Here is a 55,073-nt window from a genome sequence, read left to right as displayed (position 1 = left end):
TGTCAGTGTCGGGCGCGCGGCCGCAGGCGGCCAGGACCAGGCACAGCGCAATCAGGATAAGGCGTTTGAACATGCTCACATCCCTCCCACGAATGGCAAGGAGATCAAGGACGTCAGCACGATCACGTTCAGGATGTCGACCAGGAACGCGCCCGTGACCGGCACCACGATGAACGCTTCGGGCGCGGGGCCATGACGGCGCGTCAACGCCTGCATGTTGGCGATGGCGGTGGCGGTGGCGCCCAGGGCGAAGCCGCAAAAGGCCGCCGACATGATGGCGGCCTCGTAATCGCGCTTGAGCATCCGGAACACCACGTAGGCCGCGAACAGCGCGCAGAACAGCGTCTGCACCGCCAGCATCAGGGCCAGCGGACCCGCCAGGCGTGCCACGCTGGACAGGTCCAGCGTCATCATCGTCATGCCGAGGAAGAGCGATAGCGAGATCGTGCCGATGATTTCCGTGGCGCGGTCATCCAACTTCAACCCCAGGTGCACGCCCACATTGCGGATCAGCACGCCCGTTGCCAGACACCACAGGAAGTTGGGCAGGCTGACCGGGGCGCCTTCAACCAGCATCGCCAGATAGCCGCCGACGACCAGGCAGACGAAAGCCGCCGTCATCGACACGATGAACGAGCCTGCCGTGGAAGGTTCCGATTTTTCGGTCAGATCCGGCGCGTCCTGGCTTGCCGGGGCGGGATGATCCAGGCTGCCGGCCAGCTTGTGCCGGCGCATCAGCCATTCCGCCACCGGCCCCCCCACCACGCCGCCCAGCACCAGGCCCAGTGTGGCGGATGTCATCGCCAGGGCCATGACATCCTGAATATTGTTGAAGTCGGCAAAGCGCGTGGCGTAGGCCGCGCCGGTGCCGTGCCCGCCCACCAGCGTGATCGTGCCGCCCAGGAGGCCCATCAGCGGGTGCATGTCCAGCAACCATGCCATGCCCAGGCCCACGGCGTTTTGCAGGACCAGGAAGGGGATGAGCGCCAGCAGGAAGGCAATCAGCCGCGGGCCACCCTTGGCAAGCAGCTTCAGGTTCGCGGTCAGCCCGATGCAGCCGAAGAACAGCAACAGCAAGGTGGGCTTGATGCTGGTCTCCATGGAGATCGACACGCCACCCCAGGTCGACAACAGGTAGGCCAGCACGGCAAACAGCAGGCCGCCCACGATCGGGTCGGGAATGCTGTAGCGGGACAGGATGCCTATCCGGGTGGTCAGTACCCGGCCGATGACAAGGACCAGGCAGCAGGCCAGCAGGGATTGAACGGGCGAAAGCGAAATCATAAGAGCCTTCGCGCCCCGGCGGGGCGCAGCAATTCAGACTATCGGAACCGTTGCCGCCACAGCCCTTCAGACTGTGGCCCTATATTACGGCCGCGTATGCGGTGGTGTATAGGGATGCGGCAACGTGTGCGGTCTCATCAGACGGGACCGGGATAAGCGTCGGCTAGACCGGAAGCGCACGTGACATGTAACTGGCCTGGGGGCCGTAGCCTGCCAGTTTCTCGGCCAGGCGGGCGGCCTCGCCTTGCCCGGAGACGGGCTGGTAGCCGTGGCGCAGCCAATAGCCCACCGCAGACTCCAACGACACCAGGCTGGCGCGGCGCATCCCGCTGTTCACGGCCTGTGTGGCGGCGGTCTGCAACATGGCCTGGCCCACGCCCAGCCCTTGCGCTGCCGGCACCACGGCGCAGTCATGCAGGAACCAGTGGTCGGCCTGCGGCGGTAATTCGGTCAGCGCCACATCCAGGGCGGGGGGAAGTCCGGCGTCCCAGGGATACGAAATCAGATAACCCAGCAGGGAGTCGGAGCCGGACGCGCGCGCCACCCAGCAATAGGCGGGTGCAAGCATCAGGCGATTCAGGAAGAACCCGGCGCTTTCCAGCAGAAAGTCGGGGTAGGCCAGGGTCTGGGCATCCAAAATGCCGTCCACGTCGCTGGCCAGCATAGGGCGGACTCGGTATTGCATGACAACCTGTGAAAACAAAAACGCTGGCGCATTTTAGCGGCGTCCGGCGTGACCCCACTTTACGAGGGTTCACAAATTGGGGACACAGGTTAACGAGATCTGCCAGCGTCTTCATAGTTTTCGCGGCCCCGCTACCTAGAATTCGCTCGAATCGCCGCATGCGCAGGGACTTGCCGTATTTCATGAAAATTCGACGAGCCCCTGCGCATACTGCGTGCCATAGCGTCCTGTATTTCGAGCCAAGCGTCTTATGCACATCCAATTCCGGTCTGATCCGATCCCGCAACGAGTGTTGACCAAAGCGTATCCGCTGGAATCGCTCTGGTCTTCCAGAGCGGCGGCCGTGCCCTATGACACTTGCGTGACGTGTGTGATTCCCTGCTTGAACGAAGCCGAGAACCTGCGCATCTTGCTGCCGTTGCTGCGCAGCCGCTTGTCTGCGCTGTGCACCAGCTGGGAAATCATCGTTGCCGACGACGGCAGCACCGATGGCACGGAAGCATTGATGGCCGAATGGACGGAGCATGATGGTTTTCGCTACGTGCAGCTATCGCGCAACTTCGGCAAGGAAGCTGCCCTGAGCGCGGGGCTGGAAGCTGCGACAGGCAATGCCGTGATCTGCCTGGATGCCGATTTGCAGCATCCGCCCGCGTTGATCGAGCAGATGCTGGCGCGCTGGGCCGCAGGTGCGGAAATGGTCTATGCGGTGCGCGAAACCCGTGCCGATGAATCCTGGTTGAAGCGCTCTGGCGCTCGCTGGTTCTACAAGCTGCTCAGCAGCGCGCGTGGTGTGAATGTGCCAGCGCATGCGGGCGATTTTCGCTTGATGGACCGTGGCGTGGTGGATGCGCTGAATGCCTTGCCCGAACGTACCCGCTTCATGAAGGGGTTGTACGCCTGGGTGGGTTTCAAGGGAGAAGCACTGCCCTATACGCCTGACGAACGCATGCATGGCGATAGCCGCTTCAGCGGCTTGCGCCTGTTCCGCCTGGCGCTGGATGGCCTGACGGCGTTCACGACCTGGCCGTTGCGCCTGGTCAGCTTGGTCGGCGTGGCCTTCGCCATGCTGGCGATGTCCTATGCCGCCTATCTGGTCGGCGAATACCTGATGTCGGGCAATGCCGTTTCGGGCTGGACGACGATCGTCACCGCCGTGCTGTTTTTCGCCGGGGTCAATCTGATTTCCCTGGGCGTGGTGGGCGAGTATGTCGCCCGCATCTTCGACGAGGTGAAGGGCCGTCCGCTGTATGTCGTGCGGCGGCGTCAAGGCAAGGCCTCGCGCGTAGACAAGGCGACGGGCTGACGATGGCCGGTGGCTCCCCGCCCCGGGCGCGTTCCGAATGGATCCCGCCGGCGGGGAGATTCTTGCTTGCCGTCGGCCTGTGGCTGGCGATTCTGGCGGGAATCCGGCCGTTGATGCTGCCTGACGAGGGCCGCTACGCGGGCGTTGCCTGGGACATGTTGCGCAGCGGATCGTATGCGGTGCCGTTGCTGGACGGCATGCCGTACTTTCACAAGCCGCCGCTGTACTACTGGCTGGCGAAACTTTCCTTCTCGGTATTCGGCCCCTATCCCTGGGCTGCGCGCGTGCCGTCGTGGCTGGCCGCCTGGGGATCATCGGTGGCCCTGTACTACTTCGTGCGCCGCTATCGTGATGGCGCGGCCGCCACGCTCACCGTGCTGGTCCTGTCGACCATCCCGTTCTTCTATGGCGGCGCGCAGTTCGCGAACCTGGACATGCTGGTTGCCGGCATGATCACGCTGTGCGTGCTGGCCGCGGTGGATACGGTCTTGCGCGCGGAGCACGGCCGGCCTTATCGGGGCATGTCCCTGGCTGCGGCGGTGCTGGCTGCGCTGGCGGTGCTGGCCAAGGGGCTGATCGGCTTGGCGCTGCCTGGCGCCGTCTTGCTGATCTGGCTGGTCTGGAGACGAAGCTGGCGCGGCTTGGCCGTCCTGCTGTGGCCGCCTGCGCTGCTGGTGTTCGCCGCCGTGGCCGTGCCCTGGTTCGTCTTGATGCAACTGCGCTTTCCTGGCTTCTACGATTACTTCTTCGTCTATCAGCACTTCCATCGCTTCGCGGCCAGCGGCTTCAACAATGCGCAGCCGTTCTGGTTCTACCTGCCCGTCGTGGCGGGCCTGAGCCTGCCTTGGTCGCTATGGGGCGGCGGCATCATGCGCAAGGCGTTCTGGCAGGATGGCCCGGCGCGTGATCTGCGTCGTCTGGCGTTGGTCTGGTTTGCGGTGGTGCTGGTGTTCTTTTCCTTGCCGCAATCCAAGCTGGTCGGCTATGTGCTGCCCGCGCTGGCGCCGCTGGCCTTCTTGCTGGCCGAGGTCATACTGGGCGCATGGCGCGAGGACGGCGACGTGGTGGCGCCACGGCTGGTGCGGCTTTGCGCCGCCATTGCCGCCGGCATCTGCGTCGTGGCGGTGGGGGTCGCGGCCATCAATACGCGCGGTAGCGCCGCGCCGTTGGCAGAGGTGGTTCGGGCGCAGGCACGGCCGACGGATACCTTTGTCGCCTTGCATACCTATCCCTTTGATCTGGCGTTGTATGCCCGCGCGCCTCGCCCCACGTGGGTGGTCGATGACTGGCTGGATCAGGAGGTGCCGGTTCGCGATAACTGGCGCAAGGAACTCTATGACGCCGCCCTGTTTGATCCGGTCACGGGCAAGGACGTGCTGGTCAGTTCAGCGGAATTCAGGGCCCGCCTGTGCGCTGCGCCCGACGGTGCGCGTTACTGGGTCTGGGGCACTCATTCGGACGGGGCTGTCTATGCGCCACTGCGCGGCCTGGACCCGGTGGTAAGCAGCGTGAAGTACGTGATGTGGCGGGTGGACGTGGACGACGCCTTCAGGCTGCGGGCTTGTGGCGGAATGCCCAAAGCCGGCTAGCGATGAAGGTGAGGAACGCCAGCCCGATCAGAATCAGCGCCAGCAGCAGGTCGTAAGGAATGGTGGTGATGTGCAGCAGCAAGGCGTAGGAGGATTCATTGATCCCGAAACCAGCGGCTGAAATCAGGAAGAAACGACGGGCTGCCACGGCCCAGGGGGTGCGGGTATGTCGGAAGGTAAGCCGGTAGTGGCCGGAGAACGAAACCACGAAGGCGACAAGCCAGCCAACCAGGTTGGCGGCCAGCGGCGGCAGGTGCAGCACTTCGACGCAGCCCACGGCAACGACCCAGTGCGTGGCAGCGGCGGCGCATCCCACGGCAACGAAAAGGCTGATCTGTTGAAGCAAGGCGCGCATGGAAATCGTGGTGAAATGGAAAGCAGAGGTGGCGCAATGAGCAAACGAATCGTCGTCTGCGGGGACGATTTTGGCATGAATGCCGATATCGATGAAGGCATGATCGCGCTGGCGGGCATGGGCCGCTTGAGCGCCGTCAGTGGCTTGTCGCTAGGCCCCACGTTTGCCCGGAATGCCGGCCGCCTGGCCGCGCACGATATCGACATCGGCCTGCACGTGAACTTCTCGGAATCACTGGGCGGGGATGCTGCGCCGATGCCGTCGCTGAGGGCGCTGATTCTTCGCGCCTATGCCGGCCAGCTGGATCCAGCTTGGATCGACGCGCAATTGAATCGTCAGTTCGATGCCTTTGAATCCACGTTTGGCCGTGCGCCCGATTATGTGGATGGCCATCAACACGTGCACCAATTGCCCGGCATCCGCGAACAAGTGCTGTCGCAACTGAAGCGCCGCTACGGCGATCAGCGGCCCTGGCTGCGTCAGACCGCACCCGGCGCGCTGCAAGGCATTCCGTTGAAGGAATCGATCAAGGCTCGCATCATCGGTGCGTTGGGCTCCGGGGCGTTGGCCCGTCAGGCCCGCCAGGACGGTGTTCGCACCAATCGCCGGTTGTTGGGCGTTTACGGATTCGAGGGCGGCAAGCGCCACTACGAGAGCCTGTTGCAGCATTGGCTGTGCAATGCGCGCGATGGGGATCTGCTGATGTGCCATCCCGCCATGGATAGTTCGGACGACAGCGCCATGTCACACCAGCGCCAAGCCGAATTCGATGTGTTGGCCAGCCCCCTGCTGGGTGATTGGATCAGCGCCAACGGCTTACGCATCGCTCGCCTGCCGGCGGCCGCGGGTTGAATCACGCCGGGTGCGCGTCATCCGCGCGTCAGGCTTTCCAGCAACCATGCACCTGCGGGCCCCAACGCACGCCGCGTGGACCACACGGCATCCACCCGGATATGGCGCGGCCAGCCGGGCACCGTCAGTTCCACCAGTTGATCACGCCCGAAGCGCTGAATCATCCAGCGTGGCAATTCGGCCCAGCCAAACCCCAAGCTGGCCATTTCAAGCAGCATCAGATAGCCCGGCGCCGACCAGGTAGCGTGTGGCGGCGCGGTGTCCTTGTCGTCCAGTTCGTAGGTGCTCAGACGCAGTTCGCGCTCAGTCCTTAGCTCATCGTTCGTGACCCGGGGGCGGCCCGCCAGCGGATGGCCGCGCCCCACGCACAACACGATTTCGGACATATCGGACAGTGTGGCGTGCGCCACGTCGGGCGGGTAGCTGTCCTGCGCCGCCATCAGACCCACATGCGCGCGCCCCTGCTGCACCAGCGCCACCACATCTTCGTATTCCGCGATCAGGCATTCAAAGCGCAGCGCCGGGTAGCGCCGGTCGATCTGGCTGAGCATGGTTTCAAAGGTCTCGGACTGGAATGTGTCCGATAGCACCACGGTCAGCCGGGGTTCCAGCCCCTCGGCCAATTGGCTGGCGCTGCGGTTCAGGCGGTCATTCGCGGCCAGCACCTGCAAGGCTTGGCCCAGCAATACCTGGCCGGCCCCGGTCAGCGCGGGTTGGCGTTGGCTGCGATCGAACAGCGTGACATTCAGGTCCACCTCCAGGTTGGCGATGGTTTCACTGATCGTGGACTGGCTTTTTCCCAGTTTCCGGGCGGCTGCGGAAAACGAGCCTTCAGAGGCGACTTGGGCGAACGCCGCCAGGGATTCAAGTGAATGGCGCATTGGTATATCGGTTTTTCCGATGGATATGATCTTTATCGTACCGGAAATTTCGTCGAAAATGCCTTCCATTCTGTAGCAACCGACCTCAGGTGGGTCATGACGCAAACCACGAAAACCCTGAAAGAACGCTTTTTCCACGCCTTTCTGTTTGAAATCCTGGCCATCGGCCTGTGCGCGCCCGCGGCCGCCTGGGCCATGGGCAAATCCCTGTTTGAAATGGGCGTGCTGACCGCGGTCATCGCCTGGATCGCACTGGTCTGGAACATGATCTACAACGCAGGCTTCGATCGTGTCGAAAACCGCTTTGGCTGGACGCGCAACCTGCGGGTGCGCATCGTGCATGCCTTTGGATTCGAGCTGGGCCTGATTCTGATCGTGATCCCGCTGGCGGCCTGGTGGCTCAACATCAGCTTGTGGGAAGCCTTTGTGCTGGATATCGCCCTGGTGCTGTTCTACCTGCCCTACGCATTCCTGTACAACCTGGCCTATGACCGGTCACGCCCGCGCGTCATGCAATGGCTGAACCGGAGCCGTGCGGACGCCGCCGTGGCCCCGGTTGCCGTGCCCGCGGCTACGCGCCAATGACCTTGCGCGTGAACATCTCCAGGTAGTCCATCAATGAATCCGCGCCTTTGATGGCCGCGGCTTCATTGCCGGTGGCAATGCCCTGGGCCATCAGCATGTGGCGGCGGGCGCCTTCGGCGATATCGCCTTCATGCTGATAGGCGTACCAGAAGCGCCGGCACTGAATGATCAACGGCTCGACGGCGTTCACGGCGGACACATTGCGACAGGCGTCGTGACAGACGTAATCCAGCAACTGGTCGGCGTGCATGTAGTCGTCCAGGTTGCCGCCTTCCGATGCGCGGATCATTTGCGCCGCGCAGTCCACGATCTGGGTGCGCTGCGTGGGCGTGGCACGTCGTGCCGCGCTGGCGGCGATCAATTGTTCCAGTGCGCGGCGGGTCTGGATCAGATCCATGTGGTCCGCCAGCTGGATCATCGACACGCGCAAGCCGCGCCGCGGTTCCTGGCGGATCAGCCCGGCCGCCACCATGCGCAGCAGCGCTTCACGCAGGGGCGTGCGCCCCAGGCCGGTCTTTTCCACCAGATCTGCTTCCACGACCGCGCTGCCGGGCTGCAATTGCAGCGTGGCGATCATGCTTTCGATCTGGTCGTAGGCCACATCCGCGGCACGCCGTTTGGGTTCTGCTCCTGCCATCAATTATTGTTTTCCTTCGTTTTGCGCCACTGCGTGTAGGCCAGCCATTCGCCAACGAACCCGCGTCGGAAGAACGACACGCACAACACGAAAATCAGCCCAATGACGATGGTGACGACATCGCCCAGGGTGGCAAGATAATTCTGCAAGCTGACAACCAGCGTCGCCCCGACCACAGGGCCCCACACCGTGCCGATGCCGCCCAGGAGCGTCATCAACAGCACCTCGGTGGAGGTAGCCAGCGACACGTCGTTCAAGGCCACCAGCTGAAGCACCAGCGCCTTGAGCGAACCGGCCAGCCCGGCGACCGAGGCGGACAGCACGAAGGCCAACAGCTTGCACCGATCCGTATCGTAACCTAGCGAAATGGCGCGTGGCGCGTTGTCTCGGATGGTCTTGAGCACCTGGCCGAAGGGGGAATGGATCACCCGATAGACGAACAGGAAGCCCAGCACGAACACCCCCAGCGCGAAGTAATACATGTTCGTGTCCACGCTCAGATCCACCAGGCCCAGGAACTTGCCGCGAGGGATGCCCTGCATGCCGTCCTCGCCGCGCGTCCAGCCCACCTGCACCGCCATGAAGTACGCCACCTGGGACAGGGCCAGCGTGATCATCGCGAAATAGATGCCGGTGCGCCGGATGGCCAGCCAGCCGATCGCATAACCGATGGCAGCCGCCATGGCCACGCCGCAGAGCAGGGCGATTTCGGGAGGCAGGCCGCGCGCGCCGAACAGGATCATCATCTGGCCAGCGGCGTAGCCGGCCCAGCCGAAGAACGCCGCATGGCCGAAGGACACCAGGCCGGTAAAGCCGGTCAGCAGGTTGAAGGCCAGCGCAAACAGCGCAAAGCACAGCACCTTCATCATGAACACGGGGTAGATGATCTGGGGGAAGAAGGGCACCAGCAGCGCGGGCAGCAGCAGCAATGCCAGGATGCGGATCGAAAGAGGAATGCGCGACACCTTATTTCTCCTTGCCGAACAGGCCTGCGGGGCGCATCAGCAACACGACGGCCATCACGATGAACACGACCACGGTGGACGCTTCGGGATAGAACACTTTGGTCAGCCCCTCCAGCAGCCCCAGCGCCAGGCCGGTGACGATGGCGCCCATGATGGAACCCAGCCCGCCAATCACCACCACGGCGAACACGATGTTCAACAGGTTGGACCCCATCAGCGGATTGATCTGCATGACGGGTGCGGCCAGCACGCCGGCCACCCCGGCCAGCGCCACGCCGAAGCCGTAGGTCAGCGTGATCATCACCGGCACGTTCACGCCAAAGGCTTGCAGCAACTTGGGGTTTTCGGTGCCGGCGCGCAGCATGGCGCCCAGCCGGGTGCGTTCAAACAAGTACCAGGTGGCGATGCACAGCGTCAGCGAGGCCACCACCACGAAGCCCCGGTACGCCGGCAGGAACATGAACCCCAGGTCAAAGCCGCCTTGCAGGATCTCGGGCGGCTCGTAGCCCACGCCCGAGATACCGTAGAAATAGCGGAAACCGCCTTCCATCATCAGGGCGATGCCGAAGGTCAGCAGCAGGCCGTACAGGTGGTCCAGGTGATACAGCCGTTTCAGCAGCGTCTTTTCGATCACGACGCCCACCGCGCCCACCAGCAGCGGCGCCAGGATCAGCGCCGCCCAGAAGTTGATCTGCACGCCGGGCCCCAGCAGTTGCGGCAGCTGCGTGAAACCGATCCACGCCAGGAACGCCGCCATCATGAACTGGGCGCCATGCGTGAAATTGACGATATTGAGCAGGCCGAAAATGATGGCCAGCCCCATGCTCAGGATGGCGTAGAAGCAGCCGTTGATCAGCCCTACCAGCAGTTGGGCGAGCAGGGCGGGAAGTGAGATGTCGAACATAGTGGGCGGCAGGCGGCTGAGCGCGTCGGATTCCAGGAAGCGCGTGACGCAGGCAAGCGCCGCGCGCAGGGCAGCCGGCGCCGGACGCGAAGCCCGGCGCGCGTCTTCGGGTTACGACTTGTTCAACGGGCAAGAGGCCTGGGGCTTGGGAAACACGTCCTCGCCCTTCAGCACCGACTTCACGTTGTAGTAGTCCCACGGGGCCTTGGACTCCGCGGGCGCCTTCACTTGCAACAGCAGCATGTCATGCACCAGGGCGCCATCCGCGCGCAGCTTGCCATTGCGGATCACGGCATCGTTGATGGTCATTTCGCGCAGCTTGGCCATCACGGCGGGGGCGTCGTCCGTGCCAGCGGCTTCGATCGCCTTCAGGTAGGACAAGGTGGCGGAGTACACGCCCGCTTGCGAGGCCGTCGGCATCTTCTTGGCTTTTTCAAAGAACTTCTTGGCCCAGGCGCGGGATGCGTCGTCGTAGTCCCAATAGAACGCTTCGGTCAGGTACATGCCCTGCGCCTTGGGCAAGCCCATGCTGTGCACGTCCGAGATATAGGTCAGCAGCGGCGCGACGATCTGCTTCTTGTTGATGCCGAATTCGTTGGCTTGCTTGACGGCGTTGACGGTGTCGTTGCCGGCGTTGGCCAGCGCGATCACGTCCGCCTTCGACGCCTGCGCCTTCAGCAGGAACGATGAGAAATCATTGCCAGGGAAGGGGTGGCGCGACACGCCCACGACGGTACCGCCGTTCTCTTTGATGACCTCGGTTGCATCCTTTTCCAGCGAGTGGCCGAAGGTGTAATCGGCAGTGATGAAGTACCAGGTCTTCTTGCCTTCCTTCACCAATGCCCGGGCCGTGCCGGCCGCCAGTGCGTAGGTGTTGGTGGTCCATTGCGCATTCAACGGCGAGCACTTCTCGCCCAGGATCGCCGTGGACAGGCCGGCCGAAGGCATCGTCACGCGGTTCTTCTGCTTCGCGATTTCCATCACCGCCAGCGCGGTGGACGCCGTGGGGAAATCGGTGATCATGTCGACCTTGCCCTGGTCGAACCATTCGCGGGCCAGGTTGGCGGCCACGTCGGGCTTGTTCTGGTGATCGGCGGCCACCACTTCCACGGGCTTGCCCAGCACCTTGTTGCCCATTTCTTCCGCGGCCAGGCGCGCGGCGATCACGGAGCCGTTGCCGGCCAGGTCGGAATACACGCCGGACAAGTCGGTCAGCACGCCGACCTTGACGACATCGTCGCTGATCTTGGCTTGTGCATGGACCCCGCCGGCGGCGCTCAGGGTAAGCAGTGCTGCTGCGATTCGATTCAATTTCATCTGACTACGCTCCGTGTAGGAATGGGGGACTGCGGTCGGAAGGAATACCGTGGGACATCAAATGCCGAGCAAGGCGTTCAGCTTGTCCTGCGAGTGCTGGACCTCGGCGCGGTCGATCACGGCAACCACCTGGCCGTGCTCGATGACGTAATGGCGGTCAGCCAGATGCTGGGCGAAGCGGAAGTTCTGTTCGACCAGCACGGTGGTGTAGCCGCGCTCTTTCAACTGCCGGATCACACGGCCCAGCGATTGCACGATGACCGGCGCCAGACCTTCGGTGATTTCATCCAGCAACAGCAATCGGGCGCCGGTGCGCAGGATGCGTGCCATCGCCAGCATCTGTTGCTCGCCACCCGACAGCCGCGTGCCCGGACTGTGCGCACGCTCTTTCAGGTTGGGGAACATCGTGTAGATCTCTTCCACCGACATGCCGCCCGTGCCCACCGAGGGCAGCAGCATGAGGTTTTCCTCGGCGCTCAATGAGGCGTAGATGCCGCGCTCTTCAGGGCAATAGCCAATGCCCCGGCGCGCGATCTTGTGGGTGGGCATGCCCACCGTTTCCTGCCCCTGAACCTTGATCGAGCCACTGCGGCGGCCCACCAGTCCCAGGATGGATTTCAACGTCGAACTGCGCCCTGCGCCATTGCGGCCCAGCAGCGTCACGCACTCGCCAGGCTTCACGTCCAGGTTGATGCCATGCAGGATGTGCGATTCGCCGTACCAGGCATGCAGATTGCGGATCTCCAGCATGTTTCCGGACGCGCCGGCCACGGCTTCATTCATCTTCGGCTCCCATGTAGGCCTCGCGCACGGCCGGGTCTTCCGACACGATCGCGTAGGGGCCTTCGGCCAGGATCTCGCCCCGTTGCAAAACGGTGATGGTGTCGGAGATGTCCGCCACCACTTTCATGTTATGTTCGACCATCAGGATGGTGCGGCCCGCGGACACCTGCTTGATCAGGTGCTTGACCCGGTCCACGTCCTCGTGGCCCATGCCCTGCGTGGGCTCGTCCAGCAGCAGCAGTTCCGGCTCCAGCGCCAGCGTGGTGGCGATTTCCAGCGTGCGCTTGCGGCCGTAGGGCAGGTCGCCCGCCGCAACGTCCAGGTGCGTGCGCAGGCCCACTTGGTCCAGCAGTTCCTCGACGCGGTGGTGCAGGCTTTCCAGCGTGCGCTCAGAACGCCAGAAGCAATAATCCACGCCCAGCTTGCGCTGCAAGGCCACGCGCACGTTCTCGCGCACCGACAGCTGCGGGAACACGGCCGATATCTGGAACGAACGCACGATGCCGCGGCGCGCGGTCTGCGCGGGACGTTCCTGCGTGATGTCCACGCCGTCGTACAGGATCTCGCCGCGCGTCGGCACGTGGAACTTGGTCAGCAGATTGAAGAACGTGGTCTTGCCCGCGCCGTTGGGACCGATCAGCGCATGGATGGCGCCGCGCCGCACGCTCAGGTCGACGTTGTTGACCGCCACGAAACCGCGGAATTCCTTGGTCAGGCCCCGGGTCTGAAGGATGATGTCGCTTTGCATGATGTCCGATAGGCGTGCAGGAGGACAGGCCCTCCGCGCGCGGCCAGGCCACGCGGCGGAGAGTTCGTGCTGCGGGGGAATGCGTCCGTGAACGGACGCTTACGTCGACTGGTATTGCTTGGGGCGCTTGGCCATCGCGGCCTGGATGATGGCCGTGCAACGCTCGCGTTCCGCGCCAATCAGCGGCAGACGCGGACGACGCACGTGTTCATTGCCGACACCGGCCAGGGTTTCGGCCAGCTTGATGTTCTGCACCAGCTTGGTGGACACATCCAGGTGCAAGAGCGGCGTGAACCATTGGTAGAGCGCCAGCGCGTCTTGCCACTTGCCGGCTTTCATCAGGTCGTAAAGCGCCACGGTTTCGCGCGGGAAGGCGGTGACCAGTCCGGCCAGCAGTCCGTCGGCGCCCAGCGCCAATGCTTCATAGGACAGGTCGTCCACGCCGATGAACAGCTGGTAGCGCGTGCCCAAGGCATTGCGCAGATCGGTCAGGCGGCGAATGTCGTCGCTGCTTTCCTTGATGGCGACCAGCCACGGGCAGTCGGCCAGTTCGACCATGTGCTCGGTCTTCAGGTCCACGCGGTAGGCGACGGGGTTGTTGTAGATCATGCAGGGCTTTTGCGCGGCTTCCGCCATGGTGCGGATGCTCTGCATTGCTTCACGCGCGTCCGCCACGTAGATCAGCGATGGCATCAACATGAAGCCGTCCACGCCCATTTCGACGGCGGCCTTGATGAAACGCAGCGCTTCGCGAGTGCTGGTTTCCGACACGTTGGCCAGAACCGGAATGCGGCCGGCGCTGACTTCCACCGCGCACCGCGTGACCGCAAGCTTTTCTTCCAGCGTCAGGGTGCTGGCTTCGCCCAGCGAGCCGCAGGTGACCAGACCGTGAACCCCGTTGTCGATCAAGAAGCCGAAGTGCTTGCGCATCGCTTCAAAGTCGAGGGATTCGTCGGCGTGGAACTTACTGGTTACGGCAGGAAATACGCCCTGCCAACGCACGTTACTCAACTGGATTCTCCTCAAGATGGCGTCGCTTCATTGGCGGAGCGGCGAACAGGACTGAAGTTTAATATCCAGTAAATATATTTAGTAGAAGTTTTATATGGGAGTTTCCCGAGATCGGGTTTTCCCGGCGGGTTTGTGTGGGGGGACGGGCAAGACTACGCCCCGCGCGCAGGCAGGGCGGCGGGCATCAGCCCGCTTTGCGTTTGTATGCCCGGGTGGCGTCTTGCATGAATGCCTTCACGGCAGCGTCATACTGCGGGCCGCTGCGAAAGGCGCCCGAGTGCGACGCGCCTTCGATCTTCACCAGCCGTTTCAGGTCTGGCGCCACGCTGCGCGCCGCGGCGAAGAGTTCGTCGCTCATCGTATGGGGCACCACGCGGTCAGCCGTGCCGTGCATGAACAGCATGGGCGTGTGCATCTGCGCCAGCTTGTCCACGGAATCGAACGGCTGCGTGACCAACAGGCCGGCGCCTGGCACCTTGCCCCAACGCAGGGTGCCCAGCATGGCGCCGATGCTGGTGAAGCTGGACTCCACGATCAAGCCCGCGAAGTCCGGTTGTTCGGGGCGTGCCGCCAGGTCAATGGCGATGGCGCCGCCCAGGCTGTGGCCGTAGACAAAGCGGCGCGCGGGATCGGGTTGCAGCCGGGCCAGTTCCTTCAGCCCCGCCATCGCGTCTTCCAGCGCGCTGTCCTCGGACGGCAGGCGCGGCGTGGATGCGCCAAAGCCGCGGTAGTCGATGGCCAGCACGGAATAGCCCATGCGTGTCCAGCCGTCGATGCGAAAGGCGCTGCCGTTCAGGTTCCAGCGCGCGCCGTGCAGATACAGCACCGTGGGGGCGCCCGCCTTGGGGCTTTGCCAGTACCAGGCGCGCACCTTGTCGCCGTTGGCCAGCGCCAGGTCATAGACCTCGGTGCCGGCGGCGGGTTCACGCCACCAGGTCTGCGGTTCGGATTGGGGGGAAAAGATTGTCTGGCGCTGCCAGGAATCCAGTTGCGAGCAGCCCACCACACTGGCGGTGGCAAGCAGGGCGGCGACGAAAAGCCGGCGGGCGGAGAGGCGGGGCAGGGCGGGCATGAAAGATATGACCCTGTCGGGTCAGCGGGGTTCCGGTATCAGGATACCCCGGGATCCGGCTTGCGCGTCAGCGCAATAGTTCCAACGCCACCGGATACAGCGACGCCACCAGCAGCAGCGCCATGCCAATGTTGAAGGCGCGGATCGCCCAGGGCTTATGCAGTACCCGGCGTAGCGCAGTGCCGAACGTGACCCAGACGCCGATGCTGGGCAGGTTGACGATGCCGCAGACCAGCGTGGCAATCACCAGATTGGCGAAGAAGCCGTTCTGCGGCGTGTAGGTGGCCACCACGCCCACCGCCATCACCCATGCCTTGGGATTGACCCATTGAAATGCCGCCGCTTGCAGGAAGGTGAACGGCTTGCCCCGGGCCTCACCGTCGTCCATGCCGCCCGAGTTGGCGATTTTCCAGGCCAGGTAAAGCAGGTACGCGGCGCCGCCGTACTTCAGCACCGTATACAGCTCGGGCACTTGCTGGAAGACCGAACCCAGGCCAATGCCCACCAGGAAGATCATCAACGTGAACCCCAGATTCACGCCCAGCAGGTGCGGCATGCTGCGGCGGAAGCCGAAATTCAGGCCGGACGATGCCAGCATGACGTTGTTGGGCCCCGGCGTAATCGAGCTGACCAGCGCGAACAGGGCCAGCGGGCCTAGCAGCGATGCGGAAGCCAGGGGCACGTCGGCCCAGTTGGTCGGGAGCAGATTCATTTTGCGGTCCTCACAATGGCGCGGCGTCCGCCGGCGATAACGGCGATCACGGCAACCGCGAAGACGAATGTCGACGGTTCCACGGATTCACCAAATAGCAATGCAGCCGCCACGACAGTGAGGAAGGGTTGCAACAACTGCACTTGTCCCACCCGGGCGATCCCGCCCACGGCCAAGCCGCGGTACCAAGCGAAGAATCCCAGGAACATTGAACCGAATGCCAAGTAGGCGCAAGCGGTAACCACCGTGGCACTGGGCCAGTGGGCCTGCGTGGCCAACCAGCCGACAGGCGCCAGCACCACGGGCGCGCTGATCGCCAGCGCCCAGCAAATGGTGCGCCAGCCGCCCAGCGTGCGCGCCGCACGGGCGCCTTCCGCATAACCCATGCCACCCAGCACCACGGCCACCAGCAGCCAAAGGTAGCCGGTGGCCAGCGTGCCGTCGCCTTGGCGCAAGGCAAAGGTGGTGACCAGCGCAGCGCCCACCACCGCCCAGGCCCAGAAGGCGGCTGACGGGCGCTCTCCGCTACGCAGCGCCGCGAAAGCGGCCGTCGATAGCGGCAGCAGCCCGTTGAACACCGCACCGTGCGAAGACGATACGGTTTGCATGGCCACGGTGGAAGCCAGCGGCCAGCCTACGACGATGCCCAGCGCCGCCAGGATCACCCCGGGCCATTCCTGGCGGTTTGGCCGCCGGCTGCGCGTGAACCACAACAGGGCAATGGCCGGCACGGCGGCCACCAGGGCACGCCCCAGACCCACCAGCAGGGGCGCCAGTTCGGCGACCGCCACGCGCGTCATCGGCAGCGTCAGGGAAAAGACCAGCACACCCAGGAAGCCATAGCCATAGCCCTCCCAGACGGATGGCGGCGCGGAGGGCGCCGTCCGGGGCAACGGATAAAGCGAGGATCGGGTCATGACAGCGGCCAGGAAAAGGGCGGGGTGACAGGCGGAATTTGGGGGCGGGGACACCCGTGGTTGCGGGCTTTTCGTATAACTGTCACTCTACGCATAGTTATCGGTACAGTACCGGTACACTTAGGCATATCACTTTAATCACTGGCCTGGTCAAATCCCCATGACAGTTGCTTCCTCTCCCGCCTCTTCCATGCCCTGGCAACCCGTGCGCCAGGCCGATGCCTCCCTGGTGACGCAGTTGGCCGATGGCCTGGCTCGCCGCATCGACGAACAGGGCCTGCGGCCCGGTACCCGCCTGCCATCCATCCGAAAAATGGCCGAACAGTCAGGCGTCAGCCGCTTCACGGTGGTGGAAGCCTATGACCGCCTGGTGGCCCGTGGCCTGGTCCAGTCGCGCCGGGGAGCAGGCTTTTTCGTCCGGGCGCGCAGCGGCCCTCTGGCCGCGGTCGCGACGGCGCCAGCCGTCACCCTGGCGCCGCCTGCCCGGGTGGACATCGCCTGGCTGCTGCGCAGCATGTTCCGCGAAACCACGGCCCCGGGCATGCCAGGCGGAGCGGGCCTGCTGCCGGCCGAATGGCTGGACCCGGACATGGTGGCCAGCGCCGTGCGCGCGGTGGGGCGTTCCGTACGCGCCAACTTGGTCAGCTACGGCCATCCGCAAGGCTTCGCGCCGTTGCGTCAGCAGATCGCGGCATCGTTGCAGAACGATGGCGTGCCGGCGCATCCGGAACTCAATCTGCTGACCACCAATGGGGTAACGCACGGGCTGGACCTGATCGCGCGGCACCTGGTCAAGCCAGGCGACACCGTGCTGGTGGAAGACCCCGCGTGGTTCGTCATCTTTGGCCGTCTGGCAGCCTTCGGCGCGCGCTTGATCGGGGTGCCGCGCGGGCCTGACGGCCCGGACATCGCCATGCTGGAACAGATGGCCGCCGAGCACAAACCCAAGCTTTTCATCATCAACAGCGCGGTGCATAACCCCACTGGGCACACCTTGTCGGCAGGGGTGGCCTACGACATCCTGCGGATCGCCGAGCGCCACGATTTCATGGTGGTCGAAGATGACACCTATGGCGAACTGCATCCGGGCGGCGCCATGAAGCTGGCCGTGCTGGACCGGCTGAATCGCGTCATCCTGGTCAGCGGCTATTCCAAGATGCTGGCCGCGAGCCTGCGTGTGGGCTATGTGGCCGCCAACCCCGACATCCTGCAAAAGTTGGCCGACCTGAAAATGCTGGCCGGCCTGACCTCGCCCGAGCTAGGCGAGCGCGTGGTCCACCGCGTGCTGATGGAAGGCCAATACCGGCGCCACATCGAGCGTGTCCGGGCGCGGGTGGACGACGCCCGCCAGCGGTGCCTGAAAGGGCTGCTGAAACTGGGGCTGACGGTGCCTCATGAGCCCAACGCCGGGATGTTCGTGTGGACGGATTGCGGCCGAGATACCGAAGTGCTGGCGCGCGAGGCCGCCGACCGTGGCATGCTGCTGGCGCCGGGCACGCTGTTTTCCCCGTCACAGGCGCCGTCGACCATGTTGCGCTTTTCGGTCTCGATCGCGGACGATCGGGGCATCTGGACCGAATTGGAAAAACTCTTCGCGCAAAACGGCTCCTACAATCAATAATACGCAGCTATCTATCTGAAGGAACCGCCATGTCCGCACCCATCAAACCCCTGACCGAAAACTTTGCCGTCGCGCCTCAATTGGGTCCCGACGACATGGCCGATGTGGCCGCCGCCGGCTACAAGAGCGTCATCATCAATCGCCCCGACTTTGAAGGCGGCCCGGACCAGCCCACCGCTGCCGACGTGTCCAAGGCGGCAGTCGCTGCCGGCCTGCAAGTCGAATACCAGCCCGTGGTGGGCAGCGCCATGACCGTGTCCGACGTCGTGCGCTTCGCCGAACTGCTCAATACCCTGCCGGGCCCCGTGTTGGCGTACTGCCGCACCGGCACCCGCTGCACCAATTTGTACGCAGCTGCCCAACAATTGGGCTGAAGCGATACTTGACGCGCGTCAAGCTTGCCGGGTTCCCTTGATGTGAACCTGGCGGCTTTCCGGTAGCATAAAGATTCCTCTCAAACAGGAGCAGGCAAGATGTTCAAGAAGATCCTGATTCCCACCGACGGTTCGCCGCTGTCGGCCCAAGCCGCCAACGCGGGTATTACCTTCGCACGTTCGGTCGGTGCCGAAGTCGTCGCCCTTTACGTGACGCAGCCCTTTGCGGCCACGATCGGTTTTGACGGCATGGCCGCAGCCTACGCCATCACCGACGAAGATTACGAAAAGGCTTCGGCCGAGCAAGCCGACAAGTACCTGAAATTGATCACCGACCGCGCGGATACCGCCGGGGTCAAGTCTGAAGCGCGCGCCGTGTCCAACTTCAACGTGGCCGACGGTATCGTCCAAGCCGCCACCGACGCTGGATGCGACCTGATCTTCATCGGCAGCCACGGCCGCAGCGGCCTGTCGCGCCTGCTGTTGGGCAGCGTCACCGCCAAGGTCCTGTCGCTGGCCACCACTGCCGTGCTGGTGTATCGCGTCAAGGAAGAAAAGAAGTAAGCGCTGCCTGCGCTGGCGCCACGCCGGTGCACGTGCGACAAAACCCCTCGATGCCGAGGGGTTTTTTTTGGCTATCGCGCCCATAAAGATCTTTTTCTTTGGGGGGGACGATTGGTTCTTGTATCTTGCCGCGCGGCGCGTAATATTTACGCATCAGCGCGGGCGCGGTTACGCATCTCCCCAGCACCACACGCGGCATGGCGCCCGCCGCGGCAGCGTCCGGTCGGACGCGCGCCGTACGTGCACAGTGGTTCACTGCAAGGAAGAGGCCATGACTCGCAAGACGCGCATCGAGCTTTACCGCAATATCGGCATCAGCGCCCATATCGACGCGGGCAAAACGACGACCACCGAGCGCATCCTCTTCTATACCGGCATCACCCACAAGATTGGCGAAGTGCATGATGGCGCCGCCGTGATGGACTGGATGGAGCAAGAGCAGGAACGCGGCATCACCATCACGTCGGCCGCCACTACCGCCTTCTGGAAGGGCATGGCGGGCAATTACCCGGAACATCGCATCAATATCATCGATACGCCGGGGCACGTGGACTTCACCATTGAAGTCGAACGGTCGATGCGGGTGTTGGACGGCGCCGTCATGGTCTATGACGCCGTGGGCGGCGTGCAGCCGCAGTCCGAAACCGTCTGGCGTCAGGCCAACAAGTACAAGGTGCCGCGCCTGGCCTTCGTCAACAAGATGGATCGCGTGGGCGCGGACTTTCTGCGCGTGCAACGCCAGATCGCCGAACGCCTGAAGGGCGATGCCGTGCCGATTCAACTGCCCGTGGGCGCCGAAGACCATTTTGAAGGCGTGATCGACCTGGTCAAGATGAAGGCCATCATCTGGGATGACGCCAGCCAGGGCGTGAAATTCCAGTACGTGGACATCCCCGCCGCCCAACAAGCGCAGGCGCAGGAATGGCACGACAAAATGGTTGAAAAGGCCGCTGAGGCCAACGAGACCCTGCTTGAAAAATACCTGTCGGGCGAAACCCTGACAGAAGACGAGATCAAGCAGGGGCTGCGGGCGCGCACCATTGCCAACGAAATCGTGCCCATGCTGTGCGGCAGCGCCTTCAAGAACAAGGGGGTGCAGGCCATGCTGGACGCCGTCATCGACTACATGCCGTCGCCCGTCGACGTGCCTGCCATCAACGGCCACGACGAGCGCGACCGCGAAATCGAACGCCATCCGACCGACCAGGAACCGTTCTCGGCGCTGGCGTTCAAGATCATGACGGACCCGTTTGTCGGGCAGCTGGTGTTCTTCCGCGTTTACTCCGGCGTGGTGAAGTCCGGCGATTCCGTCTACAACCCGATCAAGGGCAAGAAGGAACGGCTGGGCCGCATCTTGCAGATGCACGCCAACGAGCGACGTGAAATCACCGAGGTGTACGCGGGGGATATCGCGGCCGCGGTCGGCATCAAGGACGTCACCACGGGCGATACCTTGTCTGACCCGGCGCACGTGATCATTCTTGAACGCATGGTCTTCCCCGAACCCGTGATCTCACAGGCCGTGGAACCGAAGACCAAGGCCGACCAGGAAAAGATGGGCATTGCGCTGAACCGCCTGGCGCAAGAGGACCCGTCGTTCCGCGTGCGCACGGACGAAGAATCAGGCCAGACCATCATCTCGGGCATGGGTGAGTTGCACCTGGAGATCCTGGTCGACCGCATGAAGCGTGAATTCAACGTCGAGGCCACGGTGGGCAAACCGCAAGTGGCCTACCGCGAAACCATCCGCAAGGCCTGCAACGAAGTCGAAGGCAAATTCGTCAAGCAGTCGGGTGGCCGTGGCCAGTACGGCCACGTGGTACTGAAGCTGGAACCGCAAGAACCGGGCAAGGGCTATGAGTTCGTTGACGCCATCAAGGGCGGCGTGGTGCCGCGCGAATTCATCCCGGCCGTCGACAAGGGCATCCGCGAATCGCTGAATGCCGGCGTGCTGGCGGGCTACCCCGTCGTCGACGTGAAGGCGACCTTGTTCTTCGGGTCGTACCACGACGTGGACTCGAACGAAAACGCCTTCAAGATGGCGGGTTCGATGGCGTTCAAGGAAGGCATGCGCCGGGCAGATCCGGTCTTGCTTGAACCCATGATGCAAGTCGAAGTCGAAACCCCCGAGGACTTCACCGGCAACGTCATGGGCGACTTGTCGTCGCGTCGCGGCATGGTGCAAGGCATGGAAGACATCGCGGGCGGCGGCGGCAAGGTAGTGCGCGCCGAAGTGCCATTGGCCGAGATGTTTGGCTATTCGACGTCGCTGCGTTCACTGACCCAAGGACGCGCGACCTACACGATGGAGTTCAAGCACTACGCTGAAGCGCCGCGCCAGGTGGCGCAGGAAGTCATCGCGGCCCAGGGCGCGGGCCGCTGATCGACCTCGTGCGGGTTCAGGCCGGGGCGGCCGCAGTGGTCGCCCTGGTTTGCATCCGCGAAGACGCCAGTTTCACGCCCATCAGAATCATCACAAATCCATAGGCGTGGAACAGTTGCGGCGCTTCGCCCAGCAGCGGCCACGCCAGCAGCGCCGCGTAGACCGGCACCAGAAACATCGACAACCCTGCCGTGGCGGGGCCGGCCTGACTGATCAGCCGGCCATAGACGTAGTACGCGCCCAGGCTGGGCACGACCGCCAGGAACAGCAGCACGGCCGCCAGGCGCGGATCGGTCCAGGGCGGCGTGGCGCCCGCTGCCGCTTCGATGCCGGCAAAGGGCGCCAGCGCCAGCACGCCACCCAGCATCATCGTCGCCAAGCGCGCGCTGTCGGGCACGGCGGGCAGCGTCAGGCGCTTTTGCAGCACGGTATAGAACGCCCAGCCGGTTGCCGCCAGCAGCACCCACAGGTCGCCCTGGCCGAACGCTAGCCGGGCCAAAGCCTGAACGTCGCCTCGCGACAACACGATCAATACACCACCCAGGGCCAGCACCAGGCCAGACGCGCGCAAGGCCGATAGCGGCTTGCGCCATACCAAGGCTTCCAGCAGCGCGACCAGGATGGGGCTGCACGAAAAAATCAGGGCGATATTGGTGGCGCTGGTGGTTTGCGCGCCGATGTATTGCGGCGCCACTGCCACGCCCATGCCCAGTACCGCCAGTGGCAGCAAGGTGGGCAGTCCGCGCCACAAGGCACGGCGGTGCGCACGCAAGGCCGGGGCGGCCAAGGGCAACAGGATCAGCAAGGCCAGCAGCCAGCGGCCGAAGGCAAGGAATACGGGGGGTAGATTGGCGTCATGGGCCCAGCGGGCCGCGACCATGTTTGACGCAAATAACGCGGGGGCGGTCAGAAGCATGACGGTGCCGGACAGGCCCAGACCGGTTCTTGCGGGTACAGCTGCTGCGTGGGACATGGTTTCCAGCCGCGCGGATCGTCGCGCGGGTTGCTGCGTTGGAACTGTCGGCGCACGCGCCGGGTTGTGCCACGGAGCAAGCGTCGAAATCCGACGGGTGGGGTAGTGCCCGTCTTGCTGGAAAGTCTACGGCCGAGAAGACAAAATAGGTTTCTTGATTCACGCCTATTTCGGCGATACCGAGGAATATCTATCTTGTAAAATTAATCTTTACAGGGATATTCTCTTTTCAGGCCCATTTTCCATGTCCACCACCCCGAAAATCGACGAAACCGACCGCAAGATCCTGCGTGCCTTGCGCGCCGATGGTCGGCTGACCAACCTGAAGCTGGCCGAGCAGGTGGGCCTGTCCCCCACGCCCTGCTGGAACCGGGTCAAGGCACTGGAAGAGGCCGGCGTCATCGAAGGCTATGCCGCGTTGTTGAATCAGAAGGCGCTGGGGCTGCCCGACACCGTCATGATCGAAGTGACGTTGGAGCACCACGACGACGAGGCTCTGGCGCGGTTTGGCGAAGAGATCACCCGGCTGCCAGAAGTGGTCGAAGCCTTTCTGGTCACGGGCGAATATGACTATCTGATCAAGGTGGCCGTGGCGGGCACGGAAGGCTATGAGGAATTCCTGCGCAAGCGGCTGTACAAGCTGCGCGGCGTGCGTCATAGCCGTTCGACGTTTGTGTTGCGACGCCTGAAGCACACGCCGTCAGTGGAACCGTGATTGCGGGCTTGCGCCAGCGGGGCGCGGCGAATCAGCCCCCGATGAACTCTTCGATGGCGCCGTTGAAGGCGCGGGGATTACCCAGGTTCATGCCGTGCGAAGAACCGATGACCGTCACCCGGTGCGCATGCGGCAGCCATGCCGACAGGGCGTCCAGCACGGCGGGATAGGGGGCGGGGCTGAGCGCGCCGCCGATCAGCAGGGTCGGCAGCTTCAGGGTGGCGATCTGCTGCGGCGTCAGGGCTTCCGGATGTTCATCTGCCTGGCCGAAGAGCGTGCCGACGTTGTCGCGCACCATCTCCTTGAACCACGGCACCATGCGTTGCCAGGTATCGGGTCCGGTCACGGTATCCACGAACAGGGCCAGGCCTTCCTCGATGTCTCCTTGGCGGATCAGCGTCAAGGCGCGCTGGCGAAAGCCTCCACGGGAATCATCGCCGCCGGGCAGCGGCAGCCCAGGGTCGGCTAGCGTCAGGCTGCGCACCGCGCCGGGTTGGCGCAGCGCGGCTTCCAGCGCGACGCGGCCGCCACGGGAATGGCCCACCAGATGAGCAGGGCCGCCGGCAACGCTATCGATGAATTCCAGCACATCGCTGGCGTGCTGCTCGATCGAAAAGCCATCGCCCGCGCCATCCCAGACCTCTGGCCAGTAACGGCGCAGGCAAACCGCCAGCACGCGAAACGACTTGCCCAACGGCGCCATCTGCGACTTCCAGTAGCGGCAGTCCGACAGCGAGCCATGCACCAGGACCAGCGGCGTGCCGCTGCCGTACTCGGTATAGGACATGGCGTAGCCGCCGATCAAGGCAGTTTGCAGGGGCAGGACAGGTTCGGAACGCATGGAAGGCAGGAAGGGGAAACCAGGTCCGCATTCTAGCCCGCCGGGGCGGGCAGGCGGCCATCGCGGGCGCTGATAAACTCGTCTCTCGACTTTCCCGGCCGCCGCCCATTCGCGCGGCGACGCTTAGCAACGGAGTGCGTCACGATGTCCCCAGAATCCCTCGCCGCCTTGCCCGAATCCGCTCAACGGGTCGCCCGCTTGCTGCTGGATATCGGACATGACAAACCTGTCGTCGTGTTGCCGCAGACGGGTAAGACGTCGGCGGAAGCCGCGGCAGGTCTCGGTTGCGAAGTGGCGCAGATCGCCAAGTCGATCATCTTCCGGCGGGCTTCCGACAACGCGCCGGTGCTGGTCATCGCCAGCGGCGCCAATCGCGTGGATGAGTCCAAGGTGGCTGAGCAGGTCGGCGCATTGGCCAAGGCCGACGCGAAGTTCGTGCGCGACATGACGGGCTACGCCATCGGTGGCGTGTGCCCCATCGGCCATGCCGTCAAGCCGGTCATGCTGCTGGATGCCGACTTGTTCAACTACGACAGCCTGTGGGCCGCTGCTGGCCATCCGCACGCGGTGTTCAATCTGACACCCCGCCAATTGGCGGACATGACCGGTGCGCCGGTCGTGGATGTTGCCCAGCGTGCCTGAAACGGCCGCCGCTGTGGCGTGTCAGCGCGGGTGTTCGTCCAGTCCGTCGATCAGGACTTGCCGCAAGCCCCGCGAGCACGTTTCCACTCGCCCCTGCACGCCATAAACCTCTGCCAGTGACGCGGACGTGATGACGTCGGCGGGAGCGCCTTCGGCATGCAGCCGTCCCGCCTGGATCATCACGGCGCGATCCGCATGCTGCAACGCCACGTTCAAGTCATGCAGCACGACGATGCTGATCAGGCCGTGCTCTTGCGTTTCCTGCTTCAGCAGCCGCATCACGTGGAACTGGTAATTCAGATCCAGCGCCGACAAGGGTTCATCCAGCAGCAGCACACGGGGATGGCGGATCAACGCTTGCGCCAGGCCCACCAGTTGCTTTTGCCCGCCAGACAGCGCATCCAGATAATGCAGGGCCAGGTGCGCGATGCCCAGCCGCGCCAGCAGGCGTTCGATATCTGCCATGAGCACGGGGCGGGCGGTCGCATCCTGGCTGGCCCTGGCCGCGACCAGCACGGATTCAAACACCCGTAGATGCACGGCGGCAGGCAGGCTCTGGGGCAGGTAGACCATGTGCCGGGCGCGTTCGCCCACGCCCAGCCGGGTCAGGTCTTGCCCGTCCAGCAAGACGCTGCCTGCACGTGCCCGGACCAGTCCGGCCAGCGCCTTCAACAAGGTGGATTTGCCACTGCCGTTTGGGCCCAGCAGGGCGGTGACTTCGCCAGCGGCGAGCGCCGGGATCGACATCGCGTGCAGCACGTCATCCCGGCCGTAGCCGGCCGTGAGCCCGTGAATGTCCAGGGGGGTAGGGCGCATCATGGCAGTTGCCGGCGCAATACGACCGACACGAAGAAGGGAATGCCGACCAGCGCCGTCACGATGCCCACGGGCACCACGACGCCGGGCAACAGATTCTTGGACACGACGGAGGCCAGTGACAAGATCAGCGCGCCGACCAGTGCACTGCCAGGCAGATAAAAACGGTGATCCTCGCCGAACAGCCGGCGCGCGATATGTGGCGCCACCAAGCCGATGAAGCCGATGGTGCCGACAAATGCCACGGCCAGCGCCGACAACAGGCTGACGCGCGCCAGCGCCGCGACGCGCACCCGGCGGACGTCCACGCCGAAACTGGCCGCGCGTTCTTCGCCCAGGCGCAGCGCCGTCAGCTTCCAGGATTGACGCATCGCCAGCGGCAAGGCCAATGCCACGGCCAGCGCCAGCACGCCCACGGTCGTCCAGCTGGATCGCGACAGGCTGCCCATCGTCCAGAACACCAGGTTCTGTAGCGCTTCGGCGCTGGCCAGGAATTGCACCAGTGACACCAGCGCATTGAGCGTGAACACCATGGCGATGCCGAACAGCACCACGCCCGACGTGTTCATGCCGCTCCAGCGGGCCACGCCATCCAGCAGCAAGGCCGCAAGCACGGCAAACAGGAACGCATTGCCGGCGATCAGCCAGGCGCTGGGAATGCCGGGCAGCCCCCATTGCAGGACGATCGCCAGCGACGCGCCAAACGCGGCGGCGGACGACACGCCCAGCGTGAAGGGGCTGGCCAGCGGATTGTTCAGGATGGTCTGCATTTCGGCGCCAGCCAGGCCCAGCGCCATGCCCACCAGGGCGGCCATCAGGGCGGAAGGCAGCCGGATGTCCCACACGATCACGCGATGGGTCGGGTCAGCGGACGCAGGCGCGCTCAGCGTGTGCCACAAGTCGCGCCAAGGCATGCCCGACGGGCCCACGGTGAAGTCGATCAGCAGCGCAATGAAAATCGCCGCCAGCAGCAGGGCGATAAGCCCTGCGCGGCGGCGCAGGATGTGCCGGTAGGCGCTGACCGCGTTTGCGGCAGGCAGCATTACTGCAACAGTTGCAGACGGCTCTTGGCCGTAGCGGCGGCCGGGGCGTTCGGGTAGTCGCGAACGATGCGTTGCAGCGACGCTTTGGCGCCGGCGCGGTTGTTCAGTTCGATCTGGCCACCGGCGATGATCAGCAGGGCGTCCGGCGCGCGGGCGTTGTCGGGCGACTTCTGGACCATGTTGGTCAGTTGCTCGATGGCGCCCTTGAAGTCCTTCATGCCATAGCGGCTGCTACCCAGGTAGAACTGCGCGCTGGGCGTCAGCTGGCTATTGGGATAGAGCGCGGTGAAGGCGGCCAGCGATTCGGCTGCATCCTTGTACTGGCCCTTGCGGAACAGGTCCATGGCGCCGTCGTAGGCGGCCTGCTCTTGCGGGTCGCCAGCGGTCGTGCCCGGCGGATTCGAGCCGCTGGGGGCGCCAGGCTTGGCGCTGGGCTGCTGGCGGGACACCAGTTCCAGCTGGTCGCGCAGCTGGGCCACTTCTTGTTGCAAGGATTGAATCTGGTCGGCCAATTGCAGCTTGGCGCGTTGGCTTTGCTCGTTCTGTTGCTGAACCTGCTGGCGCAAATCCAGGATGGCCTTACGGGCTTCATCGTCGGAAAAAGCGTGAGCGGGCGCCGTCAGGGCCGCAAGCACCAGGCCAGTGGCCACAATCAGAGGACGCAGGGACAGAACGTTATCGCGCATGAATATTCCCGAGTATAAAAACAAACGTCGGGACGGCCGGCTGACCGTCCCGACGCGTGGTAGGGCTCTTGGACTATGCGAAAAGCTTAACGCAGATAGTTGATATCGGCGCGGCGGTTTTCAGCAAAGTCGGCTTCCGACGTACCCGTCGACTTCGGCTTTTCTTTGCCGAAGCTGATGGCTTCGATCTGGTTGTCGCTGACGCCCAGCAGGGTCATCATGCGACGCACGGCGTCTGCACGACGCTGGCCGAGGGCCAGGTTGTACTCAGCACCGCCGCGTTCGTCGGTGTTGCCTTCGATTTTGATCTTCTGCTGCTGGTGCGAAGCCAGGTAGCGGGCATGGGTTTCGACCAAGCCACGGTACTGGTCCGACACGGTGTAGCTGTCGAAATCAAAGTACACCGAGCGCTGTTGCGCCAGGATGCTTTGGGGGTTAAAGGGATCAAGGATCTGGCCGGAGGCCGAGGATCCTTGGCCAGCGCCTCCGCCCTGACCCGCTTTATCGTCGAGAGGGACGGAGCTGCAAGCTGCCAGGGTGGCGGCCAGAGCGGCGATGGTTAGGCTTTTGGCAATGCGCGACTTCATGATAGTTCCTTTGCAAAGAGAGTCACACGTGTTATCGGGTAAATGGGCCCCAAGTCGGTTCACGTATTTCCCCGTTCAGTACCGAAAGCGTCTGCCGTACGCGGCCATCGCTCGAAACACCCGCAAGTACGCTACGTCCATTTTGGATGGCGGCGTAAAGGACTTGCATGCCATTCGGCGCGAAACTTGGCGACTGATCGTCACGACCATCAGTGATCAAAGATTCGGAGCCTGAGGACAGGTTCAACGACGCGATTCGAAACGCGCCGTCGCGTCTTGCAACGTACAGCAGCGTCGATCCATCGGGGGAAATTCGGGGTGATATGTTGTAACCACCATTAAACGTGAGGCGGCGTGCTTCGCCACCTGTCGAGCCGGTCTGATAGATTTGCGGCCCGCCGCTGCGGTCACTCGTAAAGATAATTGAAGCACCGTCTGGCGTAAAGGTCGGTTCGGTGTCAATCCCGGGAGAACGTGTAATGCGGTTGGGATTTGAGCCGTCGGACGCGCCAACGATGTAAATTTGCGACAAACCATCACGGGTCAACGCCACGGCCAGCTTGGAGCCATCGGGCGACCAGGCGGGGGCGCTGTTGTTGCCCTTGAAGTTTGCAACGGGAACGCGGGCGCTGGTGGCCAGGGTGTGCACGTACACAACCGGCTTGCCGGACTCGAAGCTCACATAGGCCAGCTTGGCGCCATCGGGCGACCAGGACGGCGAAATGATGGGCTCGCGCGAACGCAGGGCCACTTGCGGGTTCTGCCCGTCGGCATCAGCCACTTGCAATTCGTAGGTGGCGCCCTTCTTCAGCACATAGGCGATGCGGGTCGAGAACACGCCGCGAACGCCGGTGATCTTCTCGTAGATGCGGTCGGCGATCTGGTGGGCCACGCGGCGCAGTTCCTGCTCCGTGCCCGAGAACGCCACGCCATCCAATTGCCCCTTCTTGACCGTATCGGCCAAGCGGTAGCGCACGTCGTAGCGGCCATCGGCGCCACGGGTGATGCTGCCATAGGCCAGGAAGTCGGCGCCTTTGCCGCGCCAGTCATCATGGGCGACGGGGGAATCAACGTTCAAGCCGGATCCGGCGGCATTGATCAGGCGGAACTGGCCCGTGCGGGTCAGGTCGGCGCGGATCACGTCAGCCAGGGCGCGGCCATGGGTGTCGTCCACCGCGAAATCGGCAATGGCGACCGGATACTGGGTTGCGCCAGTGCCGGAAATATCAACACGCAATTGGGCGTGGACCGGTTTCATCGCCATCAGGCAGGCCAGCGTCAGCATCAGCAAGCCGAGCCCATACGATCGCCAGAGAGCGAGGACGGAACCTCGTCGGCTATAAGCGGGAGTCATATTCATCAATCTCCTGTCAATCATACATTTTGTGCACTACGTCAATGAACTTTTCGTAGCCGCCCGTGGAGGGCTTCGGGAAGGGGTTGCAACGGCGGATACCGGTTTCGACCGCGCGGTCGAATGCCGGGTTGCCCGAGGATTCGGTCAAGGACACGCCGTTAACCTTCCCGTCAGTACCTAACTGTACCCGGTATTGTGCCGTCGGATTCCCGGAGCCACTGCGTGGCGGGGGCTGATAGGCCACGCCCGGAAGGATGCAAGCGCGCACCTTGGCGGCATAGCCGTTATCGCGTCCGCCGCCCGCCTGGTTGCGATCCGCCGTGCCGCCGGGGATGCCTGCGGCACCCAGCGCGTCGTTGCGGAATGCATCCTTCAGGGCCTTGTCCGCAGCCGCCTTCTTGGCTGCCGCGGCTTTCTCGGCAGCAGCCTTGTCAGCGGCGGCTTTTTCAGCGGCTGCCTTCTTGGCGGCGTCGTCCTTGGCCTTCTTCTCTGCGGCGGTCTTCTCGGCAGCGGCTTTCTCGGCGGCCGCCTTATCCGCAGCAGCCTTGTCCGCAGCCGCCTTTTCGGCAGCCGCTTTCTCGGCGGCCTGGCGTTCTTGCTCCAGGCGCTTCTTTTCCTTCAATTCAGCCTGCTTGCGCTCGTCTTCCAGGCGTGCTTTTTCCTTCGCGGCCTCGGCAGCCTGGCGAGCCTTTTCTTCCTGCTCGCGCTTCTTCTTGGCTTCCTGGATCGCGATCTCCGGATCCACTTCCTCGGTCTTGGGCTGAACCTCGGGGGCGGGTTCGGGCTTGGGCGCAGGCGCGGGCGGCGGCTGAGGGGCCTTTTCAGGCTCGGGCTCCGGCTCGGGCTTTGGGGGCGGCTTGGGTTGTTCGGGCTGCGGCGTGGGCGGCGGCGCGACGGGCGAATTGCCGTCGGCCCAAAGCTGGACTTCGACGGGGCCAGGAGCCTCCGTGCGCCAGTTCACGCCAAAGATCAGGGCGACCAGCAGCAGCAGGTGCACCGCCACAGCCAGAATGAGCGCATTCCGGTTGTCGTTGTTGGGCGGGGTGGCCGGGGGGCCGCTGCGGTGTCGAATAATGGGTGGCGTCATGTGCGGTGCATGCCGGCCAAGCCGGCGGAAGGCGGCGCGTTAGCGTTTTTTCGCGGATGCGGGCTGGGAGGCGCCGGCGGCGGACTGATCCACCAGCAGGCCCAGGCGGGTGATGCCGTTGGTGCGCAGTTCGTCCATCACCTTCACGACCGTCTCGTAGGGCACCTTGCCGTCAGCGGCAATGACCACCGGTGTTTCCGCGGTAATACGCGAACGCACTTGCGCCACCAGCTCAGGGCGCGCGATGTCTTGCATCGTCGCGCCGGGTTCGCGCAGGCGCAGCGCGATCTTGCCGTCTTCCGAAATCTGGACTTCCAGCGGCTTCACTGGTACGTCGGACGCTGCGCCGACCGAAGGCAACTGGATCAGCCCGGGCGTGATCAGGGGCGCCGTCACCATGAAGATGACCAGCAGCACCAGCATCACGTCGATGTACGGCACCACGTTGATGTCGGCCTTCATGCGGCGGCCGGACCTGCCGCGTGAGCTTACCGAGGGCATTAGCGCACCTGCCGTTGCAGAATGTTCAGGAATTCATCGACGAAGCTGTCAAAACGGATCGAGATACGATCGATGTCATTCGTGAAGCGGTTGTAGGCGACCACGGCCGGGATGGCGGCGAACAGGCCGATCGCGGTGGCGATCAGTGCTTCCGCGATACCGGGAGCCACCGAGGCCAGCGTGGCCTGCTGCATGTTCGACAAGCCGATGAAGGCGTGCATGATCCCCCAGACCGTGCCCAGCAGGCCGATGTAGGGCGATACCGAACCGGCGGACGCCAGGAAGTTCAGGTGCGATTCCAGCGAATCCATTTCGCGCTGGTAGGCGGCGCGCATGGCGCGGCGCGGGCCGTCCAGCAATGCCGTGGCATCGCCAGAGGCATTGCCCCGGCGGGCCTTCAGGAATTCGGTCATGCCGGCATCGAAGATGCGGGCCAGCGCGCCTTGTTCGTCGCGGCGCGAGGCCACGGCCTGTTGCAGCATGGACAGGTCGCCACCCGACCAGAAGTCGTCTTCAAAGCGGCGGGTCTGGGTATGGGCGCGCTTGATGGCCAGACGCTTGGCGAAAATATAGGTCCAGGACATGATCGAAATGCCCAACAGCAACAGCATGATCAACTGGACGGGCACGCTGGCGTGCGAAATCAGCGAAAGCAACGACATGTCGTTGGTGACTTGCATGGTTATTCCTGAATGAATTCCAGTTTTGCGCGAACGTCAGCCGGCAACTCCGCCGGCCGCATGTGAATAGCATCGACACAGCAGACTTGGATGTTGCCTTCGGCAAGCAGTTCCCCGTTGCGTTCCGCGCGCTGCGCGAAGTGTATCGAAGCGCGGCCCAGTTTGGTGACTCGGCTGCGTATGGTAAGCAAATCGTCCAGTCTGGCTGGTTTCCGGTAGGACATGTCCAAGGAGCGGACAACGAATAAACGTTGCTCGGTGGCGGCCAGCCCGGACTGGTTGACTCCCAGGTCGCGCAGCCACTCGGTGCGTGCGCGTTCCAGGAATTTCAAGTAGTTAGCGTAGAAAACCACCCCGCCCGCATCCGTGTCTTCGTAGTAGACACGGACTTGCAGGAGGGATTCGGAGGACTTCGGGTCGGTCACGGTACGGATAGGAATTGATGCGAATCGGGACGCGGGAAGTCCGTAGTGGCTATAGGGTTTAAAGGGTGTCGAGTTTCGTCAGCACCGTTTCAAGCGCGGACTCTACCGGAATCTTGGCGGCTTCGGTTTCCCGACGGGCCTGCAATTCCACCACACCATCGTTCAAGCCGCGTTCTCCAACTGTTACACGCAGGGGGGCACCGATCAATTCCCACTCGGCGAACATCACTCCCGGGCGGGCATCGCGGTCATCCAGGATGACGTCCACGCCGCGCGCCAGCAGGGATTCATAGAGCTTTTGGGCCGTGTCACGCACGGTTTCACTTTTGCCCCAGCCCACCGGGCAGATCACCACTTCAAACGGGGCGATCGCGCGGGGCCAGATGATGCCGCGGGCGTCGTGGTTCTGCTCGATGGCTGCGCCCACGATGCGGGTCACGCCAATGCCGTAGCAGCCCATTTCCAGGACGGCCGGCTTGCCGGTTTCGTCCAGGAAGGTGGCTTTCAGGGCTTCGGAGTACTTCTTGCCCAGGTAGAAAACGTGCCCCACTTCGATGCCGCGTTGGATAGAGAGCGTGCCCTTGCCATCCGGCGACGGGTCACCCGCGACCACGTTGCGCAGATCGGCCACGAGCTCGGGCTCGGGCAGGTCGCGGCCCCAGTTTACTCCCTGGGTGTGGAAGTCTTCCTTGTTGGCGCCGCAGACGAAATCGGCCATGTTGGCGACCGTGCGGTCGGCAATCACATGCACCGGCTTGGCGGTCTTGACCGGGCCCAGATAGCCGGGCTTGCAGCCGAAATGCTCGACGATCTCGCTTTCGGTGGCAAAGCGGAAGCCCGCCAGGCCCGGCAGCTTGCCAGCCTTGATTTCATTCAGCTCGTGGTCGCCGCGCAAGAGCAGCAGCCAGACATCCACCTGGCCCTTGTCGCCGTCGGTGGCCAGAACGATCGACTTGATCGTCTTTTCCAGCGGCAGGCCAAGCAGCTTGGCCACGTCCTCGCACTTGGCCGCGCCCGGCGTGGGTACGTCCGCCATGGCCTGGGTGGCTGCGCCACGGGTCGGGTACAGCGCCACGGCTTCGGCCAGCTCGATGTTGGCGGCGTAGTCGCTGTCGGCGTTGTAGACCAGCAGGTCTTCGCCGGTGTCGGCAATCACCTGGAACTCATGGCTGCGCGTGCCGCCGATGGAGCCCGTATCGGCCGCCACGGCGCGGAATTGCAGACCCAGGCGGTTGAAAATCCGCATGTACGCGGCGTACATGTTGTCATAGCTCTTTCCGGCGCCAGCTTCGTCGCGGTCGAAGGAATAGGCATCCTTCATGGTGAATTCACGGCCGCGCATCAGGCCGAAGCGGGGGCGGCGTTCGTCCCGGAACTTGGTCTGAATGTGATAGAAATTCAGCGGCAGCTGGCGATAGCTGTGGATTTCATTGCGCGCGATGTCGGTGATGACTTCCTCTGACGTCGGTTGCAGCACGAAATCGCGCTGGTGGCGGTCCTTGATGCGCAGGAGTTCGGCGCCGTATTGCTCCCAGCGGCCCGATTCCTGCCAGAGCTCGGCGGGTTGCACCACCGGCATCAGCAGCTCGATGGCGCCCGAGGCATTCATTTCCTCCCGGACGATAGCCTCGACCTTGCGGATGATCTTCAGGCCCAGGGGCATGTAGGTGTAGATGCCGCCCGCGAGTTTGCGGATCATCCCGGCCCGGGTCATCAGCTGATGGCTGGCGACTTCGGCTTCGGAAGGGGCTTCTTTGAGGGTGTTGATGTGGTAGTTGGATGCGCGCATGTTTAAAGGTGGCAGCAGATACGTATAATCGACTGTAATTGTATTGAATTCGGTGGGGGTGGCCCATGCTTGATCGCGAAGGCTACCGCCCCAATGTCGGCATCATTCTCGTCAACAGTCGAAACGAGGTCTTTTGGGGCAAGCGTATCAGGGAACATGCATGGCAGTTCCCCCAGGGCGGCATCAAATATGGCGAAAGCCCGGTGCAGGCCATGTATCGCGAACTCCATGAAGAGGTGGGCTTGAAGCCCGAGCATGTCCGTATTTTGGGGCGTACACGCGATTGGTTACGTTATAACGTGCCCGATCACTTCGTCCGGCGTGAGTGGCGTGGCCACTATAAAGGACAAAAACAGATTTGGTTCTTGTTGCGCCTGGTGGGACGTGACAGTGATGTGTGCTTGCGAGCGACGCAGCATCCGGAATTCGATGCCTGGCGCTGGAGCCAGTATTGGGTACCCCTGGACGCCGTGATCGAATTCAAGCGCGACGTCTATACCCAAGCGTTGAACGAGTTGTCGGCGATCCTTTTTCGGCGTCATCACGAAACCCGCTACCTGCGTCAGCGCGTGCATGGACAGCGGGCGGCAGATAATTTGCCCGAAGGAACGGACGGTCATGCGCATATTGTTGGTTGAAGACGAACGGGACATGGCGTCCTGGTTGATGCGCGCACTCGCCCAAAGCGGGTTCGTGCCGGATCACGCGGCAGATGCTCGCACGGCCGAGGCTTTCATGGCGGGCACCGAATACGACGCCATCGTCATGGACTTGCGTCTGCCCGACAAGCACGGGTTGGTCGTCCTGCGCGAAATGCGCAACCGGGACGACCGCACGCCCGTCCTGCTGCTGACCGCCCAAGGCGCGTTGCAGGACAGGGTGCGTGGCCTGAACCTGGGCGCGGACGATTTCCTGACCAAGCCTTTTGCGCTGGAAGAACTGGAAGCGCGGCTGACCGCGCTGGTGCGCCGCAGCCGCGGCCGCCAACATCCTCGCCTGCAATGCGGTTCCCTGTCCTACGACAGTGAAAGCCGCGCCTTCACGCTGGATGGCTCCTTATTGTTCCTGACGCCGCGCGAGCACGCCGCGCTGGCGGCGCTGCTGACCCGCAGCGGCTATCCGGTGGACAAGTCGCAGCTGTTCGGCAAGGTCTTCACGCACGACAGCGAAGCCAATCCCGATGCCATCGAAGTTGTGCTGCACCGCCTTCGCAAGAAGCTGGCCGGCAGCGACGTGCGGATCGTGACGGTGCGCGGGCTGGGTTACATGCTGGAAAGCGTTGCCAGCGAGTCCGCGGAAACCTAAGTGAGCCTGCGGATTCCCGGGTTGCCCCGCGTTGGCATCCGCGCGCTGCTGATCATCTTGCTGCTGCCCGGCGTGGTGGCGCTGCTGGTCATCGACAGCCTGAATGACTACCGCACGCTGTCAGAAATCACCAACGAGGCCTATGACAGCGCGCTGGTGGAGCCCGCTCGCGTGCTGGAAAGCAGCCTGGAGTTCACCCCGGACGGCAATCTCCAGGTGGCCACACCGCTCTACGCGCAGGTGATGCTTGAATCCCGCGCGGGCTTGCGCAAGTATTTCCGCATTGAACAGATCGACCCGCCGCTGCCGGACGGGGCCGCCGTGCCCGTCAACCAGGGCAAGACGCTGCTGGGCATGCCTGAGATGCCGCGTCCCCCCACGTGGCCGCGCTCCAACGCTCAGCCCATTTTCTATGACGGCGTTTACCGTAACGACCCCGTGCGGGTGGTGGCGGTCGTGCGCGATCTCTATTACCAGGGGCTGCACCGTCAGGTGCTGGTCGTGGTGGCGGAAAGCACGGGCAAGCGGATCGAAGCCGAAAACAACGCGCGGCGCCAGGAAATCCTGCGTGATGCGCGGATGCTGGCGCTGGTTGTCGTGCTGGTCTGGTGGGGCGTGTCGTGGGCGCTGAAGCCGTTGCGCCGCCTGCGTGCCGATATCCGCAACCGCCGTCCCGATGACCTGACCCCGCTGGATGCCTCGCGCGTGCCCAGCGAAGTGGCGCCGCTGGTCGACGCCGTCAATCACCATATCGCCCGCTATCGCCGCGTCCTGGACGAACAGTCGCACTTCCTGGCCGACGCTTCGCATCAACTGCGCACGCCGCTGGCCATCATGCTGACGCAGGCGCAATACGCGCTGCGCGAACGTGATCCCGCCCGTACACGCGAAGGCCTGCGCGCCATCGTGGATCAACTGGGGCGCACGCGCCGCCTGACCGAGCAGTTGCTGTCCCTGGCGCACGCCAATCAGGCAGACCAGTTGCCGCGGCAGGTGTTGGATATGAACGCCGTCTCGCGCGAAGTCGTGTTGCAGTATTTGCCGCTGGCTCATGAAAAGCAGCAGGACCTGGGGTGGGTGCCGGCGGGGTCGGAAGAGGGGCCCGAGATTCCGGTGCCCGTGTCCGGCAGTGAAGCTGAACTGCACGAAGCCTTATCCAACCTGGTGCACAACGCCATTCATTACGCACCCGTCGGCGCGCGCATCACGGTGTCGGTCTGCCGCCTGGAAAACCGGGCCGAGGTAGCGGTGTCTGACAATGGCCCCGGCCTGGATCCCGTCCTGCGCAGCCGTGCTTTCGCCCGCTTTGAACGGGTAGGCACGGACAAGCCGGTCACCTCGTCGGGTTCGGGCCTGGGCCTGGCGATCGCCCGCGCCTATGCGCGCCGCAACGATGGTGACATCGAACTGCGCGATGGCGAGTCCAACGAGCAAGGCGGCGTGGGTCTGGCCTCGGTGCTTTGGCTGCCGCTTGCCCCGACCGTATCCCAGTACCCGCGGCCGCTCGATGTCGAGCTCAAGGGCGACCAGTAAAGCCGCTTGGCTTTCAAATTTTTTTCCATCTCCCTCCTTTCTTGTGCCGCTTCTGCTCAGGGATAACCCCCGAATTCAGGAACGCGACAGCGCATAGAAAGCGGATTAGCAGCTTCCCTCCGTAATCTGCGCGCAGGCTCGCTGTTAAGGGCCGGGCGACGCTCGTTTCGAGCATCGCATCCAGGGCCGGCACGGCCCTGCACCAGGACGGAGGATGGAGTGCAAAAAAATATCAACAGAAAGGACTACTACGGCGGCGCGCTGATGGTCCTGATCGGGTTGGGGGCGATATACGGGGGCACCGATTACCACATCGGCACGTTGAGCCACATGGGGCCGGGGTTCTTCCCCGCCGCGCTGGGCGGCTTGCTGGCGTTGACGGGCGTGCTGATCGCCTTGTCGGCGCGTTCAGGCGATTCCACGCCGCCCGCGCCGGGTGATGGCCATGCGCATGGCTTGCCCGATTTCCGAGGCGGCGCCTGCATCTTGTTGGGCACGCTGGCATTCCTGCTGCTGGGCCACTACGGCGGCCTGCTGCCGGCGACCTTCGCCATCGTATTCATCTCGGCGCTGGGTGATCGCAAGAACACCATCAAGCAAGCCATCCTGCTGTCGCTCGCGATGTCCGCGATCGCGGTCGTCGTGTTCTGGTGGGCGCTGCAATTGCAGTTGCCGCTGTTTCGTTGGGGTTGAAGCGCCATGATCTCTCAATCTTTGATGGACCTTTGGTACGGCTTCGGCGTCGCGTTTCAGCTGCACAACCTGATGTGGTCGTTCTTCGGCGTGCTGGTGGGCAACCTCATCGGCGTGCTGCCCGGCATGGGCGCCTTGTCGGCGATTTCGATCCTGCTGCCGTTGACCTATGTGATGCAGCCCGTGCCCGCCATCTTGATGCTGGCCGGCATCTTCTATGGTTCGCAGTACGGCGGCGCCATCGGCGCGATCTTGCTCAACCTGCCTTCGCATCCGCCGCACGCGGTGACGTGTCTTGACGGTTATCCCTTGACCAAACAGGGCAAGGGGGGAACCGCGCTGGGCATCACGATGATCTGCTCGTTCTTCGCGGCATCGGTCGGCATCATCGTCATGATCTTCGCTTCGCCGCTGCTGGTCGAAGTGGCGTTCAAGTTCGGCCCGACCGAGATCTTCTCGATCATGCTGTTGGGCCTGCTGGCCGGTGCGACGATGTCTCGCGGGTCGCCGCTGAAAGGCGTTGCCATGACGCTGTTCGGTCTGATGTGCGGCGTGGTCGGCACGGACGTGAATACGGGCACGATCCGCTTCTCGTTCGGCCTGTTGGACCTGTCCGACGGCCTGGAACTGGTGGCGATCTCGATGGGCCTGTTCGGCGTGGCCGATTTCCTGATGAGCGTCAATCGCATGACCATCATCGGCAGCGGCGCCAAGTTGCGTATCCGCGATATGCGGCCCACCAAGCAGGAATTGAAGACGGCCTTCTGGCCGATGGTGCGCGGCACGGCGGTGGGTACGTTATTCGGCGCCATGCCCGGCACGGGTCCGACGATCACGACGTTCGTGGCGTATGCGCTGGAACGCAAGATATCCCGGACGCCCGAGAAGTTCGGCACCGGCATGATCGCTGGCGTGGCCTCGCCGGAAGCCTCGTCGCACTCGAAGACGCAGGTCGACTTCATCCCGACGATGAGCTTGGGCATCCCCGGTGACGCCGTGATGGCACTGATCCTGGGCGCGCTGCTGATCCAGGGCATTCAGCCCGGCCCGCAGTTGATCACCGAGCACCCGGACATCTTCTGGGGCTTGATCGCCAGCTTCTGGGTGGGCAACGTGCTGCTGATGGTGCTGAACGTGCCGCTGATCGGCGTATGGGTCAAGCTGTTGCAGGTGCCGTACCGCTATCTGTTCCCGTCCGCGCTGTTCTTCATCGCGGTGGGCGTGTACAGCACGCAGAACAGCCTTTTCCAGATTTGGGAAGTGCTGGCCTTCGGTGTGATCGGCGCCATCCTGATGACACTGGAATTCTCCGTGGCCCCCATCCTGCTCGGCTTCGTGCTGGGGCCGATGGTGGAAGAGAACTTCCGTCGCGCGTTGCTGTTGTCGCGGGGGGATCTGGCGGTGTTCGTGCAGCGTCCGATCAGCGCCTGGTTCATCGGCGCCAGTGCCTTGTTGATCCTGCTGCAAGTCTGGTCCTACCTGCGCCGAGGCAAGGGTAAGGGCAAGGGCAAGCCGGAAGTCCCGCAAACGGTCTAGGCAGTTACTCCGTTGATGGACAAACGGCCCGGCGTTCTGCCGGGCCGTTTGATTTGTGAGGCGGCATCCTGCATGCTTGAGGCTTCCGAAAAGCCCAGCAGAATCGCCATCATGCATATCCTTTTTGCTTGTCCTCTCCACGATCCCGATGTTTGGGTGCCGCGCCTGAAAGCCGCCATGCCTGGTTGCCAGATTTCGGTATGGAATCCTGATGGTCCGCCGTCGGGTGCGGAAGTGGCGCTGGTTTGGCGTCCGCCGGTGGAGTTGTTCAAGCACGAAACGGGCATTACGACGCTGTTCAATCTGGGCGCGGGCGTGGATGCGCTATTGAAGATGCCCGAGATTCCCGCGCATGTGCGCATCGTGCGTCTGGAAGATGCAGGCATGTCGGTGCAGATGGCCGAATACGCGCTGTACGCATTGCTGCGCGTGTCGCGCGATTTCGAGGCCTTTGATCAATCACAGGCCCGTCAACATTGGGACACACGTGAAGGCACGCGACAGGCGGATTGGCCCGTTGGCGTGCTGGGGTTGGGGCAGGTGGGGGCGCGCGTGGCACAGACCCTGGCTGGCTTTGGTTACCCCGTGGCAGGTTGGTCGCGGTCGCCGCGCGACATTCCGGGTGTCGAATCCTTTGCCGGAGAATCCGCATTGCCGGCCTTCCTGGCTCGCACGCGCTTTTTGGTTAATGTGTTGCCACTGACGCCGGATACGCAGGGCATCCTCAACCGCGAAACGCTATCGCAGCTGTTGCCGGATGCGCACCTGGTCAATGTCGGCCGTGGCGAACATCTGGTCGAAGAGGATCTGGTGCAGATGCTCGAAGAAGGCGAGATCGCCGGCGCCACGCTGGATGTCTTCCACACCGAGCCCTTGCCAAAGGATCATCCGTTCTGGCGCGACTCGCGCGTTCACGTCACGCCGCATATCGCGGCGCGCACGTTGCGCGACGAAAGCATCGACCAGATCGCGGGCAAGGTCGCTCAACTGATGCGCGGTGAACCCATCACCGGCGTGGTCGAGCGCACGCGAGGCTACTGAGTCACGGGCGTGACGGGTTTTTCCAGCCGTTGGTACATCGACGGCAGCCGTTGCGACAGGAAGTCCAGCAGCGTCCGAACGGCGGGCATCATGCCCCGCCGTGACGGATAGATGCAGTGCACGATGCCTTCGGGCGATTGCCATTGCGGCAGTACCGTCACCAACTGGCCGCGGCGCAACTCTTCCTGAGTGGCGATCGACGGCAGCAGCGCAATGCCCCGTCCCCGCACCGCCGCTTCGGTCAGCACGATGAAGTCGTTGCAGGATAGCTGCGGTTTTAGCTCGACCTGCACCTCTTCGCCCTTGTCGTTGCGCAGGGGCCAGCGCACGTCATGCTGGGGGTCGGAAAAGCTCAGGGTCGTGTGGGATGCCAAATCCTGCGGCGTGTCGGGCGTACCGTGGCGTTGCAGATAACCGGGGCTGGCCACCAGCGTTCCCCGCGCGGACCCCAGGTGGCGAACCACCAGTTCGGCGTCGGTGTCCAGCTTGGTGCGCACGCGCAGCGCCAGGTCCACGCCTTCGCGGATCAGGTCCACGCGCCGGTTGGTCACCAGCAACTGCACGGAAATCGCCGGCCAGGCATCCAGGAATTCGGGCAGGATCGGCGCCAGCACATCCTGGGCGATGGAAACCGGGCAACTGACGATGACCGGTCCCGTCGGCTCCGACTGCAATTGCCGCATGGCGTCGTCGGCGGCACGGGCGGAGGCGGCCATTTCGCGGCAGTAATGCAGATAGCGTTCGCCCGCGGAGGTCAGGCGCAGCCGGCGCGTCGTGCGTTGCAGCAACCTGACGCCCAGGCTTTCCTCCAGATGCGATATCCGCCGAGACAATCTCGATTTTGGAATATCCAGTGCTCTTGCCGCCGCGCTGAAGCCGCCTTGCTCGACGACTTGGGAGAAATAGTAGAGGTCGTTAAGATCTTGCATGATTGTTCTATCTCTGGAACGAACAGTTCATCATACCCCGGTTTATGCGAACAATGAACCGGTCTACAGTGAGGCCATGCATTCGGGATCTGCCAACGCCACCCGGCGGCAAGCCCAGTCCGAACTCCCTGATGAGTCGGGCGTGGCGCTGGCAGATCCTGGCCGCTCGCCCATGGCGGGCCCCCACTGGAGATATTTGCAATGAAGACCCTGGTTATCCTTTCCTCGATTCTCGGCGACCGTTCCAACAGCAAGCAATTGGCCGATCACCTGATTGCGCGCGTCAAAGAATCCAATCCCGCGGCCATCATCAAGGTCCGCGACATCGGCGCACAGCCCATTCCTTACTTTGACGGCAACACTGCCGGCGCGCTGTTCACTCCGGCGGACGCTCGCAGCGTGGAGCAGCAGCGCATCGTCGAACTCAGCGATTCGCTGGTCGCTGAGTTGATGGAAGCGGATCGCATCGTTTTCGCCGTGCCCGTGTACAACTTCAACATGCCCGCGCAGTTCAAGAGCTATCTGGATTACCTGGCTCGTGCCGGCGTCACGTTCCGTTATACGCCGGAAGGCGTGCCGGAGGGCCTCGTCAAGGGTAAGCAGGTGTTCGTGTTGACGGCGCGGGGCGGCAAGGCTGAAGGCACTCCGTCCGACACGATGACGCCGTACTTGCGCCAGATGCTGAGCTTCATGGGCATGAATGACGTCACATTCATTGCCGCTGAAGGCATGGCGATGGGTGAAGTGGCCGCCCTGGAAGGCGTGACGCTGGCCAAGCAACGCATTGATGCGCTGGTCTTGAATACGGCGCAAGCCGGCCTGGCTGCGTAAGCAGAGAAGCGCTGGCGCGCAGCGCCGCTGTCGTGCCGAAAAAAAGGCGAACCATCAGGTTCGCCTTTTTCCTGCCTGCCCGCATGGCGCGGGCAGGAGATCAGTCGCGCAGGCGTTTCACCAGGCTGGACGTGTCCCAGCGGCTGCCGCCCATTTTCTGGACGTCGCCGTAGAACTGGTCCACCAGCGCCGTCACCGGTACGCGCGCGCCGTTGTTGCGCGCCTCGGCCAAGACCAGGCCCAGGTCCTTGCGCATCCAGTCCACCGCAAAGCCAAACTCGAACTTGTCATCGACCATGGTGCCGCCGCGGTTCTCCATCTGCCAGCTTTGCGCGGCCCCCTTGCTGATCACGTCCAACACCAGCTTCATGTCCAGGTCGGCCGCCTGACCGAAGGCCACGGCTTCCGACAGGCCCTGCACAATGCCGGCGATGCAGATCTGGTTGACCATCTTGGCCAATTGGCCAGCACCCGGAGCGCCCACCAGCGTGACCGCGCGGCCGAAGCTCTGCGCCACGGGCTTGACCGCATTGAATACGGCTTCTTCACCACCGCACATGATGGTCAGCACGCCATTGACGGCGCCGGCCTGGCCGCCAGAGACGGGTGCGTCCACGAAATTCAGGCCCAGGTCCTTGGCTTGCGCGTAGAGCTCGCGTGCCACATTGGCCGAGGCGGTCGTGTGATCCACGAACACCGCGCCCGGCGCCATGCCCGAGAACGCTCCATCCGGCCCCAGCACGATGCTGCGCAGATCGTCGTCATTGCCCACGCAGGCGAACACAATTTGCGCGCCCGCCACGGCTTCGCGTGGCGTGGAGGCATGGCGGCCGCCGAATTCGGCAGCCCAGGCCTGCGCCTTGGCGGAAGTGCGGTTATAGACGGTCACGTCGTGCCCGGCGCGGGCCAGGTGGCCCGCCATGGGCAGGCCCATGACGCCCAATCCGAGGAAAGCGACTTTCTGGGCTACTACCGCCTCGTAGCTCTTGGTACCGATCGTTGCCATGCAGGGGACTCCGCTCTATGTAGGTAAGGTCAGTCTCAGGACACTAACCTTAACGCAATCAAAAGCCGGCGGCGAGTCCATCTCGCCGGCTGTCGCTCGCGCAGACATAGCCGTCCACGGCCGGATCGCCCAGCCGCCAGATGAACTGGCCCGAACCGAAGTCCATGTAGGGGTCGTCGATGCCTTCCAGTACGTGGCCGCGCGCACGCAGGCCTTGCGTCACGGTTGAAGCCAATCCCGTTTCCACGTCCACGGCCAATCCGTGGTTCCACTTCCAACGGGGCGCGTCACAGGCGGCCTGCGGCTGCTGACCGTAGTCCAGCAGCCGCACCAGCGTTTGTACTTGCCCCTGGGGCTGCATATTGCCGCCCATGACGCCAAAACTCATGACCGGGGCGCCGTCGCGCATCAGGAAAGCCGGGATGATCGTATGGAAGGGCCGCTTGCCCCCAGCCACCACATTGGGATGCTCGGGCTGCGTGCTGAAGCCATGTCCGCGGTTTTGCAGGCTGACTCCGGTGCCTGGTACCACCACGCCGGACCCGAAACCCATGTAATTTGACTGGATGAAGCTGACCATCATGCCGTTCTTGTCAGCAGCGGTCAGGTAGACCGTGCCGCCTTGCGGCGCATGGCCAGAGGCAAAGGCCTGGGCCACCTTGGGGTCGATCATCCGGGCGCGTTGTGCCAGGTAATCAGGCCGCAGCATCTGTTCGGGCGTCATCCGCATATGGCGTGCATCAGCCACCTGGGCATAAACATCCGCAAATGCCAGCTTCATGGCCTCGATCAGCAGGTGTTGCGTGTCGGCATGGTCAACCGGGCGAGCCGCCAGATCAAAATTCTGCAAGATGCCCAGCGCGATCAGGGCCGCAATGCCCTGGCCGTTGGGTGGGATCTGATGCACGGTGTGGCCGCGGTAGGTCTGGCTGATGGGGGTTACCCATTCCGGCGTGTAGTCGCGTAGATCCGCCAGCGTCAGGGCGGCATCGTGCGCTTGCGCATGCGCCACCAATTTATGGGCGCTTTCGCCCTCATAGAAGTCTCGTCCGCCCGTCGCCGCGATGCGCTTGAGCGTTGCCGCCGCGCCCCGCAACACGAAGTGCTCGCCGATGTGAGGGGCACGGCCGCGCGGCAGGAAATGTTCGGCAAACCCAGGCTGGGGTTGCAGGATGTCGGCCTGCGCTACCCACTTCTCCTGCACGGTGGGCGACACGGCATAGCCGCGCTCCGCATATTCGATGGCAGGTGCCAGCACGTCGGCAAACGGCAAGCTGCCCAGCTTTTCATGCAGGGCGGCCCAGCCAGCCACGCAACCGGGAATCGTCACGCTGTCCCAGCCGCGCATCGGGATCACGCCTTGATGCTTGCGCCGGAAGTAATCCACATTCCACGCGGCGGGTGCCGGCCCCGAGGCATTCAATCCATGCAGTTTCGAGCCATCCCAGACGATGGCGAAGCAGTCGGAACCGAGTCCATTGCTGACCGGTTCGGTCAGGGCAAGCGTGGCGGCCGCGGCAATGGCCGCATCCACGGCGTTGCCGCCAAGGGCCAGAATCCGCAAACCGGCCTGGGCGGCCAAGGGTTGCGAGGTGGCGACCACATTGCGGGCGAACACCGGAATGCGGGTGGTGGGGTAAGGATTCTTCCAGTTGAAATTCATGCCGAATAATCGCGTGGGGTAAACCCGTAGCTTAACGTAGATACCAGGCAGCGCTCTACGCTTGGTAGCCTGTTGTAGTAGTTAGTAGCGTTTGGCGCGCGTGAGTTCGGCCGCGCAAAGAAAAACCCCCGGAGCAAGCCCCGGGGGTTTTTGAAAGGCGAGACCGCCGCCAATAGGCGGCGAGCCGCGTTTTACTCTTCTTCGACGAAGGTCTCTTCGCGCTTCTTGCGAATGGCGGGCAGGGCCACCAGGATCACCAGGAATACAGCGACAGCCAGCAGCGATGCCGACAACGGGCGCGTCACGAAGGTGGTGAAGTCGCCACGCGAGAGCAGCAGGGCACGACGGAAGTTCTCTTCCATCATGGGGCCCAGAACCAAGCCCAGCAGCAGCGGAGCGCCTTCGCACTTCAGCTTCGACCACACGTAGCCGACGATGCCGAACATGGCGGTGGTGAAGATGTCGAAAGCGTTGTAGTTCAGCGAATACACACCGATCGTGCAGAACACCAGGATCGCCGGGAACAAGATGCGGTAGGGCACCTTCAGCAGCTTGACCCACAGGCCAATCAGCGGCAGGTTCAGCACCACCAGCATCAGGTTGCCGATCCACATCGAGGCGATCAGGCCCCAGAACAGCTCCGGGTGGCTCGTCATGACTTGCGGGCCGGGCTGAATGTTGTGGATCGTCATCGCGCCGACCATCAGCGCCATCACGGCATTACCCGGGATGCCGAGCGTCAGCAGCGGGATGAACGACGTCTGGGCCGCGGCGTTGTTCGCCGATTCCGGACCAGCCAGGCCGGCCGGGTGGCCCTTGCCGAAGCGCTCCGGATTCTTCGAGATCTTCTTTTCCAGCGTGTACGACGCGAAGGACGACAGCACGGCGCCACCGCCCGGCAAGATACCCAGGGCCGAACCCAGGGCCGTACCGCGCAGCACTGCCGGGTACGATTCCTTGAATTCCTGCTTGTTCGGGTACAGCGAGCCGATCTTGTCGGTGATGTCGACGCGGTTTTCCTTCTGCTCCAGGTTGGTCATGATTTCGGCAAAGCCGAACACGCCCATGGCCACGATAGCGAAGTCGATGCCGTCTTGCAGTTCCGGCACGCCGAAGTCGAAGCGGGCAACGCCCGAGTTGACGTCGGTACCGACCATGCCCAGCAACAGACCCAGGATGATCATCGAGATCGCCTTGGGCAGCGAGCCCGAGGCCAACACCACGGCGCCGACCAAGCCCAAGCACATCAGCGAGAAGTACTCGGCGGGGCCGAACTTGAAGGCGACTTCAGCCAGCGGGGGTGCGAACGCGGCCAGCAGCAGCGTGGCAACGCAACCGGCGAAGAACGAACCCAGCGCGGCGATGGCCAGCGCGGCGCCAGCACGGCCGTTACGGGCCATCTGGTGGCCGTCCAGCACGGTCACCACCGCGGACGTTTCTCCTGGCAGGGCCACAAGAATCGCCGTGGTGGAGCCACCGTATTGGGCGCCGTAATAGATACCCGCCAACATGATCAGGCCGGCCACCGGGGGCAGCACGTACGTGATCGGGAGCAGCATCGCGATGGTCGGGACGGGGCCAATGCCCGGCAGCACGCCAATCAGCGTACCCAGGATGCAGCCCAGCAGTGCGTAAGCCAGGTTCTCGGGCGTGAACGCCACCGAGAAGCCCAACATCAGATTGTCAAACAATTCCATGACCGGTTGCTCCTTAGTTCATGCCCAGAAAGGACGGCCACAGCGGGAAGATCAGCCCCAGCCCCTTGACGAATGCCAGATACGAGAAGATCACCAGGAAGATCGCGTTGGCAACGGCGACTTTCAGGCTGAACTCATGGCTGGCCAGGCTGCTCACGACAACCAGGATGAATACCGAGATATAGATACCCAGCAGCTTCAGGACCAAGCCGTACAAGACGACGGATCCGACCACCAGGAAGACGATGCGCCAGTCGAACTTTTCGACGTGCGTTTCATGGGCTTTCTTTGACATCGAGCCAAGCAGCACGATGGCGCCCAGCAAAGCCAGAACAATGCCTAGCCAGAAAGGAAAGTACCCTGGGCCCATCCTGGCCGCAGTACCCATAGAGTAGCTGCTGGCTTGCCAGGCGAATCCCAGTCCAAGGGCGATGAACATCACCCCTGACCAGAAGTCCTGTCGATTGCGTAGCTGCATGATTGGTTGGCTCCTGTTTACAGCATGTAGATAAAAAAGTTTGTAGCCGGATGGGACTCACCGAAAGGCGAGTGACAGGCACAAAAAAGGCACTTCGGGGTGCCATTAGTTCTTCTGAAAGCGACGACGTGGTTTCTTGAAAGGGCGAATGGTAATGGACGCCCGCCACGCTGCAAACCCTGTAAGCTCGGTGAAAGCCTGGGGTTTTCCCTAGAATTCGGGTACTCCCGATCCCCAGATGTAACGACACGGGGGGATTGAGGGCTTTTTGAAAGCTAAGTGAAAGTTTATAGAAAGAAATGCGAAAGCCAGATCGGCCGGATGCGGGGAATTTGGAGGAGGCGGGACTTTTTTTCGGAGCGAGAATTGCCCAGCCCGGCTCGGCTGGCATCGTCAGCGTATTTCCTACCGAATATTGCCGGGTTTCTCACCTTGCGTGAAGAGGCCCGATTGAACTCAGGATGGTTTACGATAGCGCCCATGCTGCAAGATCTAGACCAACTCGCCGCCCGAATCGGGCAACTGGTGCAACGCACCCGCCAACTCCACGCAGAGCGTGATGCGTTGCGCCTCCGCCTGAATGACTTTGAAGCTGAGCAGCGTGTGCTGAAGCAGCGCGCCGCCGAGCGCGAGGCTGACATCGTCACGCTGCAAAGCAAGCTTCAAGATCATGACGGCGCGGTCACCGCCATGCTTGAACAGGCTCAGCAGGCTGAAGTCGCCTTGCGCGAACAACTCGCTCGCGAAGCCACCGAACGCCAGTCGCTCGAATCGCGTTTCTCCGCCCGGGAAACCGAATTGCAGGGCAACCTGCAAACGCGCGACACGGAACTACAGCGCTTGCGCGTGGCCGCTGCCGCAGCCCGCGAGCGCATCGACGCCGTGCTGGCCCGCTTGCCGGGTGCACCGTCTGGAGAGCAACACTGATGGAACGCGTAGATGTAACCATATTGGGACGCGACTACTCCCTGGCATGCTCCGCTGAAGAGAAGCCCACGCTGATGGCCGCTGTGCGCCATGTGGACCAACTGATGCTGCGCATTCAGGGAACGGGCAAGATTTCCAGCAACGAACGCATCGCCGTGATGGCGGCTTTGCAAGTCGCGGGCGAACTCCTCGCCATGAAAGCGCCAGATGGTCCGCTGGGCGGTTTGGCAGTCGGCGACTTCAAGCGTAGAATTGAGGACATGAACGCAGTACTCGATGACGCCTTGTCGGGTCAGGAAAAACTGCTCTAACCGTTCATAAGCAGTATTCAAGAATTTTCAGTTTGTCCCTGCCGTGTCCGTGACTAGGCCATACATTCTCTGAACCTATGCTTTCGGCATATGGTTGCGGGAGTGTAGAGCTGGAGTGATCGTCTCTCGTAGACGAACCCGACGCTCTGCGGAACGCGACCACCTCTTACCTTAGGGTTCGAGATGCCGGCCTTGACGGCACAGGCGGGGCATCTATCCCAGCGGGCCTGCCCTAAGTGCAGGTCCGCGTCGGGTGCCTCACCATCCCCCCTTGCTCTTCCCTTTGTCCTCCCTCCTAGGACCAGTCCATGTTCAAACACCCTGTTTTTTCGCTGACGAAACTCGGCGCAGCGTGCGCAGCCGTGGCCGCCATCGCCGCTGTTCAACCGGTTTATGCGCAAGCGCAGGCGCCTGTCGCCACGGAATCGTCCACGAACCGTTCGCCGGAAATGACGCTGCAAGCCGCGGCGTCCTCCGAAGTCAAACAGGACACCGTCCGCATTTCGTTGTCTGCTGAAGTCGAAGCGCCGGATCAGCCCGCCGCCGGCAAGAAGTTGACCGCCGCGCTGGACGATGTCGTCAAGCGTGCGCGCGACACCAAGGGCGTCGAAGTCCGTACGGGGGGCTACAACGTCTGGCCCAATACCAACAGCAAGGGCAAGATCGGCACGTGGCGTGGTCAGGGTGAGGTCGTGCTGGAATCGAAAGACTTCGAAGCCGCCGCCGCGTTGGCGTCCAAGCTTTCCGACAAGACCGCCATTTCCAACATCAGCTTCTCGTTGTCGCGCGAAGCCCGCGAGGCCGAAGAGCGCAAGCTGCTGAAAGAAGCCGCCCAAGCCTTCAAGGACCGCGCGCTGGCCGCAGCCAATGCATTCGGTTTCTCGGGCTACCGCCTGTCCAAGCTGGAATTGGGCGGCTCGGGGGGCGCGGTGCCGATGCCGCGCATGCTGGGCGCTGCCGCCATGGCCAAGGACGCCTCGGGTGGCTACAGCCCGGACGTCCCGCTGGAAGCGGGAGACGTCACGGTCAGCATCGCCGTTAACGGGACGATCGTTTTGCAGTAAGACTGAACATGATGGCGCCCAAGGCGACCATCGGCAGGGACAGCCACTGTCCCATGCTCAACCCACCCGCGAGCAGACCCAGGAAGTTGTCCGGCTCGCGGGTGAATTCCACCAGGAAGCGGAACGTTCCGTAACCCATCAGGAAAAGCCCGCTCACCTGTCCGAGTGGGCGCGGCTTGCTCGAAAACCACCACAGCAGCGCAAACAGCACGATGCCTTCCAGGCCCAATTCATAAAGTTGGGAGGGATGGCGTGCCAGCCCGTCGCCACTGTCGGGGAACACCATGGCCCACGGCACGTCGGTCGGCCGGCCCCATAGCTCGCCATTGATGAAGTTGCCCAGCCGGCCAAAACCCAGGCCCAGCGGAATCAGGGGCGCGATGAAGTCACTGACCGCGAAAAAGGGCAGTTTCTTCTTGCGGGCAAACAGCAGCATGACCAGGATCACGCCGATCAGGCCGCCGTGGAACGACATGCCGCCTTGCCACAAGTACGCCACTTCCAGCGGGTGTGCCAGGTAGTACGCAGGCTTGTAGAACAGCACGTACCCCAGCCGGCCGCCCAGCACCACGCCCAGCACGCTATAAAAGATCAGGTCTTCCAGGTCGCGCACGTTCAACGACGTCGTGTGGCCGCTGGTGATGCGGCGGCGCCCAAGCAGATACACCAGGGCGAAACCCGCCAGGTACATCAGGCCGTACCAGTGGATGGCAAGCGGCCCGATCTGCAAGGCAATGGGATCGAATTTTGGATATTGCAGCATGTTCTGCCCGACACAATAAAGTTGAATGATAATAACCGGCGAGCACTGAAGATTCGCATGCATGCAAGCGAGCCAGCTTCCCAGGGTGCGTTCGCCATGTCCGCGCCCCGACGGCCCAGGAGAGACAGACCATGCCGAACAACGAACGTTCCCGCCATATCACCCACGGCGTCGCGCGCGCGCCCAACCGCGCCATGTACTACGCGCTGGGTTATCAAGAAGCAGATTTCGACAACCCCATGGTCGGCGTAGCCAACGGCCACTCGACCATCACACCGTGCAACAGCGGGTTGCAGCGCCTGGCGGATGCCGCCATCGACGCCATCCGCGCCTCGCGCGCCAACCCTCAAGTGTTTGGCACCCCCACCATTTCCGACGGCATGTCCATGGGTACCGAGGGCATGAAATATTCCTTGGTCTCGCGTGAAGTCATCGCGGACTGTATCGAGACCGCCGCGCAGGGCCAGTGGATGGATGGCGTGGTGGTGATCGGGGGCTGCGACAAGAACATGCCGGGCGGCATGATCGCGCTGGCACGCACCAATGTGCCAGGTATCTACGTCTACGGCGGCACCATCAAGCCGGGCCATTACAAGGGCCGCGACCTCACCATCGTGTCGGTGTTCGAGGCCGTGGGCGAATACACGATGGGCCGCATGCCCGAGGCCGATTTCAAGCAGATCGAAAAATGCGCCATTCCTGGCTCTGGCTCCTGTGGTGGCATGTACACCGCCAATACCATGAGCTCCGCGTTCGAGGCGATGGGCATGAGCCTGCCGTACTCCAGCACGATGGCCAACGAAGACGAGGAAAAAGTCGTGTCGGCCGCGGAATCGGCGCGGGTGCTGGTGGACGCGGTCAGACGCAATCTTCGGCCGCGCGACATCATCACGCGGGAGTCCATCGAAAACGCCGTCTCCGTCATCATGGCCACGGGGGGATCGACCAATGCGGTGCTGCATTTCCTGGCCATCGCGCACGCGGCCGAAGTGCCGTGGTCCATTGATGACTTTGAACGCATCCGCAAGCGCGTCCCCGTGTTGTGCGACCTGAAGCCGTCAGGCAAGTATGTCGCGACTGATCTGCATCGCGCGGGCGGCATCCCACAGGTCATGAAATTGCTGCTCAACGCCGGATTGCTGCACGGCGACTGCATCACGATCAGCGGCAAGACCATTGCTGAAACGCTGGCCGCCATTCCAGACGCGCCCCGCGCGGATCAGGATGTCATCATGCCGTTGGATCGCGCCCTGTATCCGCAAGGGCATCTGGCCATCTTGAAGGGCAACCTGTCGCCTGAAGGCTGCGTGGCCAAGATCACCGGCCTGAAGAATCCCGTGATGACGGGTCCTGCGCGCGTCTTCGATTCCGAGGACGATGCCATGACAGCCATCATGGCGCGTCAGATCAAGGATGGCGACGTAGTGGTCATCCGATATGAAGGCCCCAAGGGCGGCCCCGGCATGCGGGAAATGCTGGCGCCCACCTCGGCGCTGGTCGGCCAGGGTCTGGGTGAAACCGTGGGGCTGATCACCGATGGCCGTTTCTCCGGAGGCACCTGGGGCATGGTCGTCGGCCACGTGGCGCCAGAAGCCTTCGTTGGCGGCCCGATTGCGCTGATTCAAGAAGGCGATTCGGTTACCATCGATGCCCACAAGCTGCTCTTGCAGCTCAATATCAGCGACGAAGACCTGGCGGCTCGTCGACAGGCCTGGGTTCAACCCAAGCCGCGTTATACACGCGGTGTGCTCGCCAAATTCGGCAAGCTCGCCAGCACCGCGAGCCGTGGGGCAGTAACCGATGCATTTGAAGATTAGTCTGTGGGTGGCCGTGGCCGGCGTCTTGAGCGCCGGCGCGGTTCAGGCGCAAACCACTGGCCTGGATCTGGCCAAGAGCAAGGCCTGTATGGCCTGCCATCAGGTGGAAGCCAAGCGTGTCGGGCCGCCGTTGAAAAGCGTGGCCGAGCGCTATGCGGGGCAGGGCGACGCCATGGTGGATTATCTGGCAGGCAAGATTCGCGGCGGCGGCCGCGGTGCCTGGGGCGCCGTGCCCATGCCCGCGCAAACCCATGTCAGCCAGGAAGACGCCCGTCTGCTGGCCGAATGGATCTTGTCGCTGGCGCCGCCCAAGCAGTAGTCTTATTCTCTATGCCCCGCGCACGAAGCCCGGGGGCGCCGGCCGCAGGTTGCGGCCGTCTACAAGAAAGGAATCGTCATGGCAGAACAAGCATCCCCAGGCAATGAAGTCGCCATTCTCGGCGGCGGCTGCTTTTGGTGCGTCGAAGCGGTCTTCACGGAACTGAAGGGCGTCAAAAGCGTGTTGCCTGGCTACAGCGGCGGGCATGTGGACAACCCCAGCTACGAGCAGGTCTGCGGCAAGGACACCGGCCACATCGAGGTCGCCCGGGTCGAATTCGATCCCGCCGAGCTGTCATTCAGCGATCTGCTGCGGGTCTTCTTCGCCACGCACGACCCCACCACCCCGGGACGCCAGGGCAATGACATCGGCCCGCAGTATGAATCCGCGATCTTCTGGCAGAACGAATCCCAGCGCGAACAGGCCGAGGCCGTAATCGCCGAAGTCGAAGCCCAGCGGGTCTACGATGCGCCCATCATCACCAAGTTGTTGCCGCCCACCAAGTTCTGGCAAGCCGAGGACTATCACAGCAACTATTTCGCGTTGCACCCCGAGCAAGGCTACTGCCAGTTCGTGATCGCGCCCAAGGTTGCCAAGTTCCGCAAGCAGTTCCAGGACCGCTTGCAGCGCTAAGCGTTAAGCGCTGTACGGCTGAGGGCAAAAAAAAACCTCACCACCAGGTGAGGCTTCAAAGCCGGCGCCGATGCCAGGCATCGAACGCCGGCGGGGGAAGCGGTTAGTCGACGCTCTTCACCACGCCGCGTCGCATCTGGTCCAGTTCGATCGATTCAAACAGGGCTTTGAAGTTGCCTTCGCCGAAGCCATCATTGCCTTTGCGTTGGATGATCTCGAAGAAGATCGGTCCAATCTGGTTTTCGGTGAAGATCTGCAAGAGCAGGCCGCCACCCGGAGCGCCATCCAGCAGGATGCGGTTCTTTTGCAGGCGGGCCACGTCTTCGCCGTGGTTGGGCAGGCGGCGATCCAGCAATTCGTAATACGTTTCCGGGGTGTCCAGAAACACCACGCCTGTCTTGCGCAGCGCTTCGATGGTGCCGTAGATGTCCTCCGTGGCCATGGCGATGTGTTGGATGCCTTCACCGCGGTACAAGTCCAGGTATTCCTGGATCTGGCCTTTTTCTTCCGTGCCTTCTTCGTTGATCGGAATGCGGATGTTGCCGCAAGGCGAGGTCATCGCCTTGGATTTCACACCCGTGACCTTGCCCTCGATATCGAAGTAGCGCACTTCGCGGAAGTTGAACAGGCGCTCGTAGAATTCGGACCACTCCGCCATGCGGCCCTTATGCACGTTGTGCGTAAGGTGGTCCACCAGCGTCAAGCCAGCGCCGCGGTGGTTCAGGTCGGCTTGCGCGTTGTCCGGATCCACAGGCACAAAGTCCACGTCATAGATGCTGATGTCGCCAATCCCGCCGTGGCCTTCTTTGCCCGTCCAGCGATCAACCAGGTAGATCAGCGAGTCGCCGATCCCCTTGATCGCCGGGATATTCAGCTCCATCGGGCCGCTGTGCGAATCAAAACCCCAGGCCCCCAGCTCCAGCGCACGCTTGTAGGCGGCATTGGCGTCCTGCACGCGAAAACCAATCGCACAGATCGACGGGCCATGCAGGCGCGCAAAGCGCTGGGCGAAAGAATCGGGTTCTGCGTTGATCAGGAAGTTGACGCCGCCTTGGCGATACAGGGTCACGTCTTTGTGGCGATGCTTGGCGATGGCCTTGAAACCCAGCAGCTCGAACACCTTGCGCAGCGCGGCGGGGTCCGGCGCGGCGTATTCAATGAACTCGAACCCGGCGGTGCCCATCGGGTTGTCCCAGGGTTGGAAAGCGCTGCTCATAAATCTGCTCCCTTGCATCGTTTTGTCAGGACGACTTGTTCTTCAAGTCTAGACCCAGATTGTAGGAAGGAACCCCGGGCAGACAATTGCAAAGATGGCGCGAAAGTCGGTAGTCTGAGCAATAATATTGCCGTATATAAAATTTTCAGGGCAAAAAATGTCTGACATCGAGCTTGATAGGACAGATCTAAGGATTTTGGCTGAGTTGCAGCGCGACGGGCGCCTCAGCAATCAGGAACTTGCCGACCGGGTTTCCCTATCGCCTAGTCCGTGCCTGCGCCGGGTTCGTCGGCTGGAGGAAAAGGGATTCATCAAGAAGTATGTGGCCTTGATAGATGCCGAAAAGGTCGGTTTGGGGCTGCTCGCCTACGTGAACATCCGGTTGAACAAGCACAGTGGCTCCAGCCACGCACCGATGAGCGACTTCGCCCGCGATGTGCAACTCTGGCCGGAAGTGGTCGAGTGCTACGCCATGTCCGGTGACATGGACTATCTGCTGCGCATCCAGGTCGCAGACCTGGCCCATTTCTCTCGTTTTGCCATGGACACGCTGATGCGCCATCCGGCGGTCATCGACATGCGCTCCTTCTTCGCACTTCAGCAGATCAAGGAGACGACGGAGCTAAGGCTGTAGTTGATGCCTCTCTTGATGTTTCGCCATATCTAGCTGATGCCTCTATATATAGAGGATGTAGATCCGCACCCGGGGGCTCCTGCTTTCAGGGGACACCATAGGTACTATCTGAGTACCTTAGCCCTTTATATATAGAGAGAGGAGGCTCAGCGCGGAGCCCCCATCCGCAGGAGGATCCAACCCTCTATATATAGGCAGATCGGGTCTAACTAGCTTGGCAGGCAGGGTGCGTCCCCTAAAAAGTTCATCTTTCTGCAAAATGGGTGTCATCCTGGCTTGAACCGGAAAAATTCCGTGCTATAGTCTCGCTCCTTCGCAGTTCAAGCAGTTTTTTGAGCCGCGAAGCCAAGCAAGCACAACAGGCCAGGCAGGGGGTAACCCCGGGGCAACCCAGCCAGTCTGCCGCAAAGGGTTCAGGAATGAACGCCAAGCGGTTATTGCAAGGATTGCAGCAAATCAGGCAAAAGCCAGTTGCGTAATCTGCAAAAATCGTGCTATAGTCTGGGGCTTGGCTGGTGATGACGATTAAGGGTTTTCCCGGATCTAATTGCTAGCCACCTGAGCAGTAACCAACCTCTGGATTTCAGAGCCAGCGCGAAAGCGCCGGGGTTGCAAGATAGGGTGCAAATCAGGCAGAAGCCGGTTGCATAATCTGCAAAAGTTGTGTTATAGTTTCAGGCTTGGCAGTTGCCGAAAACTTAGGGTTAACCCTGGTGTTTCGATAGCTGCTAAAGAGAAGTGGGCCTGAAGGGGTCGCCGGCAAGAAAGCGAAACGATGTGGCGCTGACTTGACAAGCGAAAAAAACTCCTTCATAATCTCGCTTCTCTGCTGCTGAAAACAGCGCGCAACGCGAAAGCGAAGCGAGCCGGATTCGGAAGTGCAGTACAGAATTTGCAGTACCGCTCTTTAACAATTAAACAACCGATAAGTGTGGGCGCTTGATGCGATGCACTGTGATTAAGCAAGGGGTTAAACCCGAGCTTATTCACAAG

At 62.9% G+C, this 55,073-nt stretch carries 58 protein-coding genes and 1 other RNA gene (1 of these 59 running past the window's edge); 25 read left to right on the top strand and 34 right to left on the bottom strand.

The genetic code is table 11. From position 1 onward, the window contains the following. From HV753_RS26665 to HV753_RS26655, 3 genes are all read right to left on the bottom strand, one after another. A protein-coding gene (locus HV753_RS26665; protein ID WP_175177588.1) for a TAXI family TRAP transporter solute-binding subunit crosses the window boundary here: on the bottom strand, positions 1–79 show its start. The gene continues 1,424 nt to the left of window position 1, outside the view; 79 of the gene's 1,503 nt are visible here — the first part of the coding sequence; its start codon is at positions 77–79; the stop codon falls past the left edge of the window. Further along, complete coding sequence (gltS, locus tag HV753_RS26660; protein WP_175177587.1) at positions 76–1,284, bottom strand: sodium/glutamate symporter; 1,209 nt, start codon at positions 1,282–1,284, stop codon at positions 76–78. Before gltS ends, HV753_RS26665 begins: the two co-directional genes overlap by 4 nt. Positions 1,285–1,447: 163 nt before the next feature. Beyond that, entirely contained in the window at positions 1,448–1,948 is a 501-nt protein-coding gene (locus tag HV753_RS26655; RefSeq protein WP_175177586.1) for a GNAT family N-acetyltransferase, read from the bottom strand. 271 nt (positions 1,949–2,219) lie between these two features. Here HV753_RS26655 and HV753_RS26650 point away from each other — a divergent pair, with 271 nt between their 5' ends. Both HV753_RS26650 and HV753_RS26645 read left to right on the top strand, forming a co-directional pair. Next, positions 2,220–3,272, top strand: coding sequence for a glycosyltransferase family 2 protein (locus tag HV753_RS26650; protein ID WP_175177585.1), 1,053 nt, complete (start codon positions 2,220–2,222; stop codon positions 3,270–3,272). Between the two features lie 2 nt (positions 3,273–3,274). Next, positions 3,275–4,861, top strand: a complete 1,587-nt coding sequence (locus HV753_RS26645) for an ArnT family glycosyltransferase (RefSeq protein WP_175177584.1) — start codon at positions 3,275–3,277, stop codon at positions 4,859–4,861. Here the strand turns inward: HV753_RS26645 and HV753_RS26640 are convergent. Then, on the bottom strand, positions 4,821–5,216 hold the full coding sequence (locus tag HV753_RS26640; protein ID WP_175177583.1) for a GtrA family protein: 396 nt from the start codon (positions 5,214–5,216) through the stop codon (positions 4,821–4,823). The genes HV753_RS26645 and HV753_RS26640 overlap by 41 nt on opposite strands. A 36-nt stretch (positions 5,217–5,252) precedes the next feature. Between HV753_RS26640 and HV753_RS26635 the strand changes: the two genes are divergently transcribed. Further along, entirely contained in the window at positions 5,253–6,068 is an 816-nt protein-coding gene (locus HV753_RS26635; protein WP_175177582.1) for a ChbG/HpnK family deacetylase, read from the top strand. A 17-nt stretch (positions 6,069–6,085) separates the two neighbouring features. Here HV753_RS26635 and HV753_RS26630 read toward each other — a convergent pair whose 3' ends face one another. Next, entirely contained in the window at positions 6,086–6,949 is an 864-nt protein-coding gene (locus HV753_RS26630) for a LysR family transcriptional regulator (RefSeq protein WP_175177581.1), read from the bottom strand. Between the two features lie 96 nt (positions 6,950–7,045). Between HV753_RS26630 and HV753_RS26625 the strand changes: the two genes are divergently transcribed. Then, the gene (locus tag HV753_RS26625) at positions 7,046–7,534 is read left to right on the top strand and encodes a multidrug/biocide efflux PACE transporter (RefSeq protein ID WP_175177580.1); all 489 of its coding nucleotides are present in this window, start codon (positions 7,046–7,048) and stop codon (positions 7,532–7,534) included. Here the strand turns inward: HV753_RS26625 and HV753_RS26620 are convergent. The 10 genes from HV753_RS26620 to HV753_RS26575 form a co-directional block, all read right to left on the bottom strand. Continuing rightward, positions 7,521–8,171: a GntR family transcriptional regulator gene (locus HV753_RS26620; RefSeq protein ID WP_175177579.1), complete on the bottom strand. Its 651-nt coding sequence runs from the start codon at positions 8,169–8,171 to the stop codon at positions 7,521–7,523. The genes HV753_RS26625 and HV753_RS26620 overlap by 14 nt on opposite strands. After that, the gene (locus HV753_RS26615; RefSeq protein WP_175177578.1) at positions 8,171–9,136 is read right to left on the bottom strand and encodes a branched-chain amino acid ABC transporter permease; all 966 of its coding nucleotides are present in this window, start codon (positions 9,134–9,136) and stop codon (positions 8,171–8,173) included. The genes HV753_RS26620 and HV753_RS26615 overlap by 1 nt, the downstream gene beginning before the upstream one ends. 1 nt (position 9,137) lies before the next feature. Then, the gene (locus tag HV753_RS26610; RefSeq protein WP_006217401.1) at positions 9,138–10,040 is read right to left on the bottom strand and encodes a branched-chain amino acid ABC transporter permease; all 903 of its coding nucleotides are present in this window, start codon (positions 10,038–10,040) and stop codon (positions 9,138–9,140) included. A gap of 111 nt (positions 10,041–10,151) precedes the next feature. Further along, positions 10,152–11,357, bottom strand: coding sequence for an ABC transporter substrate-binding protein (locus HV753_RS26605; RefSeq protein WP_175177577.1), 1,206 nt, complete (start codon positions 11,355–11,357; stop codon positions 10,152–10,154). A gap of 57 nt (positions 11,358–11,414) precedes the next feature. Next, positions 11,415–12,140, bottom strand: coding sequence for an ABC transporter ATP-binding protein (locus HV753_RS26600; protein WP_175177576.1), 726 nt, complete (start codon positions 12,138–12,140; stop codon positions 11,415–11,417). After that, entirely contained in the window at positions 12,133–12,888 is a 756-nt protein-coding gene (locus tag HV753_RS26595; protein ID WP_175177575.1) for an ABC transporter ATP-binding protein, read from the bottom strand. The genes HV753_RS26600 and HV753_RS26595 overlap by 8 nt, the downstream gene beginning before the upstream one ends. Positions 12,889–12,987: 99 nt before the next feature. Then, complete coding sequence (locus HV753_RS26590) at positions 12,988–13,899, bottom strand: dihydrodipicolinate synthase family protein (protein ID WP_175177574.1); 912 nt, start codon at positions 13,897–13,899, stop codon at positions 12,988–12,990. A 184-nt stretch (positions 13,900–14,083) separates the two neighbouring features. After that, the gene (locus tag HV753_RS26585) at positions 14,084–14,971 is read right to left on the bottom strand and encodes an alpha/beta hydrolase (protein WP_175177573.1); all 888 of its coding nucleotides are present in this window, start codon (positions 14,969–14,971) and stop codon (positions 14,084–14,086) included. Between the two features lie 67 nt (positions 14,972–15,038). Beyond that, complete coding sequence (locus HV753_RS26580; protein ID WP_175177572.1) at positions 15,039–15,683, bottom strand: LysE family translocator; 645 nt, start codon at positions 15,681–15,683, stop codon at positions 15,039–15,041. Further along, complete coding sequence (locus HV753_RS26575; protein WP_175177571.1) at positions 15,680–16,600, bottom strand: DMT family transporter; 921 nt, start codon at positions 16,598–16,600, stop codon at positions 15,680–15,682. The genes HV753_RS26580 and HV753_RS26575 overlap by 4 nt, the downstream gene beginning before the upstream one ends. 205 nt (positions 16,601–16,805) lie before the next feature. On the opposite strand from HV753_RS26575, the gene HV753_RS26570 reads away from it, so the two are divergent. From HV753_RS26570 to fusA, 4 genes are all read left to right on the top strand, one after another. Then, the gene (locus tag HV753_RS26570) at positions 16,806–18,221 is read left to right on the top strand and encodes an aminotransferase-like domain-containing protein (protein WP_175177668.1); all 1,416 of its coding nucleotides are present in this window, start codon (positions 16,806–16,808) and stop codon (positions 18,219–18,221) included. Between the two features lie 29 nt (positions 18,222–18,250). Beyond that, positions 18,251–18,595 carry a protein tyrosine phosphatase family protein gene (locus HV753_RS26565; protein WP_175177570.1) on the top strand — a complete coding sequence of 115 codons (345 nt, stop codon included), beginning with the start codon at positions 18,251–18,253 and terminating at the stop codon, positions 18,593–18,595. A 99-nt stretch (positions 18,596–18,694) separates the two neighbouring features. Further along, positions 18,695–19,159 carry a universal stress protein gene (locus tag HV753_RS26560; RefSeq protein ID WP_175177569.1) on the top strand — a complete coding sequence of 155 codons (465 nt, stop codon included), beginning with the start codon at positions 18,695–18,697 and terminating at the stop codon, positions 19,157–19,159. 271 nt (positions 19,160–19,430) lie between these two features. Beyond that, on the top strand, positions 19,431–21,542 hold the full coding sequence (gene fusA, locus HV753_RS26555) for an elongation factor G (protein ID WP_175177568.1): 2,112 nt from the start codon (positions 19,431–19,433) through the stop codon (positions 21,540–21,542). 16 nt (positions 21,543–21,558) lie between these two features. Here fusA and HV753_RS26550 read toward each other — a convergent pair whose 3' ends face one another. Beyond that, on the bottom strand, positions 21,559–22,515 hold the full coding sequence (locus tag HV753_RS26550) for a DMT family transporter (protein WP_246288404.1): 957 nt from the start codon (positions 22,513–22,515) through the stop codon (positions 21,559–21,561). 244 nt (positions 22,516–22,759) lie between these two features. On the opposite strand from HV753_RS26550, the gene HV753_RS26545 reads away from it, so the two are divergent. Further along, positions 22,760–23,230, top strand: coding sequence for an Lrp/AsnC family transcriptional regulator (locus HV753_RS26545; protein WP_175177567.1), 471 nt, complete (start codon positions 22,760–22,762; stop codon positions 23,228–23,230). Positions 23,231–23,261: 31 nt separating this feature from the next. On the opposite strand, the gene HV753_RS26540 is transcribed toward HV753_RS26545, so the two are convergent. Then, positions 23,262–24,071, bottom strand: a complete 810-nt coding sequence (locus HV753_RS26540) for an alpha/beta fold hydrolase (protein ID WP_175177566.1) — start codon at positions 24,069–24,071, stop codon at positions 23,262–23,264. Positions 24,072–24,215: 144 nt separating this feature from the next. Between HV753_RS26540 and HV753_RS26535 the strand changes: the two genes are divergently transcribed. Next, positions 24,216–24,713 carry a YbaK/EbsC family protein gene (locus HV753_RS26535; protein WP_175177565.1) on the top strand — a complete coding sequence of 166 codons (498 nt, stop codon included), beginning with the start codon at positions 24,216–24,218 and terminating at the stop codon, positions 24,711–24,713. 21 nt (positions 24,714–24,734) lie between these two features. Here the strand turns inward: HV753_RS26535 and HV753_RS26530 are convergent, their stop codons facing one another. From HV753_RS26530 to HV753_RS26485, 10 genes are all read right to left on the bottom strand, one after another. Continuing rightward, complete coding sequence (locus tag HV753_RS26530) at positions 24,735–25,529, bottom strand: ABC transporter ATP-binding protein (protein ID WP_175177666.1); 795 nt, start codon at positions 25,527–25,529, stop codon at positions 24,735–24,737. Further along, a complete protein-coding gene (locus HV753_RS26525) occupies positions 25,529–26,572 on the bottom strand; it encodes a FecCD family ABC transporter permease (protein ID WP_175177564.1) in 1,044 nt (347 codons plus the stop codon). Before HV753_RS26525 ends, HV753_RS26530 begins: the two co-directional genes overlap by 1 nt. After that, complete coding sequence (ybgF, locus tag HV753_RS26520) at positions 26,572–27,258, bottom strand: tol-pal system protein YbgF (protein ID WP_175177563.1); 687 nt, start codon at positions 27,256–27,258, stop codon at positions 26,572–26,574. Before ybgF ends, HV753_RS26525 begins: the two co-directional genes overlap by 1 nt. A gap of 86 nt (positions 27,259–27,344) precedes the next feature. Then, positions 27,345–27,845: a peptidoglycan-associated lipoprotein Pal gene (gene pal, locus HV753_RS26515; protein WP_175177562.1), complete on the bottom strand. Its 501-nt coding sequence runs from the start codon at positions 27,843–27,845 to the stop codon at positions 27,345–27,347. A gap of 31 nt (positions 27,846–27,876) precedes the next feature. Beyond that, a complete protein-coding gene (tolB, locus tag HV753_RS26510; RefSeq protein ID WP_175177665.1) occupies positions 27,877–29,199 on the bottom strand; it encodes a Tol-Pal system beta propeller repeat protein TolB in 1,323 nt (440 codons plus the stop codon). 16 nt (positions 29,200–29,215) lie between these two features. After that, positions 29,216–30,289, bottom strand: coding sequence for a cell envelope integrity protein TolA (gene tolA, locus HV753_RS26505; RefSeq protein ID WP_175177561.1), 1,074 nt, complete (start codon positions 30,287–30,289; stop codon positions 29,216–29,218). A gap of 39 nt (positions 30,290–30,328) precedes the next feature. After that, positions 30,329–30,790 carry an ExbD/TolR family protein gene (locus HV753_RS26500; RefSeq protein ID WP_175177560.1) on the bottom strand — a complete coding sequence of 154 codons (462 nt, stop codon included), beginning with the start codon at positions 30,788–30,790 and terminating at the stop codon, positions 30,329–30,331. Then, a complete protein-coding gene (gene tolQ, locus HV753_RS26495; RefSeq protein ID WP_175177559.1) occupies positions 30,790–31,470 on the bottom strand; it encodes a protein TolQ in 681 nt (226 codons plus the stop codon). The genes HV753_RS26500 and tolQ overlap by 1 nt, the downstream gene beginning before the upstream one ends. 2 nt (positions 31,471–31,472) lie before the next feature. Then, on the bottom strand, positions 31,473–31,895 hold the full coding sequence (ybgC, locus tag HV753_RS26490) for a tol-pal system-associated acyl-CoA thioesterase (RefSeq protein WP_175177558.1): 423 nt from the start codon (positions 31,893–31,895) through the stop codon (positions 31,473–31,475). A 58-nt stretch (positions 31,896–31,953) separates the two neighbouring features. Then, the gene (locus HV753_RS26485) at positions 31,954–33,684 is read right to left on the bottom strand and encodes a proline--tRNA ligase (RefSeq protein ID WP_175177557.1); all 1,731 of its coding nucleotides are present in this window, start codon (positions 33,682–33,684) and stop codon (positions 31,954–31,956) included. Between the two features lie 65 nt (positions 33,685–33,749). Between HV753_RS26485 and HV753_RS26480 the strand changes: the two genes are divergently transcribed. The 6 genes from HV753_RS26480 (at position 33,750) to HV753_RS26455 (ending at position 39,792) form a co-directional block, all read left to right on the top strand. Further along, positions 33,750–34,322 (top strand): RNA pyrophosphohydrolase, encoded by a 573-nt coding sequence (locus tag HV753_RS26480; protein ID WP_175177556.1) that lies wholly within the window; start codon positions 33,750–33,752, stop codon positions 34,320–34,322. Continuing rightward, positions 34,303–34,989, top strand: coding sequence for a response regulator (locus HV753_RS26475; protein ID WP_175177555.1), 687 nt, complete (start codon positions 34,303–34,305; stop codon positions 34,987–34,989). Before HV753_RS26480 ends, HV753_RS26475 begins: the two co-directional genes overlap by 20 nt. Beyond that, positions 34,990–36,522 carry a sensor histidine kinase gene (locus tag HV753_RS26470; RefSeq protein ID WP_246288403.1) on the top strand — a complete coding sequence of 511 codons (1,533 nt, stop codon included), beginning with the start codon at positions 34,990–34,992 and terminating at the stop codon, positions 36,520–36,522. A 264-nt stretch (positions 36,523–36,786) separates the two neighbouring features. Next, positions 36,787–37,215 (top strand): tripartite tricarboxylate transporter TctB family protein, encoded by a 429-nt coding sequence (locus HV753_RS26465; protein WP_175177663.1) that lies wholly within the window; start codon positions 36,787–36,789, stop codon positions 37,213–37,215. 6 nt (positions 37,216–37,221) lie between these two features. Beyond that, positions 37,222–38,751 carry a tripartite tricarboxylate transporter permease gene (locus HV753_RS26460; RefSeq protein ID WP_175177554.1) on the top strand — a complete coding sequence of 510 codons (1,530 nt, stop codon included), beginning with the start codon at positions 37,222–37,224 and terminating at the stop codon, positions 38,749–38,751. Positions 38,752–38,862: 111 nt separating this feature from the next. Then, on the top strand, positions 38,863–39,792 hold the full coding sequence (locus HV753_RS26455; protein ID WP_175177553.1) for a 2-hydroxyacid dehydrogenase: 930 nt from the start codon (positions 38,863–38,865) through the stop codon (positions 39,790–39,792). Here HV753_RS26455 and HV753_RS26450 read toward each other — a convergent pair. Beyond that, complete coding sequence (locus tag HV753_RS26450) at positions 39,786–40,721, bottom strand: LysR family transcriptional regulator (protein ID WP_175177552.1); 936 nt, start codon at positions 40,719–40,721, stop codon at positions 39,786–39,788. The genes HV753_RS26455 and HV753_RS26450 overlap by 7 nt on opposite strands. 201 nt (positions 40,722–40,922) lie before the next feature. On the opposite strand from HV753_RS26450, the gene HV753_RS26445 reads away from it, so the two are divergent. Next, entirely contained in the window at positions 40,923–41,552 is a 630-nt protein-coding gene (locus tag HV753_RS26445; RefSeq protein ID WP_175177551.1) for an FMN-dependent NADH-azoreductase, read from the top strand. A gap of 100 nt (positions 41,553–41,652) precedes the next feature. On the opposite strand, the gene HV753_RS26440 is transcribed toward HV753_RS26445, so the two are convergent. The 4 genes from HV753_RS26440 to HV753_RS26425 all read right to left on the bottom strand — a co-directional run bounded on the left by HV753_RS26440 (position 41,653) and on the right by HV753_RS26425 (position 46,396). Then, the gene (locus HV753_RS26440; protein ID WP_175177550.1) at positions 41,653–42,558 is read right to left on the bottom strand and encodes an NAD(P)-dependent oxidoreductase; all 906 of its coding nucleotides are present in this window, start codon (positions 42,556–42,558) and stop codon (positions 41,653–41,655) included. 58 nt (positions 42,559–42,616) lie between these two features. Then, positions 42,617–44,221, bottom strand: a complete 1,605-nt coding sequence (locus HV753_RS26435; protein ID WP_175177549.1) for a gamma-glutamyltransferase family protein — start codon at positions 44,219–44,221, stop codon at positions 42,617–42,619. 191 nt (positions 44,222–44,412) lie between these two features. Beyond that, complete coding sequence (locus HV753_RS26430; RefSeq protein WP_175177548.1) at positions 44,413–45,918, bottom strand: tripartite tricarboxylate transporter permease; 1,506 nt, start codon at positions 45,916–45,918, stop codon at positions 44,413–44,415. 13 nt (positions 45,919–45,931) lie between these two features. Continuing rightward, positions 45,932–46,396 carry a tripartite tricarboxylate transporter TctB family protein gene (locus HV753_RS26425; protein WP_175177547.1) on the bottom strand — a complete coding sequence of 155 codons (465 nt, stop codon included), beginning with the start codon at positions 46,394–46,396 and terminating at the stop codon, positions 45,932–45,934. 480 nt (positions 46,397–46,876) lie between these two features. Here HV753_RS26425 and HV753_RS26420 point away from each other — a divergent pair, with 480 nt between their 5' ends. From HV753_RS26420 to HV753_RS26405, 4 genes are all read left to right on the top strand, one after another. After that, the gene (locus HV753_RS26420) at positions 46,877–47,323 is read left to right on the top strand and encodes a hypothetical protein (protein ID WP_175177546.1); all 447 of its coding nucleotides are present in this window, start codon (positions 46,877–46,879) and stop codon (positions 47,321–47,323) included. After that, positions 47,323–47,634 (top strand): cell division protein ZapA, encoded by a 312-nt coding sequence (locus tag HV753_RS26415; RefSeq protein ID WP_006217444.1) that lies wholly within the window; start codon positions 47,323–47,325, stop codon positions 47,632–47,634. The genes HV753_RS26420 and HV753_RS26415 overlap by 1 nt, the downstream gene beginning before the upstream one ends. A 32-nt stretch (positions 47,635–47,666) precedes the next feature. Then, a non-coding RNA gene (gene ssrS / locus HV753_RS26410) (6S RNA) lies at positions 47,667–47,849 on the top strand. Positions 47,850–47,942: 93 nt separating this feature from the next. Further along, complete coding sequence (locus HV753_RS26405; RefSeq protein WP_175177545.1) at positions 47,943–48,698, top strand: SIMPL domain-containing protein; 756 nt, start codon at positions 47,943–47,945, stop codon at positions 48,696–48,698. Here the strand turns inward: HV753_RS26405 and lgt are convergent. After that, positions 48,673–49,461 carry a prolipoprotein diacylglyceryl transferase gene (gene lgt / locus HV753_RS26400; protein WP_175177544.1) on the bottom strand — a complete coding sequence of 263 codons (789 nt, stop codon included), beginning with the start codon at positions 49,459–49,461 and terminating at the stop codon, positions 48,673–48,675. The two genes, HV753_RS26405 and lgt, sit on opposite strands and share 26 nt — an antisense overlap. Before the next feature lie 131 nt (positions 49,462–49,592). Between lgt and ilvD the strand changes: the two genes are divergently transcribed. The 3 genes from ilvD (at position 49,593) to msrA (ending at position 52,230) form a co-directional block, all read left to right on the top strand. Then, positions 49,593–51,278 (top strand): dihydroxy-acid dehydratase, encoded by a 1,686-nt coding sequence (gene ilvD, locus HV753_RS26395; RefSeq protein WP_175177543.1) that lies wholly within the window; start codon positions 49,593–49,595, stop codon positions 51,276–51,278. Further along, the gene (locus tag HV753_RS26390; RefSeq protein WP_175177542.1) at positions 51,262–51,597 is read left to right on the top strand and encodes a c-type cytochrome; all 336 of its coding nucleotides are present in this window, start codon (positions 51,262–51,264) and stop codon (positions 51,595–51,597) included. Before ilvD ends, HV753_RS26390 begins: the two co-directional genes overlap by 17 nt. Positions 51,598–51,675: 78 nt before the next feature. Next, positions 51,676–52,230 carry a peptide-methionine (S)-S-oxide reductase MsrA gene (msrA, locus tag HV753_RS26385; protein ID WP_175177541.1) on the top strand — a complete coding sequence of 185 codons (555 nt, stop codon included), beginning with the start codon at positions 51,676–51,678 and terminating at the stop codon, positions 52,228–52,230. A gap of 103 nt (positions 52,231–52,333) precedes the next feature. Here msrA and hppD read toward each other — a convergent pair whose 3' ends face one another. Then, on the bottom strand, positions 52,334–53,446 hold the full coding sequence (gene hppD / locus HV753_RS26380) for a 4-hydroxyphenylpyruvate dioxygenase (RefSeq protein ID WP_175177540.1): 1,113 nt from the start codon (positions 53,444–53,446) through the stop codon (positions 52,334–52,336). Between the two features lie 157 nt (positions 53,447–53,603). Between hppD and HV753_RS26375 the strand changes: the two genes are divergently transcribed. Then, entirely contained in the window at positions 53,604–54,080 is a 477-nt protein-coding gene (locus HV753_RS26375; protein WP_006221896.1) for an Lrp/AsnC family transcriptional regulator, read from the top strand. Positions 54,081–55,073: the final 993 nt, after the last annotated feature.

Origin of the sequence: Achromobacter pestifer (assembly GCF_902859625.1) — a bacterium.
Lineage (GTDB): Bacteria > Pseudomonadota > Gammaproteobacteria > Burkholderiales > Burkholderiaceae_B > Achromobacter > Achromobacter pestifer.
Note: the sequence above shows the minus strand (reverse complement) of the source record. Positions and strands in the feature narration are given on the sequence as shown.

Excerpts from the sequence above, each read along its gene's own strand:
- lgt (WP_175177544.1), bottom strand. The coding sequence starts at position 49,461 with ATGCTGCAATATCCAAAATTCGATCCCATTGCCTTGCAGATCGGGCCG.
- HV753_RS26440 (WP_175177550.1), bottom strand. The coding sequence starts at position 42,558 with ATGGCAACGATCGGTACCAAGAGCTACGAGGCGGTAGTAGCCCAGAAA.
- HV753_RS26540 (WP_175177566.1), bottom strand. The coding sequence starts at position 24,071 with ATGCGTTCCGAACCTGTCCTGCCCCTGCAAACTGCCTTGATCGGCGGC.
- HV753_RS26560 (WP_175177569.1), top strand. The coding sequence starts at position 18,695 with ATGTTCAAGAAGATCCTGATTCCCACCGACGGTTCGCCGCTGTCGGCC.
- HV753_RS26460 (WP_175177554.1), top strand. The coding sequence starts at position 37,222 with ATGATCTCTCAATCTTTGATGGACCTTTGGTACGGCTTCGGCGTCGCG.
- HV753_RS26455 (WP_175177553.1), top strand. The coding sequence starts at position 38,863 with ATGCATATCCTTTTTGCTTGTCCTCTCCACGATCCCGATGTTTGGGTG.
- HV753_RS26530 (WP_175177666.1), bottom strand. The coding sequence starts at position 25,529 with ATGCGCCCTACCCCCCTGGACATTCACGGGCTCACGGCCGGCTACGGC.
- pal (WP_175177562.1), bottom strand. The coding sequence starts at position 27,845 with ATGAAGTCGCGCATTGCCAAAAGCCTAACCATCGCCGCTCTGGCCGCC.
- HV753_RS26375 (WP_006221896.1), top strand. The coding sequence starts at position 53,604 with ATGTCTGACATCGAGCTTGATAGGACAGATCTAAGGATTTTGGCTGAG.
- HV753_RS26445 (WP_175177551.1), top strand. The coding sequence starts at position 40,923 with ATGAAGACCCTGGTTATCCTTTCCTCGATTCTCGGCGACCGTTCCAAC.
- HV753_RS26525 (WP_175177564.1), bottom strand. The coding sequence starts at position 26,572 with ATGCTGCCTGCCGCAAACGCGGTCAGCGCCTACCGGCACATCCTGCGC.
- HV753_RS26645 (WP_175177584.1), top strand. The coding sequence starts at position 3,275 with ATGGCCGGTGGCTCCCCGCCCCGGGCGCGTTCCGAATGGATCCCGCCG.
- HV753_RS26425 (WP_175177547.1), bottom strand. The coding sequence starts at position 46,396 with ATGCAGCTACGCAATCGACAGGACTTCTGGTCAGGGGTGATGTTCATC.
- HV753_RS26595 (WP_175177575.1), bottom strand. The coding sequence starts at position 12,888 with ATGCAAAGCGACATCATCCTTCAGACCCGGGGCCTGACCAAGGAATTC.
- HV753_RS26635 (WP_175177582.1), top strand. The coding sequence starts at position 5,253 with ATGAGCAAACGAATCGTCGTCTGCGGGGACGATTTTGGCATGAATGCC.
- HV753_RS26575 (WP_175177571.1), bottom strand. The coding sequence starts at position 16,600 with ATGACCCGATCCTCGCTTTATCCGTTGCCCCGGACGGCGCCCTCCGCG.
- HV753_RS26430 (WP_175177548.1), bottom strand. The coding sequence starts at position 45,918 with ATGGAATTGTTTGACAATCTGATGTTGGGCTTCTCGGTGGCGTTCACG.
- HV753_RS26580 (WP_175177572.1), bottom strand. The coding sequence starts at position 15,683 with ATGAATCTGCTCCCGACCAACTGGGCCGACGTGCCCCTGGCTTCCGCA.
- HV753_RS26565 (WP_175177570.1), top strand. The coding sequence starts at position 18,251 with ATGTCCGCACCCATCAAACCCCTGACCGAAAACTTTGCCGTCGCGCCT.
- HV753_RS26600 (WP_175177576.1), bottom strand. The coding sequence starts at position 12,140 with ATGAATGAAGCCGTGGCCGGCGCGTCCGGAAACATGCTGGAGATCCGC.
- msrA (WP_175177541.1), top strand. The coding sequence starts at position 51,676 with ATGGCAGAACAAGCATCCCCAGGCAATGAAGTCGCCATTCTCGGCGGC.
- HV753_RS26450 (WP_175177552.1), bottom strand. The coding sequence starts at position 40,721 with ATGCAAGATCTTAACGACCTCTACTATTTCTCCCAAGTCGTCGAGCAA.
- HV753_RS26620 (WP_175177579.1), bottom strand. The coding sequence starts at position 8,171 with ATGGCAGGAGCAGAACCCAAACGGCGTGCCGCGGATGTGGCCTACGAC.
- HV753_RS26500 (WP_175177560.1), bottom strand. The coding sequence starts at position 30,790 with ATGCCCTCGGTAAGCTCACGCGGCAGGTCCGGCCGCCGCATGAAGGCC.
- HV753_RS26475 (WP_175177555.1), top strand. The coding sequence starts at position 34,303 with ATGCGCATATTGTTGGTTGAAGACGAACGGGACATGGCGTCCTGGTTG.
- HV753_RS26585 (WP_175177573.1), bottom strand. The coding sequence starts at position 14,971 with ATGCCCGCCCTGCCCCGCCTCTCCGCCCGCCGGCTTTTCGTCGCCGCC.
- HV753_RS26435 (WP_175177549.1), bottom strand. The coding sequence starts at position 44,221 with ATGAATTTCAACTGGAAGAATCCTTACCCCACCACCCGCATTCCGGTG.
- HV753_RS26630 (WP_175177581.1), bottom strand. The coding sequence starts at position 6,949 with ATGCGCCATTCACTTGAATCCCTGGCGGCGTTCGCCCAAGTCGCCTCT.
- fusA (WP_175177568.1), top strand. The coding sequence starts at position 19,431 with ATGACTCGCAAGACGCGCATCGAGCTTTACCGCAATATCGGCATCAGC.
- tolQ (WP_175177559.1), bottom strand. The coding sequence starts at position 31,470 with ATGCAAGTCACCAACGACATGTCGTTGCTTTCGCTGATTTCGCACGCC.
- HV753_RS26390 (WP_175177542.1), top strand. The coding sequence starts at position 51,262 with ATGCATTTGAAGATTAGTCTGTGGGTGGCCGTGGCCGGCGTCTTGAGC.
- gltS (WP_175177587.1), bottom strand. The coding sequence starts at position 1,284 with ATGATTTCGCTTTCGCCCGTTCAATCCCTGCTGGCCTGCTGCCTGGTC.
- HV753_RS26605 (WP_175177577.1), bottom strand. The coding sequence starts at position 11,357 with ATGAAATTGAATCGAATCGCAGCAGCACTGCTTACCCTGAGCGCCGCC.
- tolA (WP_175177561.1), bottom strand. The coding sequence starts at position 30,289 with ATGACGCCACCCATTATTCGACACCGCAGCGGCCCCCCGGCCACCCCG.
- HV753_RS26610 (WP_006217401.1), bottom strand. The coding sequence starts at position 10,040 with ATGTTCGACATCTCACTTCCCGCCCTGCTCGCCCAACTGCTGGTAGGG.
- HV753_RS26535 (WP_175177565.1), top strand. The coding sequence starts at position 24,216 with ATGTCCCCAGAATCCCTCGCCGCCTTGCCCGAATCCGCTCAACGGGTC.
- HV753_RS26625 (WP_175177580.1), top strand. The coding sequence starts at position 7,046 with ATGACGCAAACCACGAAAACCCTGAAAGAACGCTTTTTCCACGCCTTT.
- HV753_RS26545 (WP_175177567.1), top strand. The coding sequence starts at position 22,760 with ATGTCCACCACCCCGAAAATCGACGAAACCGACCGCAAGATCCTGCGT.
- HV753_RS26405 (WP_175177545.1), top strand. The coding sequence starts at position 47,943 with ATGTTCAAACACCCTGTTTTTTCGCTGACGAAACTCGGCGCAGCGTGC.
- HV753_RS26465 (WP_175177663.1), top strand. The coding sequence starts at position 36,787 with ATGGTCCTGATCGGGTTGGGGGCGATATACGGGGGCACCGATTACCAC.
- HV753_RS26485 (WP_175177557.1), bottom strand. The coding sequence starts at position 33,684 with ATGCGCGCATCCAACTACCACATCAACACCCTCAAAGAAGCCCCTTCC.
- HV753_RS26655 (WP_175177586.1), bottom strand. The coding sequence starts at position 1,948 with ATGCTGGCCAGCGACGTGGACGGCATTTTGGATGCCCAGACCCTGGCC.
- HV753_RS26415 (WP_006217444.1), top strand. The coding sequence starts at position 47,323 with ATGGAACGCGTAGATGTAACCATATTGGGACGCGACTACTCCCTGGCA.
- HV753_RS26640 (WP_175177583.1), bottom strand. The coding sequence starts at position 5,216 with ATGCGCGCCTTGCTTCAACAGATCAGCCTTTTCGTTGCCGTGGGATGC.
- ybgF (WP_175177563.1), bottom strand. The coding sequence starts at position 27,258 with ATGCGCGATAACGTTCTGTCCCTGCGTCCTCTGATTGTGGCCACTGGC.
- ilvD (WP_175177543.1), top strand. The coding sequence starts at position 49,593 with ATGCCGAACAACGAACGTTCCCGCCATATCACCCACGGCGTCGCGCGC.
- HV753_RS26420 (WP_175177546.1), top strand. The coding sequence starts at position 46,877 with ATGCTGCAAGATCTAGACCAACTCGCCGCCCGAATCGGGCAACTGGTG.
- tolB (WP_175177665.1), bottom strand. The coding sequence starts at position 29,199 with ATGACTCCCGCTTATAGCCGACGAGGTTCCGTCCTCGCTCTCTGGCGA.
- HV753_RS26550 (WP_246288404.1), bottom strand. The coding sequence starts at position 22,515 with ATGTCCCACGCAGCAGCTGTACCCGCAAGAACCGGTCTGGGCCTGTCC.
- HV753_RS26480 (WP_175177556.1), top strand. The coding sequence starts at position 33,750 with ATGCTTGATCGCGAAGGCTACCGCCCCAATGTCGGCATCATTCTCGTC.
- hppD (WP_175177540.1), bottom strand. The coding sequence starts at position 53,446 with ATGAGCAGCGCTTTCCAACCCTGGGACAACCCGATGGGCACCGCCGGG.
- HV753_RS26650 (WP_175177585.1), top strand. The coding sequence starts at position 2,220 with ATGCACATCCAATTCCGGTCTGATCCGATCCCGCAACGAGTGTTGACC.